Annotated in this window: 46 protein-coding genes (2 of these 46 running past the window's edge); 14 read left to right on the forward strand and 32 right to left on the reverse strand. The window is 48.8% G+C overall.

The genetic code is table 11. The features are described 5' to 3' along the window. From J2X05_RS01515 to J2X05_RS01550, 8 genes are all read right to left on the reverse strand, one after another. Positions 1 to 164 carry the 5' portion of a tryptophan halogenase family protein gene (locus tag J2X05_RS01515; protein WP_310067750.1) on the reverse strand. 1,348 nt of this gene lie to the left of the window's left edge, so 164 of the gene's 1,512 nt are visible here — the first part of the coding sequence; its start codon is at positions 162 to 164; the stop codon falls past the left edge of the window. Positions 165 to 290: 126 nt separating this feature from the next. Continuing rightward, the gene (locus J2X05_RS01520) at positions 291 to 3,578 is read right to left on the reverse strand and encodes a TonB-dependent receptor (protein ID WP_310067751.1); all 3,288 of its coding nucleotides are present in this window, start codon (positions 3,576 to 3,578) and stop codon (positions 291 to 293) included. 382 nt (positions 3,579 to 3,960) lie between these two features. After that, positions 3,961 to 5,556, reverse strand: coding sequence for a tryptophan 7-halogenase (locus tag J2X05_RS01525; RefSeq protein ID WP_310067754.1), 1,596 nt, complete (start codon positions 5,554 to 5,556; stop codon positions 3,961 to 3,963). Next, positions 5,556 to 7,112: a tryptophan halogenase family protein gene (locus J2X05_RS01530; RefSeq protein ID WP_310067757.1), complete on the reverse strand. Its 1,557-nt coding sequence runs from the start codon at positions 7,110 to 7,112 to the stop codon at positions 5,556 to 5,558. The genes J2X05_RS01525 and J2X05_RS01530 overlap by 1 nt, the downstream gene beginning before the upstream one ends. After that, entirely contained in the window at positions 7,112 to 8,404 is a 1,293-nt protein-coding gene (locus tag J2X05_RS01535; RefSeq protein WP_310067760.1) for a glycosyl hydrolase family 18 protein, read from the reverse strand. The genes J2X05_RS01530 and J2X05_RS01535 overlap by 1 nt, the downstream gene beginning before the upstream one ends. A gap of 137 nt (positions 8,405 to 8,541) precedes the next feature. Then, the gene (locus J2X05_RS01540; protein ID WP_310067762.1) at positions 8,542 to 9,702 is read right to left on the reverse strand and encodes a helix-turn-helix domain-containing protein; all 1,161 of its coding nucleotides are present in this window, start codon (positions 9,700 to 9,702) and stop codon (positions 8,542 to 8,544) included. Between the two features lie 281 nt (positions 9,703 to 9,983). Then, positions 9,984 to 12,413, reverse strand: coding sequence for a beta-N-acetylhexosaminidase (locus J2X05_RS01545; protein ID WP_310067765.1), 2,430 nt, complete (start codon positions 12,411 to 12,413; stop codon positions 9,984 to 9,986). Between the two features lie 8 nt (positions 12,414 to 12,421). Next, positions 12,422 to 12,811, reverse strand: coding sequence for a RidA family protein (locus J2X05_RS01550; RefSeq protein WP_310067770.1), 390 nt, complete (start codon positions 12,809 to 12,811; stop codon positions 12,422 to 12,424). Between the two features lie 32 nt (positions 12,812 to 12,843). Here J2X05_RS01550 and J2X05_RS01555 point away from each other — a divergent pair, with 32 nt between their 5' ends. Continuing rightward, positions 12,844 to 12,993, forward strand: a complete 150-nt coding sequence (locus J2X05_RS01555) for a hypothetical protein (protein ID WP_310067771.1) — start codon at positions 12,844 to 12,846, stop codon at positions 12,991 to 12,993. On the opposite strand, the gene J2X05_RS01560 is transcribed toward J2X05_RS01555, so the two are convergent. The 4 genes from J2X05_RS01560 to J2X05_RS01575 all read right to left on the reverse strand — a co-directional run bounded on the left by J2X05_RS01560 (position 12,987) and on the right by J2X05_RS01575 (position 18,049). Further along, positions 12,987 to 14,444: an N-acyl-D-amino-acid deacylase family protein gene (locus tag J2X05_RS01560; protein ID WP_310067773.1), complete on the reverse strand. Its 1,458-nt coding sequence runs from the start codon at positions 14,442 to 14,444 to the stop codon at positions 12,987 to 12,989. The genes J2X05_RS01555 and J2X05_RS01560 overlap by 7 nt on opposite strands. Positions 14,445 to 14,508: 64 nt before the next feature. Next, a complete protein-coding gene (locus J2X05_RS01565) occupies positions 14,509 to 15,381 on the reverse strand; it encodes a MurR/RpiR family transcriptional regulator (RefSeq protein ID WP_310067774.1) in 873 nt (290 codons plus the stop codon). A gap of 19 nt (positions 15,382 to 15,400) precedes the next feature. Then, complete coding sequence (locus J2X05_RS01570; RefSeq protein WP_310067775.1) at positions 15,401 to 16,756, reverse strand: GntP family permease; 1,356 nt, start codon at positions 16,754 to 16,756, stop codon at positions 15,401 to 15,403. A gap of 9 nt (positions 16,757 to 16,765) precedes the next feature. Beyond that, entirely contained in the window at positions 16,766 to 18,049 is a 1,284-nt protein-coding gene (locus J2X05_RS01575; protein WP_310067776.1) for an amino acid deaminase, read from the reverse strand. Positions 18,050 to 18,584: 535 nt separating this feature from the next. On the opposite strand from J2X05_RS01575, the gene J2X05_RS01580 reads away from it, so the two are divergent. From J2X05_RS01580 to J2X05_RS01590, 3 genes are all read left to right on the forward strand, one after another. Beyond that, positions 18,585 to 20,015, forward strand: coding sequence for a glycoside hydrolase family 19 protein (locus tag J2X05_RS01580; protein WP_310067777.1), 1,431 nt, complete (start codon positions 18,585 to 18,587; stop codon positions 20,013 to 20,015). A gap of 172 nt (positions 20,016 to 20,187) precedes the next feature. After that, positions 20,188 to 20,988, forward strand: a complete 801-nt coding sequence (locus J2X05_RS01585; RefSeq protein WP_310067778.1) for a hypothetical protein — start codon at positions 20,188 to 20,190, stop codon at positions 20,986 to 20,988. An 86-nt stretch (positions 20,989 to 21,074) separates the two neighbouring features. Next, positions 21,075 to 21,995, forward strand: coding sequence for a porin family protein (locus J2X05_RS01590; RefSeq protein ID WP_310067780.1), 921 nt, complete (start codon positions 21,075 to 21,077; stop codon positions 21,993 to 21,995). On the opposite strand, the gene J2X05_RS01595 is transcribed toward J2X05_RS01590, so the two are convergent. Further along, the gene (locus J2X05_RS01595) at positions 21,969 to 23,369 is read right to left on the reverse strand and encodes a S8 family serine peptidase (protein ID WP_310067782.1); all 1,401 of its coding nucleotides are present in this window, start codon (positions 23,367 to 23,369) and stop codon (positions 21,969 to 21,971) included. The two genes, J2X05_RS01590 and J2X05_RS01595, sit on opposite strands and share 27 nt — an antisense overlap. Before the next feature lie 205 nt (positions 23,370 to 23,574). On the opposite strand from J2X05_RS01595, the gene J2X05_RS01600 reads away from it, so the two are divergent. From J2X05_RS01600 to J2X05_RS01615, 4 genes are all read left to right on the forward strand, one after another. Continuing rightward, on the forward strand, positions 23,575 to 24,078 hold the full coding sequence (locus tag J2X05_RS01600) for an RNA polymerase sigma factor (protein ID WP_310067784.1): 504 nt from the start codon (positions 23,575 to 23,577) through the stop codon (positions 24,076 to 24,078). 9 nt (positions 24,079 to 24,087) lie between these two features. Next, positions 24,088 to 24,843 (forward strand): anti-sigma factor family protein, encoded by a 756-nt coding sequence (locus J2X05_RS01605; RefSeq protein WP_310067785.1) that lies wholly within the window; start codon positions 24,088 to 24,090, stop codon positions 24,841 to 24,843. Continuing rightward, positions 24,836 to 25,375, forward strand: coding sequence for a CC0125/CC1285 family lipoprotein (locus tag J2X05_RS01610; RefSeq protein ID WP_310067786.1), 540 nt, complete (start codon positions 24,836 to 24,838; stop codon positions 25,373 to 25,375). Before J2X05_RS01605 ends, J2X05_RS01610 begins: the two co-directional genes overlap by 8 nt. Before the next feature lie 258 nt (positions 25,376 to 25,633). Then, a complete protein-coding gene (locus J2X05_RS01615) occupies positions 25,634 to 26,074 on the forward strand; it encodes a PA2169 family four-helix-bundle protein (protein WP_310067788.1) in 441 nt (146 codons plus the stop codon). A 102-nt stretch (positions 26,075 to 26,176) separates the two neighbouring features. Here the strand turns inward: J2X05_RS01615 and J2X05_RS01620 are convergent, their stop codons facing one another. The 8 genes from J2X05_RS01620 to J2X05_RS01655 form a co-directional block, all read right to left on the reverse strand. Next, positions 26,177 to 27,073, reverse strand: a complete 897-nt coding sequence (locus tag J2X05_RS01620; RefSeq protein ID WP_310067789.1) for an SMP-30/gluconolactonase/LRE family protein — start codon at positions 27,071 to 27,073, stop codon at positions 26,177 to 26,179. Positions 27,074 to 27,176: 103 nt separating this feature from the next. Beyond that, positions 27,177 to 28,280 carry an alkaline phosphatase D family protein gene (locus tag J2X05_RS01625; RefSeq protein WP_310067791.1) on the reverse strand — a complete coding sequence of 368 codons (1,104 nt, stop codon included), beginning with the start codon at positions 28,278 to 28,280 and terminating at the stop codon, positions 27,177 to 27,179. Next, positions 28,277 to 29,446 carry an alkaline phosphatase family protein gene (locus J2X05_RS01630; protein ID WP_310067794.1) on the reverse strand — a complete coding sequence of 390 codons (1,170 nt, stop codon included), beginning with the start codon at positions 29,444 to 29,446 and terminating at the stop codon, positions 28,277 to 28,279. Before J2X05_RS01630 ends, J2X05_RS01625 begins: the two co-directional genes overlap by 4 nt. A gap of 97 nt (positions 29,447 to 29,543) precedes the next feature. Then, positions 29,544 to 31,781 carry a TonB-dependent receptor gene (locus J2X05_RS01635; protein WP_310067797.1) on the reverse strand — a complete coding sequence of 746 codons (2,238 nt, stop codon included), beginning with the start codon at positions 31,779 to 31,781 and terminating at the stop codon, positions 29,544 to 29,546. 157 nt (positions 31,782 to 31,938) lie between these two features. Continuing rightward, positions 31,939 to 32,283, reverse strand: a complete 345-nt coding sequence (locus tag J2X05_RS01640; RefSeq protein WP_310067800.1) for a hypothetical protein — start codon at positions 32,281 to 32,283, stop codon at positions 31,939 to 31,941. 3 nt (positions 32,284 to 32,286) lie between these two features. Continuing rightward, complete coding sequence (locus J2X05_RS01645) at positions 32,287 to 32,790, reverse strand: hypothetical protein (protein WP_310067802.1); 504 nt, start codon at positions 32,788 to 32,790, stop codon at positions 32,287 to 32,289. 98 nt (positions 32,791 to 32,888) lie between these two features. Beyond that, on the reverse strand, positions 32,889 to 34,616 hold the full coding sequence (locus J2X05_RS01650) for a bifunctional protein-serine/threonine kinase/phosphatase (protein ID WP_310067804.1): 1,728 nt from the start codon (positions 34,614 to 34,616) through the stop codon (positions 32,889 to 32,891). Continuing rightward, positions 34,616 to 36,082, reverse strand: coding sequence for an MFS transporter (locus J2X05_RS01655; RefSeq protein ID WP_310067807.1), 1,467 nt, complete (start codon positions 36,080 to 36,082; stop codon positions 34,616 to 34,618). The genes J2X05_RS01650 and J2X05_RS01655 overlap by 1 nt, the downstream gene beginning before the upstream one ends. Before the next feature lie 566 nt (positions 36,083 to 36,648). Between J2X05_RS01655 and J2X05_RS01660 the strand changes: the two genes are divergently transcribed. The 3 genes from J2X05_RS01660 (at position 36,649) to J2X05_RS01670 (ending at position 41,484) form a co-directional block, all read left to right on the forward strand. Then, positions 36,649 to 38,127 (forward strand): MFS transporter, encoded by a 1,479-nt coding sequence (locus J2X05_RS01660; RefSeq protein ID WP_310067811.1) that lies wholly within the window; start codon positions 36,649 to 36,651, stop codon positions 38,125 to 38,127. Positions 38,128 to 38,223: 96 nt separating this feature from the next. Next, positions 38,224 to 39,942: a bifunctional protein-serine/threonine kinase/phosphatase gene (locus J2X05_RS01665; RefSeq protein ID WP_310067813.1), complete on the forward strand. Its 1,719-nt coding sequence runs from the start codon at positions 38,224 to 38,226 to the stop codon at positions 39,940 to 39,942. Positions 39,943 to 40,059: 117 nt separating this feature from the next. Further along, complete coding sequence (locus tag J2X05_RS01670; protein ID WP_310067817.1) at positions 40,060 to 41,484, forward strand: response regulator; 1,425 nt, start codon at positions 40,060 to 40,062, stop codon at positions 41,482 to 41,484. Positions 41,485 to 41,643: 159 nt separating this feature from the next. Here J2X05_RS01670 and J2X05_RS01675 read toward each other — a convergent pair whose 3' ends face one another. From J2X05_RS01675 to J2X05_RS01700, 6 genes are all read right to left on the reverse strand, one after another. Further along, on the reverse strand, positions 41,644 to 42,135 hold the full coding sequence (locus J2X05_RS01675) for a GNAT family N-acetyltransferase (protein WP_310067820.1): 492 nt from the start codon (positions 42,133 to 42,135) through the stop codon (positions 41,644 to 41,646). A gap of 70 nt (positions 42,136 to 42,205) precedes the next feature. Continuing rightward, positions 42,206 to 42,697 (reverse strand): signal peptidase II, encoded by a 492-nt coding sequence (locus J2X05_RS01680; protein WP_310067823.1) that lies wholly within the window; start codon positions 42,695 to 42,697, stop codon positions 42,206 to 42,208. 12 nt (positions 42,698 to 42,709) lie between these two features. After that, positions 42,710 to 43,480 (reverse strand): hypothetical protein, encoded by a 771-nt coding sequence (locus J2X05_RS01685; RefSeq protein WP_310067825.1) that lies wholly within the window; start codon positions 43,478 to 43,480, stop codon positions 42,710 to 42,712. A gap of 34 nt (positions 43,481 to 43,514) precedes the next feature. Beyond that, on the reverse strand, positions 43,515 to 44,975 hold the full coding sequence (locus tag J2X05_RS01690; protein ID WP_310067826.1) for an alkaline phosphatase D family protein: 1,461 nt from the start codon (positions 44,973 to 44,975) through the stop codon (positions 43,515 to 43,517). A gap of 181 nt (positions 44,976 to 45,156) precedes the next feature. Next, positions 45,157 to 46,089 (reverse strand): alpha/beta fold hydrolase, encoded by a 933-nt coding sequence (locus J2X05_RS01695; RefSeq protein ID WP_310067830.1) that lies wholly within the window; start codon positions 46,087 to 46,089, stop codon positions 45,157 to 45,159. Positions 46,090 to 46,147: 58 nt separating this feature from the next. Next, positions 46,148 to 46,579, reverse strand: a complete 432-nt coding sequence (locus tag J2X05_RS01700) for an organic hydroperoxide resistance protein (protein WP_310067832.1) — start codon at positions 46,577 to 46,579, stop codon at positions 46,148 to 46,150. A gap of 124 nt (positions 46,580 to 46,703) precedes the next feature. On the opposite strand from J2X05_RS01700, the gene J2X05_RS01705 reads away from it, so the two are divergent. Beyond that, entirely contained in the window at positions 46,704 to 47,537 is an 834-nt protein-coding gene (locus tag J2X05_RS01705; protein ID WP_310067834.1) for an AraC family transcriptional regulator, read from the forward strand. Between the two features lie 14 nt (positions 47,538 to 47,551). On the opposite strand, the gene J2X05_RS01710 is transcribed toward J2X05_RS01705, so the two are convergent. Continuing rightward, positions 47,552 to 48,046 (reverse strand): hypothetical protein, encoded by a 495-nt coding sequence (locus tag J2X05_RS01710; protein WP_310067838.1) that lies wholly within the window; start codon positions 48,044 to 48,046, stop codon positions 47,552 to 47,554. A gap of 79 nt (positions 48,047 to 48,125) precedes the next feature. Beyond that, the gene (locus tag J2X05_RS01715; RefSeq protein WP_310067840.1) at positions 48,126 to 48,965 is read right to left on the reverse strand and encodes a penicillin-binding transpeptidase domain-containing protein; all 840 of its coding nucleotides are present in this window, start codon (positions 48,963 to 48,965) and stop codon (positions 48,126 to 48,128) included. Between the two features lie 414 nt (positions 48,966 to 49,379). On the opposite strand from J2X05_RS01715, the gene J2X05_RS01720 reads away from it, so the two are divergent. Both J2X05_RS01720 and J2X05_RS01725 read left to right on the forward strand, forming a co-directional pair. Continuing rightward, entirely contained in the window at positions 49,380 to 51,863 is a 2,484-nt protein-coding gene (locus J2X05_RS01720) for a cellulose-binding domain-containing protein (protein WP_310067844.1), read from the forward strand. A 96-nt stretch (positions 51,864 to 51,959) separates the two neighbouring features. After that, positions 51,960 to 54,314, forward strand: coding sequence for a cellulose binding domain-containing protein (locus J2X05_RS01725; protein ID WP_310067846.1), 2,355 nt, complete (start codon positions 51,960 to 51,962; stop codon positions 54,312 to 54,314). A 183-nt stretch (positions 54,315 to 54,497) separates the two neighbouring features. Here J2X05_RS01725 and J2X05_RS01730 read toward each other — a convergent pair whose 3' ends face one another. From J2X05_RS01730 to J2X05_RS01740, 3 genes are all read right to left on the reverse strand, one after another. Beyond that, positions 54,498 to 54,776, reverse strand: a complete 279-nt coding sequence (locus tag J2X05_RS01730) for an oxidative damage protection protein (RefSeq protein ID WP_310067849.1) — start codon at positions 54,774 to 54,776, stop codon at positions 54,498 to 54,500. Positions 54,777 to 54,783: 7 nt separating this feature from the next. Next, the gene (mutY, locus tag J2X05_RS01735; RefSeq protein ID WP_310067853.1) at positions 54,784 to 55,890 is read right to left on the reverse strand and encodes an A/G-specific adenine glycosylase; all 1,107 of its coding nucleotides are present in this window, start codon (positions 55,888 to 55,890) and stop codon (positions 54,784 to 54,786) included. A 102-nt stretch (positions 55,891 to 55,992) separates the two neighbouring features. After that, positions 55,993 to 57,671: the 3' portion of an AsmA family protein gene (locus J2X05_RS01740; protein WP_310067856.1), read on the reverse strand. 532 nt of this gene lie beyond the right edge of the window; 1,679 of the gene's 2,211 nt are visible here — the last part of the coding sequence; the start codon falls outside the window, past its right edge; the stop codon is at positions 55,993 to 55,995.

A 57,671-nucleotide genomic window follows, 5' to 3' on the forward strand; every position in this document is an offset into this window, starting at 1 on the left:
GGCACTGTTGATTCGCCCACACCAATGGTAGCAATATCCGGCGATTCAATTACCGTGATTTTTATTTGGCTACCTTGCAGTGCAGAGGAAAGTAAACTTGCTGCCATCCAACCTGCAGTACCACCGCCAACAATACAGATCGAATTAAGGTTGTTTTTTTGCATCGCAAGTATCTTTTCAATGAGGTTTTAAATAACCATATTAGCAACCATAAAAAAAGCGCGCAGTAAAATTGCTGCGCGCTTTTCTATACAACATCTAAATAGCTCTTTCTAATAGACAGTAGCAGTTTAGAAGGTTGCGCGAACACTCAGTGCATAGCGACGGTCGGTAGTAAAGTTCAACGCGTCAGTTTTCATGCCTTCCTGATTCATTTGATAAACAGTTTTGGTTTCGGTATTGAGCAAGTTGCTGCCCTCGACACCCACTTTCCAGTTATCGTTAATGGTGTAATACAAGCTCGCATCCATCATGCCTGCCGCTTTTGCATAAACTGGAGCAAAGTCTTCAGATTCACGCAAGGTCAGCAAGTACTCAGAGCGCCAGGTGTAAGCCAGACGGAACGAGATATCGTTGTATTCATACATACCAACAACGTTCAGGTTTTCGTCGGAGTAACCTTGCAGTGGCAGACCGCTGAATACACGGAAAGTATTGCGCTCATCCACAATCGGCTGACCGGCTGAGTTGAAACGAGTACTTGGCCCTACTGCACCATTTGGATCTTCCAAACCATTCTGGTCAATATAGGTATAGTTCAATTGCAGACCTAAACCACTCCAAGCACCGGGCAACATATCGTAGAACTGTGAGTAGGAGAATTCTGCACCGCGGATGGTACCTGAGCCAGTGTTGGCAGGACCGTAGGCAGCGAGAGTATGCATTGTCCCTTCGTGCTCGATCTCCAGGTCAAACCCTCTGTTACGGATAATATTGTCCAGCTCTTTGTGGAATAGACCCACAGTCACTGAACCCGCTTTCGCAAAGTACCATTCTGTAGTCAAGTCAAAATTGACCGACTCTTCAGGCTTCAGGAAAGGGTTGCTGGCTTCGGCATTCAGGGAAACACTGTCGATACCAATAACCGGGTTGGTGGTATCACTTTGTGGCTTGGACTCATCCTGAAGGGTTGGATCAACCTCCAGACCGACAATCATACGGTTGCGGGTATCAGTCAAGCTAGGATAGTAAAGCCCTTGCGATGCACCAAAACGAACTACCACATCCTCAGCAACGCCAAAGGTCAGGTTCAAGCTCGGCAACACTGTGTCGTAATCAGTACCTTCAACTGTAGTTTGGAGGGATTCACCGCTGGCAAGATCATAAATGGCCTTGTATTCAGCCTCCAGGAACGCAGCTGTTTGATTACCACCACGGCTGGTGGTTGCTGGCAACACTGTAAAGCCGGTAGATTCCAACTGATAATTGACATAACGCAGGCCGAGATTACCTTTGATCGGTGTTGACAGATCTGCGAATTCAAAGTCACCACGCACATAAAACTCTGTGCGTTTTTCGTTAGATTCACTCACATCGTGATCCGCGAAATGACTATTGCGGCCTTCCATATCTTCATAAGGAATTGCACAACCGCCACTGCCATCGGCTGCGTTACCCGCAGAATCACCTACGGTAGACCAACCATCTGCACAGCCATCGCGCAGTGATTGAGGATAATTCTTCACCAGGTTGAGGCTTGGGAACAGGAAGCTTTCCACTCCACCGTTCAGAACTTTGCCGTTGTAGTAATCGGAAAAGTCTACACGGTCATAAAGCTCAGGGCGATTCACAGCAGCAGATGCAACGCGCTGCTCATTGACCCAAGGGGTAGAAATTGGAGACCAACCGGCATATTCGGTGTCACGCACAGTGAGGGTTTTATCCGTGTAATAAACACCACTCTTAACAGCTGTCATGATGCCATCCAGCGCGTACTCCACATCAATTTTAACGGCATCTGCTTTAGCGTTGTTGAGCTCTTCTTGCTGCATACCTGAGCCGATAAATACCTCGGGTTGGAATGCGGCTTGATCAATCCAGCCTGTAAAATCAGTATCACTCAAGAATTCAATACTGGGGACATCGCCACGCAAATCCAGGTAATAGGGCAATAACTTACCAACAGCAGCTGAACCACCGCGAGTTTGACCAGACATGCTGTAGTTATGTACCAACTTTTCAGAATCGATATGTTGGTAATCAAGCTCAACGGTCAAGCGATCATTTGGTGTCAACGCCAAATTGAACGATGTATCTTCAACCGTATTTTCGTTGTAATTCCAACGCGTGATGTATAACAGTGGTACATCACCGCTAATACCTACACCAACACCCGATGTTAAATGCCCTCTTTCATCAAAGGTGCGCGGGCGACCTTCAGCAGATTGATCCAGCCAATCGTGAGATCCGGCCATAAAACCTTTAAAGCCCTGAGCCGCATGACCCACACGACGCTCTTGCCATTCCAGAGACGCTTTAGAGTTGATGTGCTCCAAGGTTGCCGTAACGGTTTCATCGGCGTTCGCCCACTGCAGCGAGGTGGTAAAACCGGTGCGCTCGCGGTCGTTTTCAGCGGTGCTCATATGGATCTGTGACGGCGTGTAATAAGTCACACCATCTGGCTGACCAGTAATGGCAGTGCCTTCATACTTCGGCACATAAGCTGCTGCATCGTCTTCAGTATATTTTTTCGCTCCATCAGCCAGCTGCGCGGGAGTACAAGCACGCCAGTCAGTCGCTTCAGGCATACATGGGTGAGAATAACCGCCACTTACAACACCGGGAGCAGGAGTTCCCCATACGTCATAGGAGAAAGTATCAACAGGGCCACGGCTCTGGAAATTACCCAAGCCTACGCCATCGCCACGCGATTGATACTCAGACTGAGATCCCGCCAGCAAGAAACCAAATTTACCCGCACTGGTTTCCCAGCTATCGGCAAACAGCGCAGAGAAAGAGGGAGTCACTTCTTCACGGAAATCGCCGTAGTTAGCTTTTGCATTGAAAGACAGCAAACGCTCATCCGAATCAAATGGTTTACGGGTAATCAGGTTAACGGTACCTGCGATACCACCAGAGATTAGGTCCGCAGTTTGGTTCTTAACAACTTCTACCGCACCCAATAATTCTGCCGGGAAATCTTCATAGCTCAGACCACCCCATGGGTTAGCACTGAATGCATCGCGGCCGTTAATTTCTGAACGTACACGATCCAGACCACGCACCAACACACCAGTACCTTCATCCGCATAGTGCTTGGGGTCATCAGAAGAAGCAAAACGCTCGATGGTTACACCAGGAACACGTTGCAATGCTTCAGTAACTGATTTATCCGGCAATGCGCCGATATCGGATGCAGTGATTACATCTTTTACAGTATCCGCATTACGTTTTAATTCTTGTGCAGTATCAAGACTGCTGCGCATACCCGTAACAACAACCTCTTCCAGATTTTCATCAGCAGGTTTGTTGTCTTGCGCAAACGTTGGCACACTCAGCGCAACGATTGATACAGCAAGCAACGATTTTTTGAATCGTTTGCCCGACATTTCTGTCATGTTGTTTTTACTTGTAAACATATCCAACCCCTTAGTTGTTTTCTCTCGTATTAAACCCACGGAAACGTATAGGTGGAGATTGCTATACGCATCTAATTGAACACTCCATTTACTTCTTGACTGCAAAACATACGTTTTTTACATTTTTTGCCAAAGCTAAAAAGCGAAAAAAGCGTTTACTACTTAAAACATAAAACGGAGTAGCGTCCGAATTTAACACCCACATTTTTGTGATTCTATACACAATGAAAAATCGAACTATTAATTACCAAAAGTCGAACTTTTCACTTAAAACCACTTAAAAATGTGGATGCATTCACACAAGCTGACACTTGAATAATCCAATACATTCTCGCAACAACCCAGCCAATGTTCTTAACACCATGCGTTATGGTTAGCATGACTAATTACTATTTGCCGCAGATCTGATATCGATTTCTGCAGTTAATTTCTGTTTGTACAAATACGCAGATTGTGTAGGCATAGCCTCAGCTGCGCTGCGCATCATTTTTTCCATTTTTTCCAGTTGCAGTTCAATCCACTGTGCATCCGTAGAGTGGATCAGCGGGTCATAGCGCTGTGGCCAAAAACCATTGCCCAGCAATAAAGATGTCCATACACCGGAAGAAAATGTTTCACCTTCATAAAAAGCCACAAGACCGCGCTTCTTAAACAAATCCAGTTTATGCAACAACCTGTCGGACAAGGTTACACGTGCAAGCTGCTGCCAATATGCAGTGTCTTGCGTCGCAGCAAGTTGATAATGCAAGCTATGAAAATCTTCTATGTGATCGTATTCGAGATTGGTGAGGCGGTTATATTCTGCCGCATTAAAATCAGCCGCCATTCGCGCGGGGAACAAACTAATAAAACGCAGTATCGCGCTTTGCACCAGATGTAATTTTCCTGCGCCTTGAACATCAAGATTGCCTGCAGACTCGCCAATCGCAACACAGTTTTTGTGCCAAAATTTTTCGCGTCTACCGATACAGATTGGTTTGGCCTGTGCGCTTTCCGCAGCACCTATGACATTGCGCGCCTGTTCTGCACTGGTGAAGCTGGAGTGATAAAAATACTGTTGCTCAGTGTGAGTTTGGCTGGATAGATTTTGTATCCAACCCGCAGCTCCCGTAAGCAATTCGCGCCGGGATGGAATTGATTGCGCTTGGGATATTGGTTGCACATGATTGATAACATGGGTTACCGGTAATTGGCCACTGAGTGATTGCCATTCCACATGTAAAGCTTTGCCAATGACGTTTCCCTGAGCACCAGTGCAATCAATATAAAAATCGGCGGCGACCAGCCCGTCACTGCCAATCCATTGCGACGCTACTGGAGTATTCGCAAGAGCACCGTGAATGTGATTGAGCGTAATTGACTCAATATAGCCATCGCTATTGAGCTTCAATGTGCTCGCCTCTGCAATCACATGAGCAACACCAGATTGCACTGCACGCTCGCGCAAATAGTTGAAGTAAGCAAAAGTATTTAAGGTTAAGCCATAACTGAGCGTGGAAAAAAGTGATGTATCTTGTGCAGAGGGATGGCAAAAACGCCCGGCTTTTGCGGCCACAGCTGCCAATGAATAATCATCATAATTAACTGGCTTACCCTGCAGATAGCGGCCGATTACATACTGGGGAAACTCGATCCGGTTAAGCATAAAACCGTGATCGCCAAAGGGCATAAAATATTGCTGTTGCTGATCAGCCCATGCATTAAATTGCGTGGCTAATAAAAAACTGGCACCCGTGCGGGCGACCAACTCTTTCTCAGTCACACCAAGCCATTGATGAAATGCGACGCAGGCTGGCATTGTCGCTTCGCAGTGCAAATCTGTTTCGGTTTGCTGCGCGTTATCGATCAACACAATGTCAATGCCCATGCCACGCAGGCCATTGGCCAAGGCAGCAGCCACGGTCCAGCCGGTCATACCACCACCTAAAATAGCGATGCGTTTGATCGGTGTGTGTTGAAAATCAGTGGAGTTAATCATTATGAAAATACTCCATATAAACTCATGGCAGCAGGCGGCCAGGATTTTTCTGAAGTGTCGCCATGGCAATAGCGTTTGATACTCTCTGCATGACCGGGCATAGCGCGCACACCGGCAATAATGGTGTCGCGCATTGCATGCAATTGCTGTTGCAATTGTGCCGGCTCCTGAGCATTAACGAGAGGATGATATGTTTTAGGGAAAATTCCCTGTCCCATATAAACCGCCACCCAACTCGGCTCTAAAAACATGCCGCGTTTATAGCGCTCGACATGTCCCTGTTCACGAAACAAATCCATTTTGTAAGCGAGGCTCTGCGGAATCTCCATCGTGCGACAATAATTCCAGAATGCCGAATCATCGCGCGCGGTAGCATGATAATGGAGGATAAGAAAATCGCGGATGCGCTCATATTCGTTAGCCATATCGCGGTTGAACTCATCAGTATTAGCCGCCTCCATATCTGCATAAGGAAAAAATTCCACCAATTTCATAATCGCCACTTGGATTAAATAAATACTGGTGGATTCCAAAGGCTCTAAAAAGCCACTGGAGAGGCCTATAGCAACACAATTTTTATTCCAGCATTTAACGCGGCGGCCGGTCTTAAAACGCAAATAATTTAGGTTGGCTAATGGTTCACCGTCCAAATTAGTTAACAAACTATTTGCAACTTCGTCATCGCTAATATATTTGCTCGAATAAACCTGACCATTACCGGTGCGGCTTTGCAGCGGAATCCGCCACTGCCAACCCGCTGCACGCGCGATCGCTTTGGTATACGGCAGAGGTTCGCGCGTTTTAGCGGAAGGCACGGCGATGGCGCGATCGCAAGGGAGCCAGTGGCTCCAATCTTCAAATCCGGTTTTTAAGGTTTCATTGATCAACAGGCCGCGAAAACCGGAGCAATCGATAAACAAATCGCCTGCAAGTATTTCACCCGAGGCAAGCTGCACCGATTGAATAGATCCACTGTCAGGGTGTTGATTGACCTGGTCAATTTTTCCCTCAATACGTTTAACACCGCGCGCAATACTGTAGTCGCGCAAAAAGCCAGCATAGAGTGATGCATCGATATGAAAGGCGTAGCTGTATTTGGAGAACAGCGAACGCGGATCAGACGCTGGATAAGCAAATTTTTCTGCCGCTGCGGCGACAACACCAACGGAATAATCGCTGATCGAACCCGCGTCACCCAGTTGTTGCAACTTTAACCAGTAATGATGAAAGCTGATGTCATTGCGCGATTGCCCATAGACACCAAAGGGATGGATATAGGCATCGCCCAACTTTCCCCAATTGGAAAACTCAATGCCCAACTTGTAAGTGGCATTGGTTTTTTTCATAAATTCATTTTCATCAATGCCTAGCACTTCGTTGAAATAACGAATGTGCGGCACAGTAGCCTCACCAACTCCCACTGTGCCTATCGCATCTGATTCTACTAACGTGATCTGGTATTGTTGCGGATGCAAAAATTTTGCGAGCGCAGCCGCCGTCATCCAACCGGAAGTGCCGCCGCCCACAATAACCAGATTACGCAAGCTGTTCATCATTAGGCCTTCTTACCAATGTGGGCAAATGAAGATATTTGCAGGGAAAGCACCAACAAAGACAGCAACACAATCTCCAACAAACCTGTGCTACCACCACCGGATGATTTGTTGTTACTCGCTGTCTGCGATGATGAAGCCACAACCGATGAAGCTATAGGTGCAACAGAAGACACGGCCACTGAACTTGCAACTGCGGTAACAGATGATGAACTGCTGGATGATGATTGATTGATTTCATCATCAATCACTTTTAATAAACTATTAGCGCCCGCTGCATCTTGCGACAATTCCCAAATCATAATGCCCGAGCCATGCTCCAGACCGAGTTGCGTTTTGGCTTTAATAGTTGCCGCGCCGTTGTAGGTGATGTAATTGCAACCGGCACAGGCATTGCCAATTAAATCTTTAGTCGCTGCGTCTGCGCCAAATTCAGCGAGAATACTGGCGTAGGTGTAATCAGATTTATAAGTACCAAATCCGTAACCATAAAAAGGCACGCCCAAGACTAATTGCTCTTTGGTGAGGCCGCGGTTTTTCCACAAATTCACATGATCAACCGCCATCGAATAAGGGGAGTGTTGTGCGCCCGCTGGTCCCCAACTTGGGCCGATCGCGTCGTACGACATGATGTTGACGAAATCAAAATAGGGAATGGATGAAACAGGGATCATGCCGCCAACATATGATGCCGTCGCACAGGTCAGTAATTTATTCCGTGCAACCAATTGCGCAGAAAGTGCTTGGATAAATGGCGTGTAATTACCAGCGTTATCGATATTGGTGAGTAGCCAACCTTCGATATCCACATCGATACCATCCAAACCAAACTCTTCCGTAAAGGCAATCAGGTTATCGACCAATGCCTGGCGATTAGCGGGTTGCAATAATGTCTCCCAATTGCCTGAGCATGCGGGAATCACACCACCGGCCACCGATGCCAACACTTTCACGCCCGCCGCTTGGGCTTTGTTGATGACATAACGCACTTCTGCAGCACTGACATTGCCGCCCGCCCTACCAGGCATACAGGTCATAACACCGTTATCAACCAACTTGCCTTGCGCATTGGGGTTGGTGAACGACAAATTAATATGAGTCAGTTTGCTCAAATCGGTTTTGTCGATTGCCGCTTTCATATCGGTAAAGCTGGCGATATAGCCAATCACCTTGGTTTCTGCTGCAACACTGCTGGCCCACAAATTAATTGAGCCCATACAGAACATAAAAATGCTGGACACAAACGCCATGCGTCGCGCTATCACAATAATTGAGTGTTTGATGATGTCTTTCACAGTTAGCTCCACCGCTTAACTCATTACACCTATTTGTAATGAAGCTGAAATTAGTAACAGCCCCATCAAAACCCGCGCTACAGGCAACCCCAAACTAAAACCTGAACTACCAAAAGTATTACCTTGTCACCACTGCATTAATGCAAATGCTGCTGCCGGTAATGGCTCGGTGTTACACCTACGGTTTTCTTAAACGCCTGGTTAAAGACCGATTTACTATTGAAACCGCAACTTTTCATAATTTCGCTGATCGGCTTTTGGCGCAATTCAGAATCTGCCAAACGCTTTTTGGCTTCCGCGACGCGATAGGTACCAATCAACTCAAAAAAATTCATGTGCATCTGGTTGTTGATGGTGCAAGACAGCAACTTGGGCGAGACATTTAATTTAATCGCCAACCGCTCAACCGTAATATGCGGCTCCAGATACGGTTTATTCTGCTCCATAAAATCCGTCAGTTTTTCCACCAACTGTTGCTGCGGTTCTTCCGGCAGCGGCTCAGGCGCGATGGTGTGCTCGATCTGGATATCAGAAAAACCATTGGAGTTTTTCAGCAAATACACCACCAGCACACTCATATAAATGAGATAGAAGTGACTTTCAAACTCTCCCAAAAACTCTGCACTTAACAAATTGATGAAACGGGTATCAACCAGTGTCAGCAAGGTCCAGCAATTAATCGCGAAAAAGCCAATCACTAATAATTTCAACCATTGCAAATCCACCTTGTTCAGCACGCAGTGATGCGCACGCAAATGGTGAATGTATTGATGCAGTTGATACGCGCACAGCAAACTGTATAAAAACAAGGCCAAGCGCTGCGCCCAGATCAAACCTTCGAAGTAGGGATCGCCAGTTACATGGGACCAATCGTGCACATACTGCAATTTTTTTTCGGTTGGTAGCTGGTGAAAAATTTGATAAATATAGATCGGGTAGCAAACCGCTGGGATCAAATGCAAAGCATCGCGTTTGGTTAATGCAAAATCGCGAAAAATTGCCGCGCGCGTAAACCAGAACAACAAAGGTCCCTGCAGAAAAAACGCAAATCCGAACAGAAAGAAAAAATTAGCCGATACCAATGACAAGGTATCGCGCACATTAATATTCCAATAGACCAGCGTATCAAAAGTACGCAATGCGCCCAGGAAAAAAAACAGTGCCAATAACTGCCAATAAACTTGTTTGATGCGCCCCTGCTGTTGGGTAAAAAACAACAGGCACGCGAGAACTAATGCAAGAAACCCGCTGAATAACAGCGAAATATCGTTGATATTAAACAGTGCTACTTCAACCATATCAGTCTACCGATAGCGCAGGTCATCATAGATAACGTATTTATATTTAACGCAGTTGTAATCTATCCCCGTGCCGCTTGCTCCGATAACCCTCATCCTGGTCATCGCTTTCATGAGTCCCGCGTTAAGCACCACATCCTGGGGTTATTACGTCTGCGCACCTTAATTTATTGTTCGTCACCTGAGCCAAAAGTTCGAGCTTTTGGCTCCACCAACTTACATCCAGCAGGACAACGTTGTCAATCCTATTTACAATTTTCCCGACCAACGCAATGCATTGATCAGGATTGTGTAAACGAATTCAGGATTTTTTCCAACGAAGTGGCTACTGCAACCACCAATTCCTGATCCAACTTTTGTGCTTGCTGGATCAATTCCATCACCTTTTTGCGCTCACTTTGCATAAGCACGGTTGTTTTTACGCGTGCATCAAGCAAGTCCAAACAAGTGCGAGCCACTAAATCAACTTTGTTCGCCAGAGACGTCCATTCAGGATGCAATTGCAACAGCGGTTGTAGCTGCACACGATTAGCAGCCCACTGCTCTAACTCTGCACGAAGCGCATAATAATCAGCATTCTCCTGCGGATTTTTCAACCACTTGTCCAAACGTTGGTTGAACTGGCGCAGATACTCATTCTCTGCAGGCAATGCGTCTACTAATCGATTCAGCGGATCAGCTTTGGAATAGGTTTCGTAAGCCGATTTTTCATGTTGACGATGGTAGTAATGCGCAGGCTCCAACATGTCAGCAAATACTTTTACTGGTGCTATTTCACTTTTACCAGCCAACTTCTGCAATGCAGTGAGCTGTTGCTGACGATGCAATAACCCAATCGATTTCTCTGCCCAGGATTCAACCGAATTCACCCGCACATACATACTATTTTCATCTTGCAAATCCCGCGCCGACCAGAGTCTTTCTGCAACAATAAATGCACGCGGCCACAAACGCAGGTCAATACTCTGCTCATCGGCAATCTCGGCCCAAAGTGCAGCCTCGCCCCCCAGTATTAATGCCTCTTGTTCTGCACTTAAATGTGCCACTGACTCAGTTTTGGGTAACTGTTTTTGTGCATAAACCGCTGTTGTTTTTTTTTCATTCTGTAAAGAAAAGTTAGCGCTGATTTTTTCACCGCTAATGGTATAAGGCGTGTTTCCCACAATCGCATTACCGTGAATTTTATTTGCATTAAAATTCATACGAAACTCGACCGGCCCCATCCAGGTATCCAAAGAAAATACCGCATTTTCTTTCGCATAATGTTTTAGCAAAACTTCACGACGGGATTTTCCAGTGAAATCAATAAAGGCTTGCCGGATATTTTTATCATCACCGATAAAGCTAAATGTACCTGTCACGGGTTTGCCACGCTTGCGTGGCATTTCAAAACGCCAACTATGAATTGTATCGTCACTCGAAATGTTTTCGATCACTACTGGTTTGGGCGGTACAGGATCATTGCGATAGTGATAGGCTCCTGTTTGCGCCTGATCAAGATAATAACCCGTTGATAATATGGATTGAAAACCATGACTTACCGCATCGCTTACCCCGTCTGGCCCGCGCCATGAGTGAATAACAATGTTTTTAGGCAAATCTTTGTGCTGGATTTCGTCCCAACCAATCATTTTTCGCTGATATTTCTGCAAAACTTTCTGCAAGCGCTGATTAAAATAGGCTTGCAGAGCGCGATGATCTTTTAGACCTTGCGCTTTCATAAACGACTGAATATCTGGATTGGTATTCCAATGCTCAGGATCAACTTCGTCGCCCCCGATATGCACATACTCAAATGGGAATAGTTCTGTTACCTCAGCAATGATTGCATCGGCAAACTCATACACCTTTTCATTGGCAGGATTCAACGTAGGCTTGTGTACGCCCCAGCGATACTCCATCGCATAAGGGCCGGGAGCCGACATCAATTCCGGATAAGCCACAGCAATTGCACTGGCGTGACCAGGCATATCAATTTCCGGTAGCACCTGAATTCCGCGCGCCCGCGCATAGGCAACTACATCGCGAATTTGTTTGCGTGTGTAATATTCGCCATCGGATGCCAATTTATGCAGTTTTGGATATTTTTTCGATTCAAGACGCCAGCCTTGATCATCAGTCAAATGCCAATGAAAGATGTTGTATTTTGCGGCGGCCATAGCATCTATCTGGCGTTTAATAGTGGCAACAGAAAAGAAGTGCCTGGAGGTATCCAATAATAATCCCCGCCATTTAAAACGGGGATGGTCACTTATACTGACCACAGGTAAAGATATTTTTTGATCTGTACCGATTAATTGCAACAGGGTTTCCAGTCCGCGTTGTGCACCTACCAATTGTTTGGCGGTTAGTTCAATTTTCGCAGCGGTGATATTGAGCTGATAGGATTCATCCCAGTCAGCGATATAGTTAGAAATAGGTTGTGCATCTTCTACACGAATTAATAGTTGCGCGTTGCTGTAACTTGTATTTTTCAAGCGTAAAGATTGACCGGTTTGCTGTTGAATTCGCTTTCCCAATATTTTCACAAGCGCAGTTGTTGCAGCAGATTTTTTCCCTTCCACTGCAAAACCTACTGTTTCACCTAATACCAATTGCCCCTGCGTACGCTCTACTTTTTGCGGATAGGGCATCAATAGCAATTGCTCCATTTGGGCATTTACCCAAACAGAACAAAACAAACAGGTTACTAGCAATAGGTATTTAGTCATAAAATTTTTTAAGGTTTTTTATAAGCCACACAATCTACTTCTACCTTGCAATCCACCACCATGCTGGAGACAACACAAGCACGTGCTGGTGGGTTAGCGCCGAAATATTCCATAAAGACACGGTTGAACGACATAAAATCGCGCGGGTCATCGAGCCACACACCGCAGCGCACAACATCTTCTGGGCCGTATCCGGCTTCCGCTAAAATGGCGAGCAGGTTTTTAATGGTTTGATGCGATTGCGCAACAATTCCGCCATCGATAATTTCACCGCTAACCATGGGCACCTGGCCAGACACAAACAACCAACCATCCGCACCGGCTGCTCGCGCAAACGGTAAATGCTGCCCACCAGTACCCTTTCCACCTTCAACGCCATAACGCTTTATTTCTGACATTTTTTTCTTAACCTTTTTAGTATGTGAAGTGGATGAACTCCGTCATTCATTCGGAGACGCGCCGTAAATACGTCCATGTAGGCTCGGGCACAGCATCCATGCTGCGCACGGTCTCCGAACAAATGCCGGAATTCATCCTGCTAGACAATCGCACGATTCAATTGATAAAAAACTATCAATAAAACCCAATCCGCAAATCACGTTGTCTTGCTAGAAATTTTCCCGCGCGTATTCCGGTTACTGCTTTTTGTGCGTAACTCAAAACACCGTTTACCCAAACGGCTTCAATGCCTTCCGCCAATTGTTGCGGCTGGGTAAATGTGGCGGCGTCTTTCACTTTTACCGGGTCAAACAAAACCAAATCAGCGGCAGCACCCACTGCGATGCGGCCGCGATCATCCAAACCAAAACGATCCGCTGACATACGTGTCATTTTGCGGATCGCTTCGGGCAAACTAAAAAGTTTTAAATCGCGACTGTAATGGCCAAGCACCCGTGGAAATGCGCCCCACAAACGTGGATGCGGTAGCGGATCCACAGGTAAACCATCGGAACCCACCATCGTCAGTGGATGCGCCAGAATTTTTTGTACATCCGCTTCGCTCATCCCGTGATATACAGCGCCTGCCGGTTGCAATTTTTTTGCAGTGTCAAGCAAGTTCAAATCCCATTCAGCTGCAATCTCCGCTAATTTTTTCCCACCCTGTTCCGGATGCGGCTCACTCCAGGTGATCACGATATCGAAATCGTTAGTGACTTGTTGCAAATCCAGAGTGGATGAACTGGCACTGTAGGGATAACAATCGCAACCCACTGGATGAGTCTTTGCAACAGTTTCCAATTTTTTTAATACTTCGCCACTGCGTCCCCAGTTGCCTGCGCCCGCACATTTTAAATGCGACACGATAATAGGGGCTTTGGCATGCTCACCAATTTCAAAAGCCTCATCGAGCGCAGCAATAATTTCATCAAATTCGGTACGCAAATGCGTGGTATAAACAGCACCGGTTTCATTGAGTACTTCCGCTAATAATTTCACCTCTTCAGTGCTACTCGCGATGGCTGAACCATAGGCCAATCCAGACGATAAACCTAACGCCCCCTCTTTTAGCGATTCGCGCAATTGGCCGCGCATCAATTCAATTTCACCCGGTGTTGCCACGCGATCCAAACGATCCATATGATTATTGCGCAGCGCCGTATGGCCAATTAATGCGGCAACATTCACCGCAGGCTGCGCACGATTAACCGCATTTTTGTAGCTGGCAAAATCGGCATAACTAAAATCATCCGGTGCACCAAGCAAATTCATTGGATCAGGAAGATCACCGGTCAATGTCACCGGGCTTGCGCTGATTCCGCAATTGCCCACAATTACCGTGGTAATACCCTGCGAAATTTTGGGCAACATCTGCGGTGCGTGAATTACCTGCAGATCGTCGTGGGTATGCACGTCGATAAAACCGGGAGCCAATACCAACCCTTGTGCATCACGCACCGCCATGGCATCGGCCGCCGACAAATCGCCTATTGCAGCAATTGCACCATTACAAATGGCAAGATCGGCGCTATACACAGGTTCACCTGTGCCATCAATAATCTGTGCATTGCGAATAATCAGATCGAACTTCACCCACTGCTCCCAATCACGTTTTTTTAAAAAACGTTTTTTAATAACACTGTTTCAAACGCAGCCATTAATCACCGAGCGGTAATCGGTTATCGCCACCGCGGTATTCATCCAGCGCAAATTTCACACGGCGCAATAATTCTTTGCTTTCATTTTTGCGCGCCAGCGCCAATTCAGTGGCGAGAATATCGATCGCCAATAACATGCCGTAACGCGATGCGGATGGTTTGTAAATAAAATCAGTTTCTTCGGTCATTACCGGAAGCAAAATATTGGCTTTGACTGCCAAGGGTGAATGCGGTGCAGTAAACACAATAATCTGCGCGCCATATTCGCGGGCGATATCAGCCACTTCCAATAATTCCGGCGTTACACCAGTAACCGACAAAAGCACCAACACATCTTGTTCGGTGAGCGTTGCTGCAAGCATGCGTAGCAACACAGGATCGTGGTACGCCGTTACTGCTTTACCCAAACGTGCAATACGGAACTGCACCTCATCGGCCAGCATGGTTGAACCGCCACCCATACCTCCGATATAAATCAGGCGCGCGGAATTTAATAATCCAGCAGCTGCGCGGAAATCTTCTTCAACAAAACGCGCGAGATTTGCACGCAGGGTTGATTCCACATCACTGCAAATCTGGGTATAAAACGCACTTTCCTCGACAGCGGGAACCTCAGATAAAAAGCGTGTTCCCACCGCGCTGGCTTGCGCCAGTTTTAATTTCAGATCACGAATATCTTCACAGCCAACAGCTTTAGCAAAGCGTGAGATAGTGGCGATACTCACAGCTGCTTTTACTGCCAACTGATCAATACTGGCTGAAGCGGCGAAAGCGATATCCTCTAAAATTGCATCAGCAATTTTTTGCTCAGTCGCGGAAAGGCGATCCCGACTGGCGCGCATGTGGTACACAATATCGAACAGACCCGTCATAGTGTTTTCCAAAATCAATTTAGATAAATGCTGCGATCAATGACACAAAACCGAGCGCAACAACGGAAATAATTGTTTCCAATACGGTCCAGGTTTTTAACGTCTGGGTCACGGTCATATTGAAATATTCTTTGATTAACCAGAAGCCGCCGTCATTGACGTGCGACAAAATCAGCGAGCCAGCACCGGTCGCGATCACCAATAACTCCGGGTGCGGATAACCTGCCGCCAGTGCGATCGGCGCAACAATTCCCGCAGCGGTACTCATCGCCACCGTTGCAGAACCCGTCGCAACACGCATTAATGCCGCCACTAACCAACCCATCATCAAGGGCGTCAAAGCCATATCGGAGGAGATAGACACAATTTCTTTGGCGATACCCGCTTCCACTAAAATACGATTTAATCCACCACCGGCGCCCACTAGCAAAGTGATGCCTGCTGTCGGCGCAAGACAGTCGTGACTAAATTTCAAAATCGAATCGCGATTAAATCCACGCGCAATGCCAAGCGTGTAAAAACTCACGAGGGTTGCAATCAATAATGCAACAACGGAGTTGCCGATAAATAACAAAAAATCATTCAGTGCTGTACCCGGTGTTGCAATCAAATTTGCCCAACCACCCAACAGCATTAAAAATACTGGCAATAAAATGGTCGCAAGCGTAATGCCAAAACCCGGCAATTGGCGCTCGCCATCGGCGTGGATAAATTGCTCTTCCAACGGATTCACCGCGGGCAATTGAATGCGCGGTGCAATCCATTTTGCAAAAATTGGCCCGGCAATAATCGCCGTAGGAATTCCCACCAAAAGCGCATAAGAAATTGTGCGTCCAACATTTGCTTGATATTCACCTACCGCAATCATCGCTGCAGGATGCGGTGGCACCAGGCCGTGCACAACGGACAAGCCCGCCACCATCGGTAAACCAACCAATAACATCGAAGTACCAGTCCGGCGTGCAACGTTAAACGCGATCGGAATTAATAAAACAAAACCGACTTCGAAAAAAATCGGAAAGCCAACGAGGAACGCGATAAACACCATTGCCCAATGCACATTTTTTTCGCCGAACCAACGGATCATGGTGCGCGCGATTTGTTCGGCACCGCCTGACTCCGCCATCATTTTTCCGAGCATGGTGCCGAGCGCAACCACCAGTGCGATATGGCCGAGGGTTTTACCCACACCGGCTTCGTAAACAAACACCACATCTTTGGCGGGAATGCCCGCCATCAAACCCAAACCAAGCGACACCAACGTCAGCGTGATAAACGGGTTGAGGCGGTAGCGGGCAATCAACAACACCAACGCGATAATGCTGATGGCGGCGTACACAAGTAACCAATGGCCAGGGCTCAATGCAAATTCCATAACAGCCCCTTAGAAAAACGTTTCCACGGCATCAATCACCGTGTAGTTATCATCGACCACCAACAACTGCCGCCACTTATCAAACGTCAGGCAGGGGTGGGAAATATCCAACGCGAGCATATCGCCCACTTGCAGATCTGCATCCGCAGCAACCTTCATAAATGCGTGTTGATCCATCATCGCCGTGAGCTGCCAATCGGCAGGTGCGACGGCAGGAGCTTCGCTGCCGGGGCGGTAGTGTTTTGCGGGGATAGGCAAGCCAGCATCAAACGCGGCATCGCGCTTACCCAAACCGAGAATGGCAAGGCCGGGCTCGGGGATAGAGAGCACGTAAGCCCACAATTGCAGCGCTGGCAGCAGACTGGTCTGCATGGAGCGGGCAACGGGGTTACTGGCGTGGATACGCGCTTCAGCGGCTTTATAAATGCCCACATCGTGGGTGAGGTAGCAACCGGGGCGCAGGATGATGTCGAGCGGGCGCCCCATATCGAGCCCCGTCCACTCTTCGGCCACCAAATCGAACCAGGCTGAACCAGCGCCGGTGAGGATAATCCGCTCAGCCGTCAACAGGCTGTGAGCTTCCAGAGTCATCAATTCGCGCACGGCGCGACGAAGGAATTCACGGATAGAAGGCTCATCCTTAAGGACACCTTCGTAAACCTCAACACCGGCCAAGACGAGGGATTCCGGGTAGCGGGCGATCGCATCGAGAACTGCGTTACGGGTTTGTTCGTCCCGCACACCGGTGCGGCCGCCTTCCACCCCCAACTCCAGCAGCAGATTCAACCGCTGTCCGGCTCGGGCGAAAAACTGCCCTAATTGTTCAACGTTAACAGGAGAATCGACTATCACAAAAAAGTCGAACTCCGGGTTTTGCAGCAAGCGGGAGATGATCGCCATGTTGGCGCGACCCACCAACTGATTGGCCATGATCACGCGGCGCACACCAAAATGGTAGGCAGCTTGGACTTGTGGCGCAGTCGCCAGGGTGATGCCCCAAGCGCCATGAGCAAGCTGCTGATGAAACAGCGCCGGACTCATGGTGGTTTTGCCATGAGGTGCGAGTTTCAGCCCATAAGTGCTGATAAAGGATTTCATCCAATTAAGGTTGTGCTGGATGCGGGATTGGCTAAGCGCAGCTACCGGAAGGCTTACCTGCTCGCGCAATAGGTTCCACCCCAATTCACTGGTAGAACCAATAGACGGCTGTAAACTTAAGTCACCAAGGCCCTTACCTACTGGACTAAGCGGACGATCCGTCAGCATTTTTTGTAAATTATTTTCTTTGTGCATGCTTTTTTCCCAGCAAAAGCAGAAAAAACGATCATTTTTGCTAGGCTAACATTAAAGAATGGCACTGAAAAGAAAATAATTTACATAAATGGCAGATTATTCCACCTAATTGTGACAGTTTTTCGCACCTCGGCAGCGGCGATAAAGCGTTACTCCTGTCACAGCCAATCCAAAAGCCGGACCTGCGACCAGCATTTTGTAGAAAATCGTCAAAGTTCGATTTTTTTCCACACGACCTCGACAGGGCACATCAAAAAAAGTCACACCTGCAGCCACAAGTGGCAGTTAATGGTAAAGCCAAACTGGGACTTTCAATCGCTCATCGCTTGTTTAATGATCGCGTTGCTGGCAAGAACAGCTTTCCGCGCCCCCCACTAGGCGGATTTTTTGTCCAGCTGGATACGCATCTCCTGCACACAATAACAGCCGCTAACATCCGGCCAACGTATCCGCATCCTTAAACCCAGGATTCATCGCCCATCCCCCCCAGCGAACGGAATACCTGGTTAATAACATCTATTCGATGAGGACAATAATGATGATCAACTTGTTTACCAGATTTGCCAAAGCAAGCCACTTGGCGCTACCCGGCTGCTTGCTGCTCGCCGCGCTGGCCAACCCAAGCCAGGCAGTGGTTTACCAGGCCGAGAGTTACACCAACTTCTTTGACACTACCGCTGGCAATACTGGCGGAGCATTTCGCAATGACGCGGTGGATATAGAAGCCACTACCGATTCCGGTGGCGGTTTCAATGTGGGCTGGATTGAGCCAAATGAGTGGCTGGTTTACGGTGGACTTTCGATTCCCACTTCCGGTAGCTACACCATCCGTATGCGCGTCGCGAGCCCGTCAGGTGCGACGGCTGCGGTCGATCTGAACGGCGGCAGCATCCAGTTGGGCGACTTCGCCATCCCCGCCACCGGTGGCTGGCAGAACTGGACCACCGTCTCCCGCACAGTGAACATCAACGCAGGCACCTATAATCTGGGTGTGTTCGCCAAAACCACTGGTTGGAACTTCAACTGGATCGAAGTAGTAGCCAATGGCGGTGGCGGCAATACGACAGGCCTGCTGACCGTCTACGAACACTGCAACTACGGTGGCTGGTTCCGGGGCTTTAATACCGGTTCATTTGACGGCAACGTGATGACCTCAATGGGCGCGCGCAACGATGCTATCTCCTCAGTGAAAGTCGCCGCTGGCTATGAAGCCGTGCTGTTCGACAACTGGGATTACAGCGGTGCATCGGTAGTGGTATCGGGCGATAACACCTGCTTGAGCAATTTCAACGATCGCACCTCATCGATCATCGTACGCCCGGCAACCAACACCGGTACCGGTTTTGCAGCAGTGGTCAGTGAAACCCAGTTCAACCAAATGTTCCCCGGCCGCAATAGTTTCTATACCTACGCAGGTCTGGTTGCCGCATCAAAAACCTATCCCGCATTTGCAGGTACTGGCGACCTGGCGGCGAAAAAACGCGAAGCGGCAGCAGCATTGGCCAACTTCTCCCACGAAACCGGCGGATTGGTTTACGTCACGGAAATCGCCCAGGGCGAATACTGCGGCGATTGGGATAACAACCCAAGCACTTGTCCTTGTGCACCGGGCAAACGCTACTTCGGTCGCGGCCCGATCCAATTGAGTTGGAACGGCAACTACTGCGCAGCGGGTACGGCTTTGGGGCTAGATCTGCGTGCTAACCCGGATCTGGTATCGCAAAATGCAACCGTTGCCTGGCAAACCGCCCTCTGGTTCTGGATGACCCAGTCGGGCGCTGGCTACCGCCCTGCCCATGATTCCATGGTCGGCGGCTTCGGTTTCGGCGAAACCATCCGTACGATTAATGGCTCACTGGAATGCAATGGCGGCAACCCCGCGCAGGTGCAAAGCCGGATTAACGAGTACAATCGCTTCCTGAATATTTTGGGCACCAGTGCTGGCCCTGGTAATTTGGGTTGTTAATAACCGGGAATAAATAGATAACAAGCTTCTAGAGAACCGCCAACACCAAAGCCGCATCAAGCAATTTGATGCGGCTTTTTTATTTTTTTGAAAATATTTTTAAATCGTGGGAATAAAACCATCGCCTCAAGCGTTAACAAGTTGTAAGTCAACTAACCAAGAGGCACTTCCCATGAAAAACCCAACATTAAACAGCAAAATTTTATTTATCTCTGCTTGCACATTAGCGTCATCAATCTGTCTGGCGAACGAGGTCTCCTCGGGTGTCGATTATAGTGTCGATGCCAAGGCCGATTCGCAAAGCTCATTCAGCACGCAGGCCGACACTCAAAGCGGCTCAATTTCTCTCACCAGTTCGCTCCAACAGCAACAGACAATAAATAACGCGGACAGTATTAACGCCGAAGCAAGCGACAATAGCGAGACTCCCGCTGCAGAAGATTCACCAACCGAATCACCCGTCGCTACAGATGACTCAGCAGCAGACACCAGCACCACAGCAAGTAACAGTTTGACCAACGCTGTATCACTCACCGGCAACACAAAAGTGGAAACACAAAAAACAGTGGATGTTGTTACCGGCAAAACAACTGAATTAACCAATAATGCCAACGAAGTAACCACGGCAGTGGACGGCCGTATTAAAAGTACACTGGCTGCATCAGCCGATGTGACCAACAATATCAGCACACAATTGCAAGGCAATCTGACCAACGTCAATTCCACCACCAATGATGTTGTTGGCACTCAAGTGGATTCATTGGTCGCTACCAACCTGCAACAAAGCGTGCAGCAAAATGTGCAAGGCACAGTGAATAGCACTATTGACGGGGCACTTAATAGCGCAATCACTGGTTCCATCGATAGCACCATTAACAACACCATCCAGGCAACGATTGAAGATACGGTTGAATCCACTGTAGAAAGCACCGTAACCACCGCACTCAATAATAGTTTGGGGCTTGGAAACTAAGGATGAAGGCGCTTCGGCGCCTTTTTTCTCTCCGGTTTTTATTTTCCCCTTCTCATTCAATATCATTTTCGGTGGAGTAACTTATCGTGAAAAAGTCCGTTTATTTTCCCTTGGCTGTTAGTGCAATTAGTGTGGCAAATTCACTCTATGCGGCAACACCTGAAGGCAGTATTCGATTGGAAGCGGGAACCGAATACGATTCCAATTTAGGTGTGGTCGAACTTGACCAGTATTCAACCCAAAGTGATTGGGCAGCGCTGTTGAATGCACGCTTAAATGGGCGCTGGAAAGCCAATGAAAAATTGGATGTAAAAGCGGGATATTATTATTTAACCAAGACTTATCAGGACAATGAAAATTTTGATTTGGATCTTCAGCAGCTATTTGTAGATGCCAGCTACAATTTCGATGTAGTCACCCTTGGCGCCAGCTATCATAATGCTGATGCAGAACTCGCTGACCGGGATTTTCTACAGTTGCAGCAAACCAGCCTGTACGCGTCGCGTTTATTCAACAATCGCATTTTTTTACGCGCAGCAGCGAATTATCAGGATAAAGATTTCCCGGGCAATGCCGGACGCAATGCACAGAATACCGGTGTTGCTGGCGATGTATTTATTTTCTTTCAACAGGGCAATACTTTTTTAGCAGCGGGATTTACCAGAGAAGAAGAGGAAGCGGTACAGAATCAATTTAATTACGATGCACTCAGCTTGCGCGCCAGCATCAACCATAAATTCCAATCCTGGGGAAAGCCAAGCAAATTACAATTAGGTGTGCGTTATCACGACCGGGATTATTCCACTGCTATGATTCCGACTGACGACAACCAAACCGACGTCTTGCGCAGCGACAATCACCGCGTTACCAGTATTGAATGGGAAATTAATTTAACACCAAAGATTACAGCCACCAGCAAAATTGAACGGGGCAACTATGAATCTAATTTGGCCGCCGCTAACTATTCGGAAACACTCGCATCAGTTACCTTCGGGGTGACTTTTTAATGGTTTTAATTCCGCAGTGCGGTTGACATCCAACAGGCCGAGACCAAAAACTGGATCTCGGCCCGACTCACCTAGATCAATTATTTTTTTAGCTAAGCCTTCGATCATGCTGGATAAATTTTTATGCTGCTGCGCCAATTCACACACCACAAATGCTGACACAATCGGTGCCGCAATTGATGTGCCTGACTCGCGCCCAAAACCGCCATTGCTGCGCGCGGTATTGACCGAAACCCCCAAAGCTGCAAAATCAATATAATCTCCGCGATTCGCCCAGCGATAAATTCGCTGCTCGCGATCTACTGCTGTGACCGCAATAACATCCTCATAGGCTGCTGGATACATCGGCGGTGCCGCCGGACCTTCGTTTCCTGCCGCTGCAATCACGGCAATTTCCTGTTGCACCACACGCCCAATCACACTGCGTAAAATTTTGTTGTCAGGGCCAGCAAGGCTCATATTAATTGCACTGACGTTCTCACTCGCCAACCAATTTAATGCACGCACCAAATCCATCATGGTGGCTCCTTGCGCATATTGGTTGCGCGGATAAAAAACCGAAGCCGCATACAGCTGCGCGCCGGGCAATAAAGGCTGCACAGTATCACCGCGCCCTACCAACAACCCGGCAACGGCAGTGCCGTGCGCGCGAGGTGCATCAAATTTTTCGCCTAAAAAATCGCGCACAACGATTTGATTATTGGCAAATGCCGGATGCTCCGTATTAATCGCAGTATCGATCATGCCGATTTTTACCGGCGCATTGCAGACAGGGGCAATCGAGGGAACAACATCTGCTGGCGAAGAGACATTACCGGCTTGCGCACCATAGATATGGTTGCGATCCAGCTGATCTTTTAAATGCATCGGCAACCGCTGCCTTAACGCGGCAAGCGAATCCCACTCCACAGGTACCCGAAAACGCACCAGCACCAAATCCAATCCGGCAAAATCGGTTTGCTCAATAATTTCCGCGGATAAAGGTCGCAATACAGACAACTCTGTTTTATCCAGCATAATTAACCATTCACGCTCGACTGCGCGCCAACCGTTTTCCACCGCGACATCTACAAACGCGGTCTCTCCCGTTCGGGTTAAGATGGGCAACACATCGGTTAACGCATCCAGCGGCACCGCATCAAGCAACTCGGTAACCGGCTTCGCCAAAGGATCGGCCAGTGGATCGACCACAGCGTCGGTCACAGGATTAACCACAGGTTCCAGCTGCTCACTAACCTGCCCGGCAATATCATCAATGTCGCGGACGGTCTGATCCAGCACATCACTATTGAGTAATTGGGTATCCAACAACTGTGCATAAACGGGCGGACAGAGGCAGACAAAAAGGGCACAGCTAAGATAAACAGGTTTCATGGGTTCCCCCTGATGCAATACGGTAGATTTATCATAAAAACCGACTGGACTTCAGTGAAAACGTTTCAGCCGTATAAAAATTCCGGTTAGGTGGGAATAAAATTCAAACTCAAACGTTTACCTGATAGAAACCGCGATTTCCACTGAAATCGATAATTTGATCCAGCGCGCTGCGCGCTGAAACACCTGGGACCAAGCCCTTACCATGAAAGAAGAGTTAATCCATTTAGCGCCTATGCTGCGGCGCTTTGCCTACTCGCTCACTGGCTCTGCACACGACGCCGACGATCTGCTGCAAAACACGCTGGAGCGCCTCCTAAGCCGGGACATCCCGGCAGATGTGGAACTGGCTAAATGGGCATTCCGCGTATGCCGCAATATCTGGATCGATGAGTACCGCGCGCGCAAAATCCGCCAGCGCAATGCCTATTCATTGGAGGAGACCGAAGAACCTTTGGTTGACGGCGAACAGGCTATCTACGATCAAATCACCCTGGGCGAAGTGGATGCAGCGATGGATAAATTACCTGACGACCAGCGCTCCATTATGGCGTTGGTTGCACTACAGGGTATGTCGTACACAGAAGTGGCTGAAACCTTGGGGATTCCTGCCGGAACGGTGATGAGCCGACTGGCACGGGCGCGCATCGCACTCGCCAATTTTTTAAACCCCACATCGATGACATCCTCCGTAAAACCTGGCGCATGAGGAAATGACATGACAGTATCCGACGAAAAATTATCAGCGTTCCTCGATGCAGAGTTGCCGGAAAATGAAATGGAATTTATTCGCGAGCAAATCAGCGAAGATGAAACACTGGCCAATCGCCTGGCGGAATTAGCCATGGTAGACGCACAGATCGCCCAACATTATTCCGCCATCGATGCGCGCCCGCTGCCCGATGCTATCGCGAATCTATTGGCTAGTGCGCCCACCGATGTGGCGCGCGACGTAGCGACGCCCATATCTTCTGCAACAATTATTCCGTTTCCACTGTGGAAAAAAGTCCAGCGCGGCTTGCAACAGCATGCAGCAGTTGCGGCCTGCACAGCATTGGTATTGGGCTTTGGACTCGCACAATTATTACCCGGCACCCAGGATTCATCGCGGGGGGATTGGAATGCAATTGCAGCTGCCCTCGATACAGCAGCGAGCGGAACCGAACACAAATTAGCGAATGACAAACGGATCAAACCTCGCTTAACGTTTATCAATCAACAGGGCGCTTATTGCCGCCAATTTCGCGTCAGTGATTTACATAGCAGCAGTGAAACGATTGCCTGTCGTATAGGCGACAATTGGGAACCGAGCGTTACCATATACACGCAAGGAATATCACCTGAAGGCGATTACCAGACAGCGACAAATGACGCATCTGTGTTAGATCAGGCGTTAGATACTATGATGCACGGCGATGCATTTGATGCGCAGGCAGAATCAGCCATTATCGAGCGTGGCTGGAAAAATGATTAACACTTTCACAATCCACACTATCAGCTACCAACAGGCAATCCATGCAATGAAAATAATGTTTGTGCTCCTCATGATGATCATTAGCGGTTGTACATCGCAATCCGCATACAAAGCTGCCAAAGGTGATAGTTCAGGATACAAAGAAATTGCGCTGGCGGAGAACCACTACCGCGTGCAATTTAAGATGAACGGACATGCACGTGCTAGCGCGCAGAAATATGCATTAATGCGCGCTAGCGAACTGACAATCGCGCAGGGTTATGACTGGTTTATTATCGAAAAGCGTACCCTTCGCACCTTAAATGAACCCGATCCATTCGATTCAACTGCGCGCCCGGTTATCACACGCAATTGTGGTTTGTTAGGTTGCCGCACTCGCTCACAATTACCCGCACAATCAATCGATATACCGGATACTGAAACACTTGTCGTACTGGAAATTCGTATGGGGCGCGGAGTTCGGCCAGAAAAAGAAAGTTATGATGCACGCGAAATGTGGGAAACCGCACACAGCGATAAGACTGCACAATAATGCACATTAAACATTATGTTTAACGCATAAATTTTTAACATAAAAGAAAATGCATTTCTGAAAAAATAATGACATTTAATAATTTTTTTGTAAAAAATACATAAAAAACTCTCACCAAATGGCGTGCTTACCCGCAATCCGCGTAATTTCCCACTGTTATTCGACGCTGGCATAGATGATGCAACACATCTCCCGAGCATTATCATTGTTGATGTGCAACATAAACCACCTAATTATGATTATATTCAGGAGTAATTTATGTCTAGCAACGAAATCTCAACCGTTAAAGATCTCGTCAAAGTATTGCATGATGGGGTAACGTTTTACACAGATGCAAAAATTGAACTGAAAGGTAGCGGTTATGAATCTGCGCTGCAGGAGATGATTGATGCGCGCCAGCAAGCCTTGGCACGTTTACAACCGCTCATTTTCCTGCGCGAAGGTGAGACCGAACCGGGGACAACAATCAGCGGCAGCCTGCACAAAACTTACACCGATATACTCGCCGCCATTAAAAGCAATAAATCACAAGTGTATATTGCACAACTGGAAGAGCTTGAAGACCGGACGCTGGAGTATATTCAAAAGGCGCAATATGAAGCGGTTTCAATTGATATAAAAACAGCTTTAAATTACATCCACAAATCGCTACGTCAATGCCATGACCGTATGCGCAGCCTTAAACGCTCTGCAGCTTAATTGCAATCACAAATGTTTAATTAACAAAATTTAGCTATAAAAAAAGGCCGTTTATCAAGTGATAAACGGCCTTTTTTATCAGCGCAATTTTTATTGTTGCAACTATTGTTGCAACTGCCACTCGCGCCCGGCACGCTCGCTGCGGAAAGTTTCAATCGCGCCGCGCTCTTGCAGAGTGACGTAGACGGTTTTGCCATCAACACCGCCAAAGGCGACATTGGTTGGCTTTTGGCCTTTTAATTTAATGCGTTCGATCACTGTGCCGTGCGGCGATACCACCGTGACTTCACCAGCGGCGTAGCGCGCGATATATAAATTGCCATCGACATCGCAACGCATACCATCCAACCCGTGGTCCGGAAACTGAATTAACAAGCGTTTATTTTTTACAGCGCCGGTGGTTTTATCGATATCGTATTTCCACACATTGCGCTGTACGCTTTCGTTGACGTACAAGTGTTTTTCGTCGGTGCTGACTTCTACACCATTAGTCGTGCCCATATTCGCTTCCAGCAAAGTGACTGTGCCGTCGGTCGCGACCTTCCAGAGATTGCCAGTGCTCTCTTTCCAGTTGGGATCGCTCGCGTAAATCACACCGGATTTTGCGATGGCAATATCGTTGGGCTGATTCATTTTTTCGCTGTGGGCGTGCACAAAAATCGCTTTGGTTTTAGGGTCAATTTTCAACACATTGTGGCCTGAATAATCCGCCACATACATAAATCCGTCGCGATCAAAACGAATCCCGTTGCCAGTGCTGCCTTCAGGCAAAGTCACAAACAATTGCGCATTATCTTTTTCATCGATAACGCCGATGGTGCCGTCTTTACCAAAACTTACCGCGTACAAATTCCCCTGCGCATCCACTGCTGGCCCTTCAATGCCTTGGGTGAATACATTGTCGGCAACGTAATCTTTCGTCTGCGCAATGGTGCATGGCGCTGACGCAAATAATGCAGCGGCGATCAAGTAGCGGGGATTCAATCTCATGTTATTCATAGCGACCTCTTTGTGTTTTTTAAAAATCTGCTGAGCCGCCGTAGTGGTTCGGCATTGATAACACAAACAGGTCGCGGAATAAACGTTTGATAGTCGCTGAAGATTAGGGTTGCCGGTGGCGCAGATCGCGCAAGCGCAGGGTATTTTGCATATAGACCTGACCGGTCTGCCCTTTGATCGATACCGTCATGCTGGGCTGGTCAGCAGTCCAGTCGATTTCAATCAAGCCGTAATTATTGCGGTGCTCGGCCACCCCCAAGCGATGCTGGTTGGGGCTGATGGCTTTCCATTCTTCGGTCAGTCCCGATGACGTTGCCTCCCACAGCGGATAGCTGACAGCGCCATCTACCCTGCTGAATTCCGACCAGTGGGTATCGCCCGAAATAATGAATAGGCCATCCACTTTGAGCTTGTCGATCAAGCCAAACAGACGGGTACGCTCATGGGGAAAATTCGCCCAGCTTTCCCAGCCGGTGAACTCCGGCAGTAATTGCACACTGCTGGCAATGACGCGCAAATCTGCTGGCTGCTGCAGTTGCGCCTCCAACCACTGCCATTGCGCTTCGCCTAACAGTTGGGCGGAAGTGTCGGTGAGCGGCTCGTAGGGACCCATCTTTTTGGGGGCTTTTTTGAGCAGGTATTCGGCCTTGGATACCCCTTTAAGCGGGCTGCGATTCCAGCGCAAGTCGAGCAAAATCAGCTGCACCCGCTGCCCCGGTTCGCCATAGGTATGGGCGGTATAGATGCCATCGGTGCGGGTGCGACGGGCGGAATCCGCAGGTTCGCCCCAAAAATCGAGCATGATCTGGCGCGAGGCTTCTTTCTGCGGGAATTCGGCACCGACATCATCGGCGCCGTAGTCGTGATCATCCCATGTGGCTATCACATGGCTTTGCTGGCGCAGGGCTTGGAAACCGGGGTTTGCGCCCAGCGTCTGGTATTTGCGAGCTAGCTCGGCCATATCCTGGGTGTCGCCGTAGATGTTATCGCCCAAAAACACAAACAAATCCGGGCGCTCGATATTGATCGCCTTCCAAATGGGCTGCTCGTGATCCTGATGTACACAGGAACCGAAGGCTATGCGAGTGATGCCCTTGCCCAGATCCGGTTTATTGGGAAGGGGCTTGCCGCTATCGGCGATGGCGAGAGCAGGCAAAAACACCGCCGCGAGCCAAAGCAAGATCGGGGAAATTAAGCGGGATTTCATGGCGATACCTTTGTCTTGGATAAATTAAGGATCTCAACCATCGGCTTACCGGCGGCAGCGCTATAGGCTGCCGGATCAAACCCCAGCAGCTGCAATGCGGTTGCTGCGATTTGGTTGGAGTACCACTCGCCCTGCAGTTCGCCCGCTGCTTTAACGCCCGGCCCCATGGCCGCAAACCACACCTGATCGGCGCCTGGAATCCCCTCCTGGAAAGGCGCCATCTCCGGTGCTGAGGCGTTACGCGCGACCGCCTTTTTACTGCCGTGATGCTTCCAGCCTTCCAGCGGCAACTCCCCGCGCCCGTGGTCGGTGGTGATCAACAGCAAAGTTTTATCGCGGTAGCGGCGATCACTCTGCACACGATTCCATAGCTCGCGCACAAAGCCATCAAAGCGGTGCGCGGCCTGAATGTACTGGTCAAATTCGCCGTCGTGGGCGAAGTCATCGGTCTCGCCGTAGGCGATGTAGATCAGGCGCGGCTTGTCTTCGGCCAATGCCGCCAGCGCATACTGGTGGGTAAACACATCCAAACGCACACTTTGCCAGGGGCTGGGGGTTTGGCGCTGCAGCTCGTTGATAAACGCTTCGCGCGCGCTTACCTTGCCCAGCGCCGGGGAAAACCCGGCATTGACCGGAAACCCGGCGCGTTTGCTATTGAGAATGGCGGGAAATACATCCCATGAGCCAAACGCCTGCACCTTACCGCGCCATTGCGGCTGCTGGTTGATCCACTCGGGAAAGGTCACATTCGGGTTGGGCACAGGATCATTGGTATCAATGGCGGGATCGGCGCGTCCGGTGAGGATCTCGCTGTAACCCGGATAGGAAAAATGCCAGTCGTTGGTTACTTGCATACGGCTGGATTGGTCGCGGTTGCCCAGCAACACACCCTTGGTCGCCATTTCACTCCAGATAAACGGCAGCAGTTTCGCGCGCGCCTGTTGCGGATCGGCGGCGCTGAATGCGGTGCGCAGGGAGTCGGGGTGTTCGGTGTAGCGGCTATCGTTGAGCAAGCGCTCATCCATACCGCGAAAGACTTCCTGCCAACGCAGGCCATCGACCGTCACCAAAATCAAGTGTTGTGCGGGGCGTTCAGCGAGCGCTACCGATGCCAGCAGGCTCAATATACAAATCCCGATGCAACGAACAGGAGTCAGTATCGTCATGTTGCGTTTCTCCACAGAGGTATCGACGAAAAAAAGGCGCTTCGCAAGAAGCGCCCAATCCCAAAAGACGGATTAAAGGTCACGAGAAATTGATCGATCAGAACATCGCTTTTAACGAGAAAAATGCTTGCTGCGGTGCGCCCGGCAACAAGGTCTGGGCAGTGCCATTTGGATCGGTATTGGAGAAGCCACCGCTGCCAACGGTAGAGATGTAATCTTCATCCGTGAGGTTGGTGATATCCAACTGCGCGGTCAGTTGTTTGAGTGCGCCCAAGTCTTCAAAGCGATAGCCAAGGCTCAGGTTCAGCAGATTGTAAGCATCTACCGAGCCGTCATTGGTGTAGGTGTAATAGCGTTCGCCGGTGTGTTTGAAATGCAACTTGGCGAAAGCGCCGCCCATTTCCAGACCCAGCTCGGAGTTGAACATCAGCTCCGGTGAATCCACAACGGTTTTACCGGAGAGTGCCACGCGGGTATTGCCTTCGGTGAAATAGTCGTCGGAGTAGGTGGAGTCATTCAGGCTGGCTGAGTTGTACCAGTACCAGTTGTCGTTGATCTGCCAGTTAAGGCCGGCTTCAAGACCAATCGCCTCAACCGCCCCCACGTTGGCCAACGCATTGAAGCTGCCGATAATCGCCGAACCCTGTTGGATGGCGAGCAGGCGATCATCAAATTCCACGTAATAGGCGGTCATCACGCCTTCAAAACTGTCGCCACGGAAACGCCAGCCCAATTCGAGCGAGGTAGCGGTTTCGGGTTGAATGCTGTCGCGGATTTCCTCAAAGCCTGCTTGGGTAGCCGAGAAAGGCGAGGTGCCGGTGGCAGAGCCGATCAGCGCGCGGGCGTTTTTCCCCAGGGTGCTGTAGATCTCCTGCTTGTCAGTCAGGTCATACACAAAGCCCAGTTGCGGCAGGAAGTTTTCGCTGGTCTCGATACTGCCGGTTTTGTTATCGCCCACCACTGTGCCCGCATCCACTTCCACCTCCATGGATTTCACACCCAGCTCGATACGCAGGGCGTCGGTCGCTTGCCAGGAGTCCTGAATATGCAGTTGCAGGGTGTCAGTCGTGAATTCGTATTCCCATTGGGTCAGCAGCGGATTGCGTTGGAATTCGGTGAATGAACGGGTCGGTTTAACCAATCCGGTTTCGCCGTAGAAACGGCGCGCCTGATTAAAATCATTGGTTTCGATCCACAGGCCAGCATTCACGCTGTGGTCACCCAAATCAAAGGTCAGGCCCGATACAACGCCGGTGCGGTCGATATCGTACTCGGTAGTGCGTATCGACAAAGGCGCACCATTAGGTGTCGGAACGTAAGGTGTACCCCACAGGCCCTGACCTTCATTGGTGTGTTGGTAAATGGTGGTTTTCCAGTCGGTGACGCTGCCGAGCGGCAGATCGAGGGCGATGTAACCCACGTTGTCTTCACGCAGGCCGGCGGCATCCCAGTAGGCGTCATCCAAACTGTTCACCTTGCCGGTAAAATTCCCCTGAGCAGCGGCGACAGCGCGGGCATAGTCAGCGCCATAGTTGTCCCAGTCGCGCCCGAGACGGTCGATCATCTCCAGCGACATATCCTGATAATCATTTTCGACGCGATCTGAATAGCTGTAGAAGCCGGTCAGCTTCGCTTCGCCGATTGACTGCACGATTTTGAAATTGAGCGCTTCTTGCTGCTGCTCGCCATCGCCTTTCCATTTGTCGGTGGTTTGATCAACGTAGCTCAGGAACAGACGAGTGCCTGCACCGCCGAACTCACCTGAATCAACACGCACAAACGCGCGCTGGGCAGAATCGCTACCCACACTGCCATCCACATGGGCAGCAAATTCGGTGGCTGGATCGAGCGAGGTAAATTCCAGGGTGCCGCCCAGATTGCTGGTTGACGCAGCAGCCAAAGAACCAGCACCTTGCGACAGCGCTACAGCGCCGATGTTTTCAGAGATGATCGCGCGGCTAATGTGCAGGCCGTTGTGATTGCCGTAAGACATATCGCCCAGCGGCACATCGTCGAGGGTAAAGCCCAATTGGTTTTGGCCAAAACCGCGCACCACAATGCGGGTAGACCACTCGTAGGCCCCATAAGGATCAGCGGACTGGAAGTTCACACCGGGCAACTTTTCAACGGCTTTGAGCGGGCTGGTTCCTGCGGGATATTCGGCTAATTCAGCCGCACCCAACACATGTACCTGGCGGGTTTCACCGCGTCCGAATACCATGGTTTCTTCAACTTGAGCGGCGGCGCCAGCCGCTGATGTATTTATCGCAGTGGTCTGCGCGTTGACCGCGCCCGATGCCGCTGCGATTAACAGAGCCAGTAGAGTCTTGTTCATAAGCCTTCCCCAATCAGTGTGTGTGATTTATTGGAAGGCAACTCTAGATGCCAAATATGACTGGCAGACTGCGGTTTTCTTAAACTTTTGTGTGAAAAAAATGACGTTTTTATTAATGACAGCAATAAATATCGCGGGATTTTTTAATTGCTGGTCATCATGCAATTGCAGGTATATCTATGCCGGTAGCCGTACCTATGGCTCCCCAGAGCACACCCACCATTGCATTCCAGACTTTTTCAATCGTCACCTTGGCCAAGCCTTGCAAGGTGTTAGCAAAACTTTGCGCCATGGTTTTTAAACTATCGAGAAAAAATTCCTGCGTCTCTGTGGTTATCTGCCCACTCGCAATGCCCGCCGCGACCAGCGCCGCCTGTTGCGCTATGGCTTTTATTTGGCGATCAGAAAAACCTTTCAAGACTGAGATGTCTTTTTTGGCCACATGCGACGCCGCCGATTTCATTTGCTCCATCAAACTCGAAATATCAATGGGTGTAGTCATGGCTTAATTCCCCTCACGCTCTAAAAAATTTTCATAGGTCAGAGCTTGGTCCAGATAAATCACCACCTGCCCTTTAAAGGCAGCCACTTCAAATGCAGTGACGCCCTGTTTTTTATCCACATCGCGCATTTTAGTGAGCGTAATGGAAATTTGTTCCAACGCCGCTGCGCTCGGCACTTCACCGGTATCTGTGATAGTGATACCGCGCTTGGCGAGATATTCATTCACTTTATCGCCGACACTGCTTTTTGGTGTCGGGCGCGATTTGGCTTGCAAGGCGAGCGCATCGAGGTTGCCGATAATACTGCTGTAGGTGGCATCGCGCTGCGCAAAACTGCTGGCCGCAGTACCCGCTGAAGTCGAAGCAAAGTGAGTCATGATTTGTTGGCTGGCGGTTACCAGACCATCGGCGATGGCTTTATCGTAATTTGGAGCAAGGCGGGCAACGCAGGCTGACAACAGCAGCATTAGCGCGAGCGGTAAAATAATAGTGGCCAAGCGCTTCATAGCGCATCTCCTTGGAACGGCTCAGGGGGAAGCAACCTTATAACCAAGAATAACCGCGAGCGCAAATAGAATTGCGGGGGGAAGTATTCGCAACCGGATTAAAAATACAGCGCCACACAAAACGCCACAAACAAACTACCCGACAAATATTGCCAGAAGCGCACCGGATTTTTTTCTAACAAAAGTGCACGGTACTGCTGTTTATATTTTGGATTGGGATGCTGGAGTTCATGCAAAAACTCCGAAATGTCGCCGTGGCGACGCTCCGGGTCATAGCGCAGCCCTTTGCGGATAGCGCCGTCAATCCAGAAAGGTACCAGGGGATTTAATTCATAACTGGAGGTGTAACGGGTGTTGAGATAGGCGCGCTCAGTGCGGCAGTTACCGAGTTTGCCGTCAAAGGGCGCAGCGCCAGTGAGCATTTCGAATACGATAATCGCAAGCGAAAACAAATCGGATTTTTCATGGCTCTTGCCATGCAAAATGGTTTCCGGCGCGGAGTATTCTGCCGTACCTAAAATGCGTTCGCGCGCAATAGGCGAACTGATTTCAGCAATACCTTTAACCAGGCAGGAGCCAAAATCGATAATTTTTATTTCGCCGTGGCGATCCACCATGATATTGGCGGGGCGCAAATCCTGATGCAGGGTTTCGCGGCGATGGAACGCACGCAAGCCTTTGCAAATTTGTTCCACCATATAAATAACATCCTGCACCGGTGGAACAGGATGTTGCTTGATCCATTGCGACAAGGTCTGGCCATCGATATATTCCATCAAATAATACAGGCAACTTTTCGCTTTATTGGGCGCAATGACTTTCACCACATGGGCGCTATGGATACGGCTGCCCACCCAGCTCTCTAGAATAAAACGCTCAATATAAGCCGGATCATCGGCAAAATTAATTGAGGGTGTTTTCATGCACAGGGTTTGGCCGCTGTTAGTGTCAGTCACTAAATACACCTGACTGCGGCTACTTGCATGCAATTCTTTTTCGATGCGGTAGCCGTCAATTACCATTCCGGCATTCAAATGTGGAGGAAAAGGTAAGGCGCTGAGTTTTTGGCAAGCATCATCCACACTTTGCGCAGGCAGTGCATCAACGCGCAAAATCTGGCAACTGATATTGTCATCACTCTTACTCGCCAGCGCGAGCTCCACCAATTGCTGGCTGAGCAATTCGTAATTGTCACCACCGGATTGCAAATGCGCGCAGAGTTGTTCATCGCTTATAAAATCGTGCAAGCCATCAGTGCTGAGTAAAAAAATATCGTTTTCTTCAAGATCGATAGTTTTGTAATCCACATCGAGCGATACATCCAACCCCATCGCCCGTACCAGATAGGATTGCTCGGCACTGATAATCGTGCGATGGTCGCGCGTGAGTTGCTCCAGTTTTCCCGCACGCAGGCGATAAATACGTGAATCGCCCACATGAAAAATATGCGCGCTGTGGGATTTAAAAATAATACAACTCAGCGTACTGACAAAACCTTTTTGCGCCTCGCGCAAATGTTGCCCGCGCGAATACAACCAGCGGTTGAGCGCGATCAATACTTGCGTCGTGGATTTTTTTACCGTCCAGGTATCGGGCGTGGAAAAATAGTCAGCGAGGAAATTGCGCACGCAGGTTTCACTCGCTTCTTTACCTGCCTCGGCCGCACTCACGCCATCGGCAATAATCGCAGCGGCACCTTTGGTATCCAGCAACATGCCCTCAGGAATACGGATGCCCAGCGCGTCTTCGTTTTGCGCTTTAATTCCCGCCGATGAAAATTGGCCGACGGTGAAAGCAAGGTTACTGTTGAGATGCCATGCGTTCATCAGTGCATTTCTACCATTTGCACACTGCCATCGGGCAGCACTTCAAACATACTGCTTTTAGGTTCTTCCAACCACATGGCTGCCATAGCCGCAAGCGCGATACAACCGGCGATGGTGAGGAAAAATACCGGCGTGCTGACAAACGAAAATACGGTGAGCAACACCACTGCACCTATATTGCCGTAAGCACCGACAATACCGGCGATTTGTCCGGTGAGACTGCGGCGGATTAAGGGCACTACGGCAAACACACAACCGGCAGCAGAACCTAAAAAGAATGAGCTACACATCATCGCCGCTACGGCGAGTGCAATAGGCCAATCGCTGGTAATGGTTGATAACACAAAAAATCCTATTGCCGCGCCGATCAATAAAATCACCAAGGATTTTTTGCGGCCAAATTTATCGCTGATCCAACCGCCGGATGGGCACGAGCCGATGTCCACCGCCGCAAAACAGGCACCGAACACACCGGCCAAGGCAACAGGGACTGCAAAGGTATTTTGGAAAAACATCGGCAACATGGAAACCACTGCCAATTCGGAACCAAAGGTGACCGCGTAGGCGATACTCAAGATCGCCACTTGTTTAAATTTATATTGCTGGAGCTTATCGACCGGCTTGGAAAATATTTGCACATTGAGGCTATAAATTTTGCGGCACTGCAATACAAAAATAGCCACCAGCACCGCATAAATAATGTAGAGCGTGGTAATAGAAATGAGCCCGAGCGAACTGACTTTCCAGGCCAGCAGCGCCAGTGCGCCATACATGGGAATATTGACCAATAGATACAACACAAAATCTTTTTTGCTGGTCACTTCAAGACCGCCGGATTTATTCGGTTTGAAATACGTTGAACCAGCAGGTGTATCAGTTACTGAAAAATAGTAAATAAAGGCATACACAAACGCGATTGCACCGGTCAGCCCGGTCGCGTAGCGCCAGCCATCATCGCCACCCACTACTAAAGCCAGCGTAGGCAAACTTATTGCCGCAGCTGCTGAGCCGATATTGCCCAGTCCTTTATACACACCTTCAGCCAATCCCATTTGGCGCGCGGGAAACCATTCACTGATCATGCGGATACCAATCACAAAACCGGCGCCGACAAAGCCGAGCAGGAAGCGCGCAAGGGCGAGCATCTCAAAACTGGTGGCGAGCGAAAAAAACAAACAGAGGAAGCCGGTGATAACTAATAAGACGGAATAGACATTGCGCGGCCCAAATGAATCCACCAGCATGCCGACTACAATCCGCGCGGGAATCGTCAGGGCCACATTAAGGATCAACAGGGTTTTAATCTGCTGCTCACTCAAACCAAAACTGGCCTGGATCGCGAGCAACAAAGGCGCATGGTTGAACCACACAAGGAAAGTAATAAAAAAGGCCATCCAGGTCATGTGCAGGATCTTTGTCTTACCGGTAAACGACAACAAATCCAGTTGTGCACTATTTTTACTCATCACCAACACCTCAAGGCTAATCTATGAGGCGCTTTCAGCAATAATTACGCCATTTTATAAATCATCGCGCTAAATCGGCAGGAAAAATCTGCACCAGACTAAAACAGTCCACTAAAACACACTAAAAAGCACAATTAGCGAGCACTGTGCACTCGCTATTTATCCCATTTTGGCGCAAAACACAGCCATTCTTATGCACACTTTTAGACCATTAAATCGACTGCCAGCCGCTAAACCCCTGTATTTATAGGGTAAAACGGGTTGCTATGGATTGGTGGCTGCGCCATCAGCTTGCACTTTTTCTCTATTCCCTTTCTTACCGCCCACCAGCAACACCCAAAAAAGCGCACACCCGTATTTTTATTACCAAATGCACCAATCAGACTCAATAAGAGAATTTTTGGCGTTTATTTGGAGCACATCAAATACCTAAATATGCACCCAAATGCATCCACACCACCCAATTTCGCTTTTTAAGCGCACCATTTATGGTTTGGCATAGCCATTGCAAAACCCTATTTGATATTCACCGTGTTGATTCAAATAATTTTTACCGGATAACCGCCATGAGCACTCATCGTTTAAACCTGTTGGACTTTTCCAATAAATCCGTTGCTACCCTGCACTTCACCTGGTTCGCATTTTTTCTCACCTTTGTCATGTGGTTTAGTTTGCCCTCGCTCAAACCGCTGATCACCGCCTCGATTGTGATGACGCCCCAGCAGTGGGCCGCACTCTTAACCCTCAACGTAGCACTGACCATTCCTGCCCGCATTGTGGTCGGCAGCCTGGTAGATAAATTTGGCCCGCGCGCCATTTACTCCAGCTTGTTAATTTTTTCCGGCGCCATACTGATTGCATTTGCCTGTGCACAAACGTTTGAGCAGCTTGCACTCTTCCGCTTCTTGCTCGGTTTTGTGGGCGCCGGTTTTGTGATCGGCATTCGTTTAGTCAGTGAATGGTTCCCTGCGCGTCAAGTCGGTTTGGCGGAAGGGATTTACGGCGGCTGGGGTAACTTTGGTGCAGCGGCAGCAGGTTTTACCCTGCCCTTCTTAGCGATCCATGTATTCGGCGGCGATGACGGCTGGCGCTATGCGATGGGCACCGCCGCAATTATCGCGATGGTTTATGGTGTGGCTTTCTATCTCACCGTGCGCAACACACCAAAGGGTTCTACCTATTTCAAACCGAAAAAATCCGGCGGTTTGGAAGTGAGCAATAGAAAAGATTTTATTTTCTACGTAATGATGAACGTGCCTATGTATTTAATCCTCGCGGTACTCGCGTGGAAAATGTCGCCATCCAATCTGGGGTTATTAAGTGCAACCACGACCTATGCTCTCTACGTTGTGTTGCTGGTTCTGTTCGCGTTTCAATTTTCACAAATTTATCGCGTGAATAAAGACATGCTGCAAAAAGGCAGTGTGGCCGAGCACGATAAATACGAATTTAAACAAGTGGCGATTTTAAGCTGGGCCTATCTCGCCACCTTCGGTTCTGAAATTGCGGTGGTGTCCGTATTGCCCGCCTTCTTTATGACGACCTTCACCGGATTAAGCGTGACCCAAGCCGCGATGCTCGGCGGTTCATTTGCGTTTATGAATTTGGTGGCGCGCCCTGGCGGTGGCTGGGTGAGTGATAAATTTGGTCGCCGTTTTAGCATGAGTATTATTCTCGCCGGTGTTGCCTGCGGTTATATGCTGTTATCGCAAATTAACGCCAGCTGGCCGCTATACCTTGCCTTCAGCGCGGTATTTATTTGTTCGCTGTTTGTGCAAGCCGGTTGCGGTGCAGTGTTTGCGGTAGTGCCGTTAATTAAACGCCGTATGACTGGCCAAATTGCCGGCCTTGCCGGTGCCTATGGCAATGTGGGCGCGCTGTTCTTCCTGACCATGAATACCTTTATCGATATTCAAATGTTCTTCTGGATGCTCGCTGCCGCTGCCGCAATCGGCCTGGTATTTGTGCAGTTCCTAAAAGAGCCTAAAGGCCATGTAGTTGAAGTGAATGAAGACGGTTCATTGCATAAGATTGAAGTGAGTTAAAACGGAGCTGGATACCTGCGCGCGCAGGTATGACGACAAATCAATTGCCGACAGTTATGCTGTCGGCAATTTCTTTTTATAACAACAGAAAATCCTATGGAACACCTGCAATCAACACTGCACATTAGCTTCGCGCAAAAAAGTGAAGCGGGGCGCAAACCGGAAAATCAGGATACGGTTGGCGCACGCATTCCCGAAGGCAATTTGCTCACCACGAAAGGAATAGCGATTGCGATTGCCGATGGTGTCAGCAGCAGTAAAGCCGCTCGTGAAGCGAGCCAAACGGCAATTGCCGGTTTCCTCAGCGATTATTTCGCAACACCCGACACCTGGCGCACGCAGCAATCGGCCATGCGTGTGATCCAGAGTTTGAATTCCAGCTTGTGGGGGCGCAGCCAAAATTCTATTTACGGTGAAGGTTATCTCACCACTTTTTCTGCGCTGATTTTAAAAGGCGACACCGGATTTATTTTTCATGTGGGTGACACCCGCGTCTATCGCCTGCGCGATAATAATCTCGAATTGCTCACCCGCGACCACACCCAGCGCATTGATAAACACACCACCCATTTAAGCCGCGCTATGGGCGCAGATCCCTATCTGGAAGTGGATATGCACAGCCTGGAATTGCAGCGCGGCGATATTTTTATTTTATCCAGCGATGGGATTCACGAGCACATCCCAGCGCAGGAATTTAAAGCCTTTATTCTTCAGCACCGCGACAACCTCGAAGAAATTGTCAACCAAGCTATACCAGTCGCGCTGCAATATAACAGCGAGGACAACCTCAGTATTCAAGCGTTACGTATTGAAAGCCTCGGCACTGCTGCGCAGGACGATGCGGTGCAAGTCTTATCGCGCCTGCCTTTTCCTCCCGTGTTATCACCCGGCCAAAGCCTGGATGGTTTGCGCATCAAAAAAATACTGCACGAATCAACCCGCAGCCAGGTGTATTTAGTCGAAGACGAAAAAAATAATTTGCTGGTGATGAAAACCCCGTCGGAACTTTATCAAGACGATAAAGCCTACATCGAACGCTTTGTAATGGAATCCTGGATAGGCGCGCGCATCCAAAGCGCCGGTGTTGTGCGCGTGATTCCCGCCGCTGAATCGCGCTCCTGTTTGTATTACCTCACCGAATATATTCCCGGCCCCACGCTCACCCAATTATTAAAAGAGCGCGGCATTTTGTCGATTCTGGATGCAGTGGAATTAACCGAAGGATTGATCCGTGGCATACGCGCGTTCCATCGCAAGGAAACCCTGCACCAGGATTTAAAACCGGACAATATTGTGATCAGCGCCAAAGGCCCGATGATTGTCGATTTCGGTTCCTGCTGGGTCGCAGGCGTGCAGGAAATTGGTGCACCCTTTGTACGCGACCGGGTGCTCGGAACACTCGATTATTCCGCCCCGGAATACCGTTACAACGGCAAAGTCAGCGCCGCCTCCGACCAATTCTCGCTCGCGGTGCTGCTCTATGAAATGCTTACCGGCAAACTGCCGTTTGGCAGTAACTACAGCAAAGCCATGGATTTAAAAAGTTTCCAACGGCTGCAATACATCTCCGCCATGAAATACAATCCACTGGTGCCCTACTGGCTCGACAAAGCGCTGGAAAAAGCCCTGAGCATTTACCCCAACAGCCGCTATGAAGCGCTCTCGGAATGGCTACAGGATTTAAAACGCCCCAACCCGGAATGGCTCACGCCACGTGCACAACCGCTGCTGGAGCGCTACCCCGACAAAGTCTGGAAAGTCCTCGCTGCGACCGGATGGATTGCGGCAGCCATCGCATTTTTTTGGCGCCATTAACCTTACGAACTCCGGGTTGTGATTTGCATAGCCCCTGGCGCATTAATTTTCTGTTAGTCTCTGTGCAAATAACACACACTCAATAACGATCATTGCTCGCACAGGGACTTTACTGTCATGACCATCAAACGCGCCCTGATTGTGGATGACTCCACTACCGCCCAATACCGGCTCAAAAAGATGCTGCGCCGCTACCCGCTCGATATCGATATCGTCGATTCCGGTGAAGCCGCGCTGCGCTACCTCGCCCGCCATGCACCTGCAGTGATTTTTATGGATCACCTGATGCCGGGCATCGACGGCTTCCGCGCGCTGCAAATTATTAAATCCAATCCCGATACCGCGATGATCCCGGTGATTATGTACACCTCCAAAAGTGGCGATGTGTACACCGGGCAAGCGCGCGCATTGGGTGCGCTGGATGTGGTGAGCAAAGACCGTATCAATGCCACCGATTTATCCAAGGTGATGGAAGCCATCCATATTTATCCCAATGCGAAAATCGATGAGAGCGATATCGTTGAAAGCGCGGAATTAATCGCCGCCGCCAACCAAGTTACCGCCAGCGCTGACAGTGTGAATGAGACCAATACGCCGCCACTGGATCGCCGCACGTCATCTCTGGAACAAGCGCGCAACCTGGATTTGCGTTTAAGCCATATGGAACACAGCTTGGAAGACAACCGCCGGTTTATCACCTCGCGCGTTGTGCGTGAACTGCAAGGGCTGAGGCAGAATTTGCGGCAAGAACTGGGCGATATATTGCAACAGCAGCAACCCGCCATCCCTGCACCCACTGCACAGGCACCTGTTGCTGAAATAAAAACGGGAAATTCCGGTTGGACGATGTTCGCGATTTTTTTATCGGTTATTTCACTCGCCGTCATCGCCTACTTTTTGCTGTTGATCAACAATCAACTCCATGACAATAAAACCCAGCAAGAAGCACTTAGCAAACAACTACAAGAAGTCACTGCACAAGCCAACAAAGAGCCAGAGCTGGTTAGCCCGGCGCTGGTCAACGCCGGGATCGCGCAACCAAAACCCCTGCTCGCCCCCGACAACAATTTGCTCGCCGATCTTGCGTGGACATTCAACCAAAGCGGCACACTGGCATTCCATCAAAACACCATCGACCCCAAACCACTCTTGCGCTTGCACGAATTATTACATCGCCTCGCCAGCAACGGTTTTAAAGGCACAGCCACGGTGAATATTTATGTCGGGGATTTTTGCGTAATGGTAGACAACATGGGCATGGCACAATTAGCACCGCCGAATAAAACCCTCGGCGATTGCATGCTCTCCAGCGAGATTTACACCATCGCACGCCTGATGGATGACTACACACGCGAAGTGTCGATGATTCTGGGCAACTTAACCCGCGATGTAAATTCAACCATCCAAATTGCCATTACCGCCGCACCCGGCAATGATCCTTATCCAGAGCGCATACCGATTATAAATGCAGGCGATTGGAATGCACTGGCGCAAAATAATAATCGCTTGGAATTGGTGTTAGTGGCGGATGAAGAGCAGTAACAGACGATAGATAAAGATATTATTAAGCGAGCCTGATTTTTAGGCTCGCTTTTTTATTGGCGGTTAATCAGGATTATCGGAAGTGATGTCGCCCATCCGCATTTTGATGGTAACTGTAAATGAACGGCTGTTAAATTCTTTCGCAGTTTTTTACTAGAATTATGGACAGATTTTACTGTAAAGCATCTCATTAAAAACCATACCATTCTTATAAATGGCTTTTTCCAACACCGCTTCTAATTTATAACCACACTTCTGCAAAACGTTAGCAGAGGCTAAATTCCCTTCAAAAACTGAAGCGTTTAACCGAATAAAATCGGTATTCTGAAAGAGAAAATCAGTGAATTTTTGCAAAGCCTCTGAAGCAATACCTTTGCCCCAATAGGGCTTGGCCACCCAATAGCCTATTTCGGCAGTTTTTTGCTTTTCAAATTCACCTGGAATAGCGCTAATTGAACCGACAAATATGCCATTGTGAATTATGGCGTAGACAACGCCAATTTTACTGCCCGTATTTACCCACCATTGTGCGGCCTCATTGGTATATGGCTGAGGCAGTCTTGCGGAGAGGAAATGTGTTTGAGTTTCGTCATTTAGATATGAGACCAAAAGCGCCTCATCTTTCTGTTCAAATTTTCTCAGTTCTAACATCTACGCTCTCACTGCCAAATAAATAATTGCGGTAGCCTTACACATAAGCCCGCAGTCAAGTTAGTCAAACTCATGAACTTCTTAGTCGTTGCCCCCACTTACTGGAAACAAATAAAAACCCAAATAAACCGGCCATAATTGCAATATCAGCGACATTGAATACACCCGTTTTAAGAGGCCCCATTTGCAACAACATGAAATCCACTACACGGCCATCATTGACAGCTCGGTCATATAAATTCCCAAAGCCACCCGCAAGTATAAGTAAGCCTACCGTAAAACTATATTTATCCATGGGCTTAACTAGCATGTAGATCAAGCCACCCACTAACACCAATCCGACCAGAAACGTGAATAGAATAACCCGCACCTCGTCGGATAGCTCTGCCCCAAGACTCAGCATACCCCCGGTGTTTTCGTGATAAGTGAGACTAAAGAAACCATTTAAAAATGATAATGGTTCCTGGCCTTTAAGCAGGCTTACAGCTTGATCTTTCGTGTAACGATCACACCCAACGAGAGGGAAGAAAATCAATAGAATTAGCAACGTCTTAATTTTCATTTAGGTCGAACCTCAACTCTCATCAATGTCATACATATGATCAACCACATACCGCATCTTGGGTTGCAAGCCATTTACCTGGGTTTTGCTGTAATAATCCTGCCAGTGTTTTACACCGCTCCAAAAAGTTTCTGGTGCAGATAAGTTGGCATTCACACCGGGAGCTAAATCAAAACCATTTGCGCTAAAAATTTGGTTCAGCACCATCGCTGAGGGGAAGCCAATTTGTTGCATCAGTGGATTAGTGGCATTGCCTGCGCCCCACACAAACGCGAGCCAAGGTAAAATATTTTCAACAGCATCGTAACTCACACGCGATTTTTGATATTCCGCAAGCGATTGCAGGATTTGCTCTTGAGGTACGGGAATCGCGAGCAGTGCCAAGTTAGGATAATCTTTTTGTGTGGGCAATTTATTAAACGGCAGCTCGATCAAACCATTGCGTGTAGGAGCATAGGTCGCGGTAGCGGGTTGGAATAAGGGTAGATTAAAAAATGCAGCGCTGGAAAAGTCACCATCCTGAATTTTAAATAACGCACATTCCGACCAATATGACGGCAGCATATCGCCACGCAAATGGGATTGGGCTACGCGGATGCGGAATGACGCAACATCCTTACCTCCCGCCAACACGATAAAACTCCAACCGGTAATATTATCCAAAGCAAAACTCTCGTAGGCACGCTTTAACCAATCAAGATTGGCTTCGCGCTTGATACGCTCCATTTTGTAAATATCGCTTTGGATAAACGATTGGGCCGAAAGTGTTTGTTTGATCATCATCCTTTCCTCAACAGATAGTTGAAATTGTTAATGTTTAAAGACTTACTAATTTATAGGGGCCGTGACTCGATGAATGTTCACGTCGTTTTTTTTCATTGGGATCGGTACACACATAATCCACACTAAACTCCAACCCGCCAGGAATTGCATGAAAGCGCAGCAATGCAACGTGATCGCCTTGCTGCCGATGCTTGATATCCAAGGTGAGATTAGCCAAGGCTATTTCCTTCAGGTCCTTGGGTGCCGCAGGATGTTTGGGAAATGCTTTTGGATCACCAAATAGATCGCGGAGTTTATCTTTAACGCTATTGATTTGGTCACTGCCAATGGTGTCGATTAAACGCGATGGTGAGGCAATCACTTCGTAAAATAGAATATTGCCGCGCTGGTTTTTTCCCTCAACTATGCGTCCCCAGTGCACATCGCCCGTAATAAACAGCACCGGAATTTCTGCCGCAAATAATTCTGTGAGTGCAGTCTTAAGCAACGCAAAATCCTTGTAGTTAATCATTTCCATATCGGCGACACGCCTGTCCCATTGCCCCGGCTTTTCAATCAACAGCGCCTGCCCGGAACTCAACAACCCCACAGCGGCTTGCTGATTTTTTTTGCGCGCCAATAAATCATTTTTCCAGTCAGCGATGGCTGTGCGCGTTTGCGCATTGAACATATGCGTGCCATCGTCGTCGCGGTAGGTACGGCCATCAAGGAACAGCATACTGAGCGGCTCAATATCCTGCCGGAAAAATCCGGCACTTTGCGCGGGCGACATCTGATAGCGTTCGTATAAACGCGTCGCTAACTCGCGCCAGTTGTTGCGGTCTTTTTCCCAGTGAGTATTCGTTAACTGCACTTGCTTATAAGGAAAGTTATTCCAATATTCATGGTCGTCCGGAACGCAGAGCACCGGGCCATGGCTCAACACATCGGCAAGCCCTGGTTGTTTGAGTGGATTGGAAAACCAATTGAGCTGATATTTTTTTCCGAGTGTTTGCGCAAGGCGGGTTTTATCTTCAGGTAAATTTTGCAGCGAAGGCAGATCGAGATACACCTGATCGCCGGCGAGCAGAGTGAAATCCGGTGCAGGCTTAATTGCTTTGATAATGTCAGTCAATGCCTGCGACTTATCATTCGGCTGGTAATAACAGGAGGACAACAGCAAATTAAAACTGTCAGCATTTTTTGCTGGCAATACTCCCGGAAGGCGCTTGCTGGTCAGCGTTACGCACTGGTCACCTGCACTCACCCTAACGGTGAAACGCTCACTGGTAGCAGGCCAGGAAAAGGCAAAAATTGCACGGTGATTCAGTGGCCGATCATAACTATCGCGCACCTCGTCACCCAGCGGCTCAAACACAGCGGGTTGGGCACTGGGGGCAATAGCTTGGCCATGGATTTCAAACGCGACCGCTGGCGGTGTAGCAACTCCCAAAATCCCCACCCAAATCAACAACTCATCTGGCCGACCAATTTGATTGTACGCAAAAAGCTGCACCTGGATTCTCCCTTGAATAGTGGTGAGCGCCAACTATATACCTGAGCCGCACAGCTGAATAGTTAGACTTTAAATCTTAACGGATACAAACCAGGCTTTACGGACCGAGCCACGCTACAAATAGAAAAGAGAACTGAAGCAAAACTCCAGTTCTCTTTTTGTTTCTGCAATTCAGAGCGTATTACTTTTGCTGTAAAAAATTCAACAAATCCTGATTCAACCGCTCTTTGTGTGTATCAGCCAAACCGTGTGGAGCGCCGGGATACACCAACAATTTTGCACCTTTAATCAACGCCGCAGACGCTTTACCAGAGGTTTCAATCGGTACGATTTGATCGTCGTCGCCGTGGATGACTAACGTCGGCACATCAAATTTAGCCAGGTCACCCCTGAAATCTGTTGCAGAAAATGCTGCGATTGAATCGTAGGTATTTTTTGCACCGGCCAGCATGCCTTGTCTCCAGAAAGATTGGATTGCACCTGCTGAAGGTTTTGCACCGGGGCGGTTGTAACCGAAGAACGGGCCAGAGGCGATATCCAAATATAATTGTGAGCGATTGTCGTTGGAGGCTTTGCGCAAGCCGTCAAATACTGACAGGGGTAATCCGTTCGGATTGCTTTCTGTCTTCAACATGATTGGCGGTACGGCGCTAACCAGCACAGCTTTTTTAACCTGTTTAGTTCCGTGGCGACCGATATAGCGAGCTACTTCACCACCGCCGGTGGAGAAACCTACCAGAGTTACATCACCTACCTTGAGCGCGCTAATCACATCGGCCAAATCATCGGCGTAATGATCCATGTCGTTACCATCCCATGGTTGGCTGGAACGGCCATGACCGCGACGATCATGCGCAATTACGCGATAACCTTTCTCTGCCAAAAATTGCATTTGTGATTCCCAACTATCGGAACTCAGCGGCCAGCCGTGGCTGAACATCACCACTTGGCCATTTTTAGGACCCCAATCTTTGTAATAAATCTGTACGCCGTCTTGGGTGGTAACCGTGCTGGCAGTGTGAGAAATTTTTTCCGCTGCCTGCGCGTGCAGACTTACAAAAGAAGTTGCGGTGGTAATTACAAAGGCGCTGAGGATGTGCATAAATTTTTTCATGATTAATCTCCAAATTAATTAAAAAGTTTCAAGGTTCAATAAGAAAGTGTGAATGAATTTAGTTTTCGATAACCACTAACTCGACATCGATATTGCCGCGTGTTGCATTCGAGTAAGGGCAAACCTGATGCGCTTTTTCAACCAACTCTTGTGCTTGCACCAATGGCAAACCAGGCAGAGAAATTTCCAATTTAACGCGCAGTGCAAAACCGGTTGGGATTGGACCTATGCCTACTTCTGCTGCGATTTGTGCGCTGGCCGGTATTTGTACCCGCGCCTGGCCGGCGACAAATTTGAGAGCACCTAAAAAGCAGGCTGAGTAACCGGCGGCGAACAGCTGCTCGGGGTTGGTACCTGAACCGCCGGCACCGCCGAGCGCTTTGGGTGTGGAAAGTTGTACTGACAAGGCGCCGTCATTGGACTCTGAACGGCCTTCGCGGCCACCGGTTGAAACTACGTTTGCGGTATAGAGAATTTGTGAAGGTTTCATAATCTGCATTCCTGTTTGGGTGTTTGTTGAGGTTTGTTTGTTGCTGTTGACGAGGAGCATTGTGCTGGACAAGTCGACACGAATTGATACAATTCATCTTCAATTCTTAACATATCGTATTTTTATGGTTGATCGTCTGGCAGCACTTCTGGGGCACTTCGCGATAAGCGCCCAAACCTTCCAAACCGGACCGCTGTGCGGCATTAATACGCTGGACGGCAGCAAACCCTATGGGCAACTGCATCTATTAAGGAAGGGAAAGGCGGAGGTGTGGCATGGGAATACCAAAGCCCATGAGCTTGAGGAACCGAGCCTGCTGTTTTATCCGCGCCCGACACCCCACAGTTTTGTGACCGACAGCGAACATGGCGCCGACTTTGTTTGCGCAAATATTTTGTTTGAAGGCGGATCGGCCAACCCGCTGCTCAATGCGCTGCCCCCGTGCATCTGCATTCCGCTCGCGCAAATGCCCCACAGTGTCGCCCTGCTCTCGCTTCTCTTTGCAGAAGCAGAGGCAAACTATTGCGGAAGACAAACAGTGCTCGACCGTTTATTTGAAGTGATATTGGTTCAGTTATTGCGCGGGCTGATGGAAAGCGATAACCCGCAGTTGGGATTGTTAGCTGGCCTCGCGCACACGCAATTGCGGCGCGCGATAGTGGCGATGCATGAAAAACCGCAAGAAGATTGGTCGGTTGAACGGCTGGCGAAAATCGCGGGTATGTCGCGCAGTGTTTTCTCCAATCAGTTCCGCGATGCCGTGGGCGATACTCCCGCGAATTATTTACAGCGCTGGCGCATTGGCCTGGTGCAGAAATGGTTGAAGAAAGGCCAACCACTGCGACTAATTGCAGAAGAAGCCGGATACAGCAGCGAAGCAGCGCTTTCGCGCGCGTTTAAATCACAATGCGGGGTATCGCCGATGCAGTGGTTGAAGGAAAGTCAGGCGGGGAAATAAGGCCAGACTACCTTCTAATCCACCTGCTTACTTATATATTCTGAACGTTTTTCTTTATCTATATATTCAACCAAGGGTTCTAGTCCAGCCTTAACAGTTTGAATAGTTTTATCTGTTAATGAATTTGGCCAATACTTGGTAGGCCAAAACCATGGTTTACCCCACATTCGATAATACTCTGAACTTTTCTTTACCAAAGATGCAGACCTTAAAAATTCATTTCCCTGAATTTTTTTCCTCTTAATTAAGCAAATCTGGAATCTTGGGGACCTATATTTTTCAAAAGCAATTGATAAGGTATCTACAGAATCTTCGTTTATTCGTTCAAGATCAATTTCACTACCTGAAACAACCCATTCGGGATCATGATACGAGACAGATATCCACTGAAATCCAATACCAAGGAAGAATGGCACTATTTCTTGCTCAATTTTTTCGCATAGATACCTTGTTTCAGGTGGACAAAGATTTTTCCATTTGCTGTACTTTTTCTTATGTGTGTCCATCATCACGTTATATCCAAGTGGGCTAAGAATATTTAGGTAGTGGTTTTTTGTTAAATATTTTTACTGGCTATCTCTAAAACAGCTAATTCCCCCACAACCCCAAATCCCCCAACAACCTCAACGAAAACGCCTTACGGTAATCCTTCAACGCTGCAAAACGTTCCGCTTCCATATAAATCGCAAATGCTGCAACAGGCTTTGCGTTTGCATCTTTGATATAACCAACGTACCAGCCCTCAAACGCGCCGTCATTATTATTGGGATCGATGGGGCCCGATCCGGTTTTGGCGTAGAGCGAGAGACCGTTTTTGGTTTCTTGCAATGCGACAGATTCAAATGCCGCAAAGTGATTCGCTTTCACACCGCAGCGATTTTTTAACAAGCAAGCAATAAATTCCACTTGTTCGGCGGGCGAAATTTGTAATTCATTATTCAACCAAAACTCATTGCTGCCCGGTGTAAAAGTCTGGTTGCCGTAATTGAATTTGACTAACCATTTTTTGTAGTCAGCGGGCTTTATGCGCGGCACCAATGCTTTGTAGTACCAGACCGCTGAATGCTTAAAAGCCGATGCCAAGGTGTGCGATTGTTTCCAGGTTTCCGGCCAAAAATCTTTGGCGGGATATTTTTTTTGATCCCACTCAAAGCGCTCATCAATCGATTTGACGGCGCCAGTTTCAAGCGCAATTAGCGTATGGGGAATTTTAAAGCTGGAGTAAGGGCTATGGCGCTGGTTCAAGCCGGATTCATTCATCGCCCAGCAGTGATTATTGTTTAAATCGACTGCAAGAAACGTCACTTTGCGGGTACCCATTTCGGCAATGTAAGGATCTGTGTTGATTGGCTTGGTGGTTTTGCAGACGTCAGCAAAACTCATCACGGGCGTTAACAGTAACAAAGCAAATAACGTGTTTATTTTCACTAAATGTTTCTCCATCGATAATTTTTTAAATCCAAATACTTTTGCGCGCCAGCATACTTGCAGCGGCCGGCAAGTATGCATCCACCACACCCGAAGCGCCAAGTAGATCACCTAGTACCCGGCATTAAATCTTATTTTATAAATTATCGCGCCAAGTGGCGCCTCAGTCTCTTGTATACAGGCATATCGCCGCACTAGTATGCAACCTCTCCGCATCAAATATAAAAACAGTTTTACCTAAGATAATAAAACAACAAATAAGAGACGGATGTATTCAACCCCCTGCATCCGCTCGCTGAATGGCAATTAGCATTAAAACCGGTCAATCCCTTCCTGCTGTAGCCGATTGAATAGTCGGCTAGCGAAGCTATTACTGCTCAAAACAATAAATTCTTATACCTAGAGGAACTCCTTATGCTTAACCACAAAGCAAAAGGCTATCGCCTGGCGACTATGCTCGGATTGGGGTTGATGACCGCAACTTGGGGCAATGCTGCTTCTGCAGGCTGTAGCTACACCGTTACCAACTCCTGGGGCAGTGGTTTTACCGCTGCCATCCGCGTTACCAACGACAGCACCGCAACCATTAATGGTTGGCAAGTGAATTGGGCCTACAGCAAAAACACCGTGAGCAATGCGTGGAATGCGCGGCTTAGCGGCAACTACTCAGCGAGCAATATAGGGTGGAACGGCACCTTGCGCCCCGGTCAATTTGCCGAATTTGGTGTACAGGGTGCAACTAACGGCGGCGCAGTTGAAGTGCCGCAAGTCACCGGCGCGGCCTGCGGTACAGCTGCTGTTGCGAGTTCCAGTATTGCTTCCAGCAAAGCGGCGAGCGTGACCAGTTCATCAGTCGCGTCGATTGCAAACAGCGTGAATATCGCCGGTTTGGCGACAGCAACAACCTCCTATGTATCGCCTTGGGAAACCATTCGCGCGGTTAATGACAACAGCAACCCCGCCAACTCGAATGACAAAACTGCCGGCGCCTATGGCAACTGGAATAACCCCAATTCAATCCAATGGGTACAGTACGATTGGCCACAAAATTACGCGTTAAGTTCAACGCAAATTTATTGGTTTGATGATAACGGCGGAGTATTAACACCGACTCGCGCTTACCTCGAATATTGGAACGGTAGTGCCTGGGTCAATGCAGGCAATGTGCCGCTCGCAAAAAATGCATTTAATACTCTCGCGCTCAACAATGTTGTGACTAATCGCGTGCGTGTTTCCATGCTCAATACAACACAATCCACCGGCATATTGGAATGGCGCGTATCAGGCACTGCTGCTGGCAATGTTGCTAGCTCTGTCAGCACGTCCAAAAGCAGCACAGCGTTAAGTTCTTCATTAAGAAGCAGCATTGCCAGTTCAATTGCACTCAGCAGTTCATCGGCGCGCAGCAGTACGCCAGCGAGCAGCTCATCCGTGAGAAGCAGCACACCAGCAGTGAGCAGCAGCTCGAGCAGCAGTGCTCCAAGTGTTGCGCAGTGCAGCGCTTACGATTGGCCGAAATACGAACCCGATTTAAATTACGATTTCCGCACCGACTTTGGCCAAGTCGATACCAGCAAATTCAAGGTCTACAACGGTTGCCCGGCAAGCACTATCGCCGGTGTAAAAACCAAAGGGCGCTTTGCATTTATTTGGGGTAAAAACCGCAATCCATCCATTACCGATGCGGACATTGATCGCGTGCTTACCAATCTCAATGAAGATGCAGATTACATTCACAACGTGATGGGTTGGCCGGTCGATAAACTGCAAGCCGAAGGTTACTTCAGCAATATTTATCTCTATGGTTCAGGCCTGTGTACTGACAGTGCAGCTAACACGGAGAGAGGCGGATGGCAAAGCGGGATCAACGGTTATCCGATGGTGTTGCTGTCTTACTATCCGGTTGTCACTCCAAGCGAGCGCGGTGGTATTACGCACGAATTTATTCACACGATTATGGCCACACGCGGCAACAAAGCAGCCTGGTTTAACGAAGGTGGCAACACCTGGTTGCAGATGAATCTGGAAGCATCGCGTACTGGAAATTATGGTGTCGGATTTTTGGATGCAACGTCATTTCTCGCTCCGCATATGCCCATAGAAAATTACAGCGGCTGGTTGCAAGATGGCACTTTCGGTGGTCCGAATGCAGAAGGTGTTGATCGCCGTGTAAATGGCCAACAAATTTCTACCTGGCGTGAATACCTCGGCGGCAATCAATACAACGCGGCTTTCCCGCACTTCCTCGGCGTGCATGTTTCCAAAGGTGCTAACGCCTGGATTTGGGCGAAGGGACCGCACAATCATATTTTGCGCTCACTCGCCGGTGGTGTTGGTGAAGAGCAAACACAACGCATGATTATGGAATTCCGCGCGCGTCAGGCGATGGTGGATTTCGGCCCTTGGTCTAACGCATTTAAAGTGCCGATTAATAACAACTGGGGCAGAACAATTAATGCCGAGCGAATCGATGGTGGAATTTTGCAAGATCCGGGCGCGCATCGTTTGACTTTCTATTCGGCCACAACGCAAGAAGGTACGACACTGGTTCCAAGCACGACTACGCTACCGGGTTGGTCTGGTGCAAACCAGATTCCGCTAAAAGTCACCGGCAATAAAGTGCGCGTGAGCTTCCAACCTATCGGCCAAAACATGCGTGTGCAATTAGCGTATCGCGCAGCAGACGGCAGTGCGGTTTACAGCAAACCAGTCACCAGCGGTGAAGCTTGTTTGGACCTCACCAAAGCACCGAAAAATGGTGTAGTAGTTGCAGTGGTGAGCAACGTGGATCATCTCTACAACGGTGAAGAAACACGCACACGCAAACACGACTATCGATTGCAATTGCTTGAAGGTGTGACGGGCACAGCGCCGCTGTACGACAAGCACTACCAATAAACTCTCCAGCCTTTCCAACCCTTTGCGCTCTGCGCGAGGGGTTGGCTTTTTGCAAACCGAATTCCATACCCATTTATCCTGCATGAGGGATTTTTTATGCGTCGCTCTTTATTTGGAAAACATTTATTTAAAAAAAACCAACTCGCCTTGTTAATCGGGCTGGGGCTGGTAACCACCGCGTTTGGCAACGCCGCCAATGCAAGCTGCAATTACACCATCACCAATTCCTGGGGAACCGGATTTACGGCAGCAATCCGCATTACTAATGACACAGCGACAACTGTAAATAGTTGGCAAGTGAATTGGACTTACGCCAACAACAAAGTGAGCAATGCATGGAACGCACTTCTCAGCGGTAATTACAACGCAACGAATATTAGTTGGAATGGCAGAATTCAACCGGGGCAATCGGTCGAATTTGGCTTGCAAGGCACAACCAACGGCGGCGCGATTGAATCGCCAACACTGACCGGCGCTTTGTGCGGCACAGCAAATGCCAGTAGCTCAAGTAGAGTCGCAAGCAGCGCACAAACGCTTAGCAGTGCGCGAAGTTCTTCATCCAGCATCGTATCAACACCAGCAAATATTGCGGGCCTCGCCACCGCGACGACTTCCTATGTATCCGCATGGGAAACGATTCGCGCGCTGAACGACAACAGCAACCCAACAAATTCCAATGACAAATCTGCAGGTGTTTACGGTAATTGGAATAACCCGAATTCAATTCAATGGGTGCAATACGATTGGCCACAAAATTACAATTTAAGTTCAACGCAAATTTATTGGTTCGATGATAACGGCGGCGTACTGACGCCCACACGTGCTTACGTGGAATATTGGAACGGCAGTGCCTGGGTCAATGCAGGCAATGTGCCGCTGGTAAAAAATGCATTTAATACGCTTGCATTAAATGGCGTTGTGACCAATCGTTTGCGTGTTTCAATGCTTAACGCAACTCAATCAACGGGTATTTTGGAATGGCGTGTTGCAGGAGCAGTACAAGGTGGAAACGCATCCTCTACTGCCGTTTCATCCACTCGCAGCAGCACACCGGTTTCCAGTGTGGGCAGCAGTGCAATTCGTTCATCGCAAGCGAGTTCATTAGCCATCAGTTCCGCAGCATCCAGTGTTGCCAGAAGCAGCAGTTCACTTGCAAGCTCATCGCGCGTTGCAGTTTCTTCCGTAGGTGCTAGCAGTTCCGCAACAAGTTCAGCCGCAGCTGTGTTCACGCCTATCACCAATCAATATGAGTATGAGGGCATCAATACCGGCAACGCGGTGTATAAAGATTCGAATCGTTTCCGTTTGTATTACGGTGCAGATAACAAACGCGGCCCCAAGGGTAATTTGGGCATACACTCCGATGCCGATGTAACGCGCATGCTGGAACATATGGAGAAAGTGTACGACTATTTTGTACGCGACCGAGGCTTTAAATCCCCCGCACAATCTATTCACGCCAACCGCCCAGGCTCATTCAAAATCAACGTTTATTCAGTGACGGATATCGATGCCGGTGGGTTTATGGGCTACAACGGTACAGCGGGTTTAAGTTATCTGGTGATGCGCAGCAACTTGCTCAATGTCGATAGTATTTCCACGCACGAATTTGGTCATGGAATTACACTCGCTGAAGCTATCTGGATCGATAAAGCGCGCACCGGTGCATGGTGGGAAACAACGGCTGAATGGTTTGCGGATACTTATATGAGCCCGCTCACAAACAACACTAACTTCGATGTCAATTCACTGCATGCCGCATCGAATTTAACCATCGTACACAAAGATAATTTGTATCAAGCATGGCCGTTCATGAATTATCTCTCCAACAACCCAGACAATTACGCAAACCTCGGCCGCGACGCGGTGCGCAATTTAATTCGCGCGCATCAAGGTCAGGAAACACCGCTGCACAGTCTGGCGCGCCTAGTGCAACCAACCTCGATCAAAACATTGGTTGGCCGCTACCGCGCGCGTATCGCTTACGGTGATATTGGCCATCCGCTCGTGCAACAAAAAGTGCTCGCCGCACAACGCGATGCCAGTTTCCGCACGCGCGCTTATCGCAACCTGGAATCTATCGGCAGCAATATGTATCGCGTATTGGAAGCGCGTAAACCGCAATTCACTGGCAGCAATATTATTCCGCTGACCGCAACGGGTAGCGGTGACATTAATATTCAAGTCACCAACTTGGGCAACGGGTTGAGCGACAGCAATTTCACCGCGATTGTTGCGATCAAAGCGACCAACAACAGCGTTCGCTATGTTGATTTCGCCAACGGTGCAGGCAGCTTCCAGTTAGCATCGGGTGAAGAAGCCAGTTTGGTGGTGACAAATACGCCGGACTCACTCTACCTGTACAACGCCTTTGAAAGCACCAGCACCAATCCTGAATCAATTGGATTGAATTATCAGGTGCAGATTTTGGGGGCGCGGCCGAGGGATTAGTTGTTGGGCAGAAGTTTGATTTAGCGTTGAAATGAAAAAATAGCACAAGTGAAAGCTTGTGCCATTTTTTCACAAAATGTTAGATTCAAGATAGCTAATTTAATAGCAAACCGTTCCAAATCAATCGTAATATCATTCTTTATCAACCGACTAATGGCCTTAGTATCTTCCGTTTAAAATCTGCTACTCACTTTTCTCCGGAGGCACATACCCCTCGGCTTCATCCACTTTTTCGCCGGACAAAAACTTTTCCATTTGTTCGGTGAGGTATACCTTGGTGCCCATATCCATTACGTTCAAGCGTTTTTCGTTGATAAGCAATGTTTGGTGAGCCATCCATTCTTGCCAAGCTTTTTTGGAGATGTTGTTGAATAAATCCAAGCCTTTGGCACCAGGATAAGGGGGCATATCCAGTCCTTCCAATTCTTGTTGGTATTTGCGGCAAAAAACCATGCGGCTCATATTGTTCTCACTTAGATTTAGATGATGTAGTTTTACGTTTTGGTGTAGCAAATGTTTTTGTCGCACGCGGATCCAATTGTGCGAGCTTTTCCAATAATTTTTTAACGGGGGCGGCCAAACCTAACGCATCAGGCTGATGGGGATTGTACCAGTGGGTGGCTGCTTCACCGATAGCGCGCGGTGATTTTGCGAGCTGGATTAATACCGGTGTGATATCCAAATGGTAATGGCTGAAGGTGTGGCGATAGCTGTTCCACTCTTCCAGCTCGATCACCTTGCCGTAATGGTCTTCAGCATATTCTTGTGCATCGGCATCAATCGCCAATTCGGGGAAGCTCCACAGGCCGCCCCAAATACCCTGCGCGGGGCGCTGTTGCAGTAATAAATCGCCCGCTGTATTGCGCAGCATTAATAATTGCACGGATTTTTCTGGCAGCGTTTTTTTCGGCTTTTTACCGGGATAATCTTTGGGATTGCCTTGCGCGTAGGCAATGCATCCACCACGCAGCGGGCACTCTTCACATTTGGGTTTGCTGCGCGTGCAGAGTGTTGCGCCCATATCCATCATTGCTTGGGTGTAGTGATTCGCGCGGGTTTTGGGTGTATAGGTTTCGGCAATTTCCCACAATTGTTTGGCCACATCCAATTGCGCAGGCCAACCCTCGACGGCGTGATAGCGAGCGAGCACGCGTTTGACGTTGCCATCCAAAATCGCTGCACGTTTTTGAAAAGCAATACTGACAATCGCGCCGGCGGTGGAGCGGCCTATACCAGGCAACTCCGCCAGAGCTTCCACCGTCGCAGGGAATTCACCGCTGTACTGGTTCACTACAGTTTGTGCACATTTGTGCAGATTGCGCGCACGTGCGTAGTAACCCAAGCCAGTCCATAAATGCAGCACTTCATCAATCGGCGCGGCGGCCAACGACTGTACTGTTGGGAACTGCGCGATAAAGCGCTCGAAATAGGGAATCACCGTCGTGACTTGTGTTTGCTGCAACATAATTTCTGACAGCCACACACGATAAGCGCTGATGTCTTGTTGCCAGGGCAGGTGTTTGCGCCCGTGCTTATCAAACCAGGTGAGTACGGACTTGGAAAAAGATGAGGTCATAACAGCTCATGTTCGCAAAAAGGGACAGCAGTAATAGGCAGGCGCGAATTCTAGCAGGACATGAAAAAACTATCTGCTAGGGTTGAATTCGCGCTCCGCCGATCAGGGTGCGGCGGCAGCCGATGCATTACCCTCTCCTGCGGTACTGGCCTCGGTTGCAGGAGCACTAGCCGCAGCCGGTTCAGCTACAGGTGGAGCGACGACTGCATCGGCAGACGTTGCTGATGATGAAGCTGCGCCTTTATTTAAACGTTGCTGCAACTTATCAAACAATTTATTTTTTTCTTTCTCTATTTTTTGTTTGAGCTCGTCTTTTTTCTCATCGATTTTTGCCCCGTGTTTTTCTTTTACTTTATAAACAGCGTAGTCTTTGGTTAATTCAACCAGTAATTCTTTGTCGGGACGGCAATCGCTGAGCGGATTGATGGAACCAAAGGAGCCTTTGCAACGGAGTAATTCCATTCCGCGCTCCAACCAGTATTGGCTACCAATACTGCAACCGCCTGCACTGGTGGTTACTGCAACTTGCTCGGCAGTGATGGTATCGGTTTTGTCTTTGATTAACTTAAACGGCAGAAAAATATCGTATTCATCGGTGGCGAGATTAATTTTCCCGGTTGAACCCAGTTGCAGCTTTTCCACACCGGCTTTGAAGGTATCGATAGTGATAATTTCATCGCGCCATTTGATGCTGCCGGACAATTCATTCATTTCAGTGTATTCATTCCACACCTTCGTTGGGTCTTCAGTTTTATTGACCAAATTCACCAGCTTACAAAATTGCTGCTCTAAATTGATGGGTAGCAAACGCACCTGTGCGCCCGAAAAAGTGGCATTACTGCGCAGGGATTTAAATAGCTGATTGACGGAGTTACCTTGCGTGCTGCCAAGCGCACGCGCCTGCACGGCGCCCTGCAAACCGAATTGGGAATCCATTTCCATGTCTTTTAATAACGGCTCCAACTCAAGCCCCTCTACTCCTGCGTCAAATTGCACTTGCGCTTGCTGGCCGCGCGCATCTAATTGCCCCTTGGCGGTGATGGCTCCGGCATAGGCTTTTGCAGTGAGGTCTTGTTCGATCATGCCATTTTTGGCAAGCACTTTTAGTGCGACGTTTTCCAGTGCAATTTTATTCACGATTAATTTTTTCAGTGCGAGCTTGGCGTTGATATTTAAACCGCGTAAATCATCGAGCGGGAGAGGCGTATCTTCAGCGGGTGCCGCCGTTGTTTGTTCAGTTGTTGCAGTTGGCGGTGGCAAATAATCATCCACATTAATTTCATCTCCATCTAACACCAGCTTGAGTGCACCGGTGGAAAAATCGGTAATACCGATACTGCCGGAAAAGTTTGTGTTATCCAGTACCAGCTTTAGATTATCCAATTTCACTTTTTTAGCAGTGCCATCCACACCCGATGAAAATGCAACCTTGCTGAACGCATCGCTATTGGCCGTTTCCAATTCAGTGCCAAGCGCGGCCAGTAATTTTCGTGCGTTCATTTCGGTAAGTTTTATATCGCCTTTGTAGTTCATTTCTTTTTGCGCATCGGTGATATCAAGTGTGTAGTCGAGTGCGATTTCAGCGGTATCGCCGCCGATAATTTCCGCCTGCAATTTGCCGTCAGCTAATTTGATATTGCTCATCGCATTATCCACGCTGAGGGTATTTTTTAAGGCTGCTTGCAACTCCAACTTGTCGGCGCCAGCTTGTGCCAACTCCATCACAAACGACAAATCCAGCGCAAAAGGTGCAGCGCGGGTATTTACATCGCTCATGGTGA

The organism is Cellvibrio fibrivorans, from assembly GCF_031457055.1.
In the GTDB taxonomy this organism is placed as follows: domain Bacteria; phylum Pseudomonadota; class Gammaproteobacteria; order Pseudomonadales; family Cellvibrionaceae; genus Cellvibrio; species Cellvibrio fibrivorans.

Coding starts and splice junctions, on each gene's coding strand:
- J2X05_RS01585 (WP_310067778.1), top strand. CDS start 20,188: ATGAAAAACCCAACATTAAACAGCAAAATTTTATTTATCTCTGCTTGC.
- J2X05_RS01710 (WP_310067838.1), bottom strand. CDS start 48,046: ATGATGGACACACATAAGAAAAAGTACAGCAAATGGAAAAATCTTTGT.
- J2X05_RS01635 (WP_310067797.1), bottom strand. CDS start 31,781: ATGAACAAGACTCTACTGGCTCTGTTAATCGCAGCGGCATCGGGCGCG.
- J2X05_RS01670 (WP_310067817.1), top strand. CDS start 40,060: ATGACCATCAAACGCGCCCTGATTGTGGATGACTCCACTACCGCCCAA.
- J2X05_RS01525 (WP_310067754.1), bottom strand. CDS start 5,556: ATGATTAACTCCACTGATTTTCAACACACACCGATCAAACGCATCGCT.
- J2X05_RS01575 (WP_310067776.1), bottom strand. CDS start 18,049: ATGCACAAAGAAAATAATTTACAAAAAATGCTGACGGATCGTCCGCTT.
- J2X05_RS01720 (WP_310067844.1), top strand. CDS start 49,380: ATGCTTAACCACAAAGCAAAAGGCTATCGCCTGGCGACTATGCTCGGA.
- J2X05_RS01685 (WP_310067825.1), bottom strand. CDS start 43,480: ATGATGATCAAACAAACACTTTCGGCCCAATCGTTTATCCAAAGCGAT.
- J2X05_RS01695 (WP_310067830.1), bottom strand. CDS start 46,089: ATGAAAAAATTTATGCACATCCTCAGCGCCTTTGTAATTACCACCGCA.
- J2X05_RS01530 (WP_310067757.1), bottom strand. CDS start 7,112: ATGATGAACAGCTTGCGTAATCTGGTTATTGTGGGCGGCGGCACTTCC.
- J2X05_RS01620 (WP_310067789.1), bottom strand. CDS start 27,073: ATGAATAACATGAGATTGAATCCCCGCTACTTGATCGCCGCTGCATTA.
- mutY (WP_310067853.1), bottom strand. CDS start 55,890: ATGACCTCATCTTTTTCCAAGTCCGTACTCACCTGGTTTGATAAGCAC.
- J2X05_RS01625 (WP_310067791.1), bottom strand. CDS start 28,280: ATGAAATCCCGCTTAATTTCCCCGATCTTGCTTTGGCTCGCGGCGGTG.
- J2X05_RS01605 (WP_310067785.1), top strand. CDS start 24,088: ATGACAGTATCCGACGAAAAATTATCAGCGTTCCTCGATGCAGAGTTG.
- J2X05_RS01520 (WP_310067751.1), bottom strand. CDS start 3,578: ATGTTTACAAGTAAAAACAACATGACAGAAATGTCGGGCAAACGATTC.
- J2X05_RS01730 (WP_310067849.1), bottom strand. CDS start 54,776: ATGAGCCGCATGGTTTTTTGCCGCAAATACCAACAAGAATTGGAAGGA.
- J2X05_RS01610 (WP_310067786.1), top strand. CDS start 24,836: ATGATTAACACTTTCACAATCCACACTATCAGCTACCAACAGGCAATC.
- J2X05_RS01595 (WP_310067782.1), bottom strand. CDS start 23,369: ATGAAACCTGTTTATCTTAGCTGTGCCCTTTTTGTCTGCCTCTGTCCG.
- J2X05_RS01550 (WP_310067770.1), bottom strand. CDS start 12,811: ATGTCAGAAATAAAGCGTTATGGCGTTGAAGGTGGAAAGGGTACTGGT.
- J2X05_RS01570 (WP_310067775.1), bottom strand. CDS start 16,756: ATGGAATTTGCATTGAGCCCTGGCCATTGGTTACTTGTGTACGCCGCC.
- J2X05_RS01680 (WP_310067823.1), bottom strand. CDS start 42,697: ATGAAAATTAAGACGTTGCTAATTCTATTGATTTTCTTCCCTCTCGTT.
- J2X05_RS01650 (WP_310067804.1), bottom strand. CDS start 34,616: ATGAACGCATGGCATCTCAACAGTAACCTTGCTTTCACCGTCGGCCAA.
- J2X05_RS01640 (WP_310067800.1), bottom strand. CDS start 32,283: ATGACTACACCCATTGATATTTCGAGTTTGATGGAGCAAATGAAATCG.
- J2X05_RS01545 (WP_310067765.1), bottom strand. CDS start 12,413: ATGACTAAATACCTATTGCTAGTAACCTGTTTGTTTTGTTCTGTTTGG.
- J2X05_RS01600 (WP_310067784.1), top strand. CDS start 23,575: ATGAAAGAAGAGTTAATCCATTTAGCGCCTATGCTGCGGCGCTTTGCC.
- J2X05_RS01725 (WP_310067846.1), top strand. CDS start 51,960: ATGCGTCGCTCTTTATTTGGAAAACATTTATTTAAAAAAAACCAACTC.
- J2X05_RS01615 (WP_310067788.1), top strand. CDS start 25,634: ATGTCTAGCAACGAAATCTCAACCGTTAAAGATCTCGTCAAAGTATTG.
- J2X05_RS01655 (WP_310067807.1), bottom strand. CDS start 36,082: ATGAGTAAAAATAGTGCACAACTGGATTTGTTGTCGTTTACCGGTAAG.
- J2X05_RS01700 (WP_310067832.1), bottom strand. CDS start 46,579: ATGAAACCTTCACAAATTCTCTATACCGCAAACGTAGTTTCAACCGGT.
- J2X05_RS01555 (WP_310067771.1), top strand. CDS start 12,844: ATGAACTCCGTCATTCATTCGGAGACGCGCCGTAAATACGTCCATGTA.
- J2X05_RS01705 (WP_310067834.1), top strand. CDS start 46,704: ATGGTTGATCGTCTGGCAGCACTTCTGGGGCACTTCGCGATAAGCGCC.
- J2X05_RS01565 (WP_310067774.1), bottom strand. CDS start 15,381: ATGACGGGTCTGTTCGATATTGTGTACCACATGCGCGCCAGTCGGGAT.
- J2X05_RS01630 (WP_310067794.1), bottom strand. CDS start 29,446: ATGACGATACTGACTCCTGTTCGTTGCATCGGGATTTGTATATTGAGC.
- J2X05_RS01645 (WP_310067802.1), bottom strand. CDS start 32,790: ATGAAGCGCTTGGCCACTATTATTTTACCGCTCGCGCTAATGCTGCTG.
- J2X05_RS01665 (WP_310067813.1), top strand. CDS start 38,224: ATGGAACACCTGCAATCAACACTGCACATTAGCTTCGCGCAAAAAAGT.
- J2X05_RS01540 (WP_310067762.1), bottom strand. CDS start 9,702: ATGGTTGAAGTAGCACTGTTTAATATCAACGATATTTCGCTGTTATTC.
- J2X05_RS01660 (WP_310067811.1), top strand. CDS start 36,649: ATGAGCACTCATCGTTTAAACCTGTTGGACTTTTCCAATAAATCCGTT.
- J2X05_RS01675 (WP_310067820.1), bottom strand. CDS start 42,135: ATGTTAGAACTGAGAAAATTTGAACAGAAAGATGAGGCGCTTTTGGTC.
- J2X05_RS01580 (WP_310067777.1), top strand. CDS start 18,585: ATGATGATCAACTTGTTTACCAGATTTGCCAAAGCAAGCCACTTGGCG.